Source organism: Methylobacterium variabile (assembly GCF_001043975.1).
Lineage (GTDB): Bacteria > Pseudomonadota > Alphaproteobacteria > Rhizobiales > Beijerinckiaceae > Methylobacterium > Methylobacterium variabile.
Window position 1 is genome coordinate 1 of record NZ_LABY01000107.1, and the last position, 42,752, is coordinate 42,752.

General features: G+C 71.3%; 34 protein-coding genes and 3 tRNA genes. 15 read left to right on the forward strand and 22 right to left on the reverse strand.

Going from position 1 to position 42,752, the window contains the following annotated elements; translation table 11 throughout:
* Nucleotides 1–358 precede the first annotated feature (358 nt).
* A complete protein-coding gene (gene mutS, locus VQ02_RS16175) occupies nt 359–3,004 on the reverse strand; it encodes a DNA mismatch repair protein MutS (RefSeq protein ID WP_245239757.1) in 2,646 nt (881 codons plus the stop codon).
* Between the two features lie 369 nt (nt 3,005–3,373).
* Between mutS and VQ02_RS16180 the strand changes: the two genes are divergently transcribed.
* A complete protein-coding gene (locus VQ02_RS16180; protein WP_048445235.1) occupies nt 3,374–5,665 on the forward strand; it encodes an NADP-dependent malic enzyme in 2,292 nt (763 codons plus the stop codon).
* Nucleotides 5,666–5,672: 7 nt separating this feature from the next.
* Here the strand turns inward: VQ02_RS16180 and VQ02_RS16185 are convergent, their stop codons facing one another.
* The 4 genes from VQ02_RS16185 to VQ02_RS16190 form a co-directional block, all read right to left on the reverse strand.
* Nucleotides 5,673–6,257 carry a metallophosphoesterase gene (locus tag VQ02_RS16185; protein ID WP_048445236.1) on the reverse strand — a complete coding sequence of 195 codons (585 nt, stop codon included), beginning with the start codon at nt 6,255–6,257 and terminating at the stop codon, nt 5,673–5,675.
* 449 nt (nt 6,258–6,706) lie between these two features.
* Entirely contained in the window at nt 6,707–7,015 is a 309-nt protein-coding gene (locus tag VQ02_RS37165; RefSeq protein WP_157080657.1) for a hypothetical protein, read from the reverse strand.
* 5 nt (nt 7,016–7,020) lie between these two features.
* Entirely contained in the window at nt 7,021–7,614 is a 594-nt protein-coding gene (locus VQ02_RS37170) for a hypothetical protein (RefSeq protein WP_157080658.1), read from the reverse strand.
* A 431-nt stretch (nt 7,615–8,045) separates the two neighbouring features.
* Nucleotides 8,046–8,342 (reverse strand): hypothetical protein, encoded by a 297-nt coding sequence (locus tag VQ02_RS16190; RefSeq protein WP_048445237.1) that lies wholly within the window; start codon nt 8,340–8,342, stop codon nt 8,046–8,048.
* Nucleotides 8,343–8,598: 256 nt separating this feature from the next.
* Between VQ02_RS16190 and hrpB the strand changes: the two genes are divergently transcribed.
* The 5 genes from hrpB (at nt 8,599) to VQ02_RS16215 (ending at nt 16,112) form a co-directional block, all read left to right on the forward strand.
* Entirely contained in the window at nt 8,599–11,115 is a 2,517-nt protein-coding gene (hrpB, locus tag VQ02_RS16195) for an ATP-dependent helicase HrpB (protein WP_048445259.1), read from the forward strand.
* 69 nt (nt 11,116–11,184) lie between these two features.
* Nucleotides 11,185–11,781, forward strand: a complete 597-nt coding sequence (locus VQ02_RS16200; RefSeq protein ID WP_083469256.1) for a DUF2975 domain-containing protein — start codon at nt 11,185–11,187, stop codon at nt 11,779–11,781.
* Nucleotides 11,781–12,029: a helix-turn-helix domain-containing protein gene (locus tag VQ02_RS16205; RefSeq protein WP_048445238.1), complete on the forward strand. Its 249-nt coding sequence runs from the start codon at nt 11,781–11,783 to the stop codon at nt 12,027–12,029. Before VQ02_RS16200 ends, VQ02_RS16205 begins: the two co-directional genes overlap by 1 nt.
* Before the next feature lie 74 nt (nt 12,030–12,103).
* On the forward strand, nt 12,104–13,384 hold the full coding sequence (locus VQ02_RS16210) for a hypothetical protein (RefSeq protein WP_048445239.1): 1,281 nt from the start codon (nt 12,104–12,106) through the stop codon (nt 13,382–13,384).
* Nucleotides 13,385–13,697: 313 nt separating this feature from the next.
* On the forward strand, nt 13,698–16,112 hold the full coding sequence (locus tag VQ02_RS16215) for an EAL domain-containing protein (RefSeq protein ID WP_053080404.1): 2,415 nt from the start codon (nt 13,698–13,700) through the stop codon (nt 16,110–16,112).
* On the opposite strand, the gene VQ02_RS16220 is transcribed toward VQ02_RS16215, so the two are convergent.
* From VQ02_RS16220 to aroA, 3 genes are all read right to left on the reverse strand, one after another.
* A complete protein-coding gene (locus tag VQ02_RS16220; protein ID WP_048445240.1) occupies nt 16,101–17,723 on the reverse strand; it encodes an ABC-F family ATP-binding cassette domain-containing protein in 1,623 nt (540 codons plus the stop codon). The two genes, VQ02_RS16215 and VQ02_RS16220, sit on opposite strands and share 12 nt — an antisense overlap.
* Nucleotides 17,724–17,849: 126 nt before the next feature.
* The gene (gene cmk / locus VQ02_RS16225; RefSeq protein WP_048445241.1) at nt 17,850–18,482 is read right to left on the reverse strand and encodes a (d)CMP kinase; all 633 of its coding nucleotides are present in this window, start codon (nt 18,480–18,482) and stop codon (nt 17,850–17,852) included.
* Between the two features lie 8 nt (nt 18,483–18,490).
* Complete coding sequence (gene aroA / locus VQ02_RS16230; RefSeq protein WP_048445242.1) at nt 18,491–19,840, reverse strand: 3-phosphoshikimate 1-carboxyvinyltransferase; 1,350 nt, start codon at nt 19,838–19,840, stop codon at nt 18,491–18,493.
* A 169-nt stretch (nt 19,841–20,009) separates the two neighbouring features.
* On the opposite strand from aroA, the gene VQ02_RS16235 reads away from it, so the two are divergent.
* The 7 genes from VQ02_RS16235 to VQ02_RS38735 all read left to right on the forward strand — a co-directional run bounded on the left by VQ02_RS16235 (nt 20,010) and on the right by VQ02_RS38735 (nt 23,174).
* Entirely contained in the window at nt 20,010–20,396 is a 387-nt protein-coding gene (locus VQ02_RS16235) for a TIGR02300 family protein (protein ID WP_048445243.1), read from the forward strand.
* Nucleotides 20,397–20,611: 215 nt separating this feature from the next.
* Nucleotides 20,612–20,687 (forward strand) — tRNA-Ala (locus VQ02_RS16240).
* 94 nt (nt 20,688–20,781) lie between these two features.
* A tRNA-Ala gene (locus tag VQ02_RS16245) sits at nt 20,782–20,857 on the forward strand.
* A 131-nt stretch (nt 20,858–20,988) separates the two neighbouring features.
* A tRNA-Ala gene (locus tag VQ02_RS16250) sits at nt 20,989–21,064 on the forward strand.
* A 728-nt stretch (nt 21,065–21,792) separates the two neighbouring features.
* Nucleotides 21,793–22,188, forward strand: a complete 396-nt coding sequence (locus tag VQ02_RS16255; protein ID WP_048445262.1) for a transposase — start codon at nt 21,793–21,795, stop codon at nt 22,186–22,188.
* A gap of 138 nt (nt 22,189–22,326) precedes the next feature.
* Nucleotides 22,327–22,572: an alpha/beta fold hydrolase gene (locus VQ02_RS38730; protein ID WP_209437030.1), complete on the forward strand. Its 246-nt coding sequence runs from the start codon at nt 22,327–22,329 to the stop codon at nt 22,570–22,572.
* A gap of 452 nt (nt 22,573–23,024) precedes the next feature.
* Nucleotides 23,025–23,174, forward strand: coding sequence for a hypothetical protein (locus VQ02_RS38735; protein ID WP_209437031.1), 150 nt, complete (start codon nt 23,025–23,027; stop codon nt 23,172–23,174).
* A gap of 37 nt (nt 23,175–23,211) precedes the next feature.
* Here the strand turns inward: VQ02_RS38735 and VQ02_RS16265 are convergent, their stop codons facing one another.
* The 10 genes from VQ02_RS16265 to VQ02_RS16310 form a co-directional block, all read right to left on the reverse strand.
* Nucleotides 23,212–26,397, reverse strand: a complete 3,186-nt coding sequence (locus VQ02_RS16265; protein ID WP_048445244.1) for a multidrug efflux RND transporter permease subunit — start codon at nt 26,395–26,397, stop codon at nt 23,212–23,214.
* Nucleotide 26,398: 1 nt separating this feature from the next.
* The gene (locus VQ02_RS16270) at nt 26,399–27,583 is read right to left on the reverse strand and encodes an efflux RND transporter periplasmic adaptor subunit (protein ID WP_048445245.1); all 1,185 of its coding nucleotides are present in this window, start codon (nt 27,581–27,583) and stop codon (nt 26,399–26,401) included.
* A gap of 212 nt (nt 27,584–27,795) precedes the next feature.
* Complete coding sequence (locus VQ02_RS16275) at nt 27,796–28,770, reverse strand: HpcH/HpaI aldolase/citrate lyase family protein (protein ID WP_048445246.1); 975 nt, start codon at nt 28,768–28,770, stop codon at nt 27,796–27,798.
* A 166-nt stretch (nt 28,771–28,936) separates the two neighbouring features.
* On the reverse strand, nt 28,937–31,687 hold the full coding sequence (locus tag VQ02_RS16280) for a phosphoenolpyruvate carboxylase (RefSeq protein ID WP_048445247.1): 2,751 nt from the start codon (nt 31,685–31,687) through the stop codon (nt 28,937–28,939).
* A 120-nt stretch (nt 31,688–31,807) separates the two neighbouring features.
* Nucleotides 31,808–32,707 (reverse strand): succinate--CoA ligase subunit alpha, encoded by a 900-nt coding sequence (gene sucD / locus VQ02_RS16285; RefSeq protein ID WP_048445248.1) that lies wholly within the window; start codon nt 32,705–32,707, stop codon nt 31,808–31,810.
* A gap of 13 nt (nt 32,708–32,720) precedes the next feature.
* Nucleotides 32,721–33,890 (reverse strand): malate--CoA ligase subunit beta, encoded by a 1,170-nt coding sequence (locus VQ02_RS16290; RefSeq protein WP_048445249.1) that lies wholly within the window; start codon nt 33,888–33,890, stop codon nt 32,721–32,723.
* 130 nt (nt 33,891–34,020) lie between these two features.
* Nucleotides 34,021–34,659, reverse strand: coding sequence for a methenyltetrahydrofolate cyclohydrolase (fchA, locus tag VQ02_RS16295; RefSeq protein WP_048445250.1), 639 nt, complete (start codon nt 34,657–34,659; stop codon nt 34,021–34,023).
* Nucleotides 34,659–35,519: an NADP-dependent methylenetetrahydromethanopterin/methylenetetrahydrofolate dehydrogenase gene (locus VQ02_RS16300; protein ID WP_048445251.1), complete on the reverse strand. Its 861-nt coding sequence runs from the start codon at nt 35,517–35,519 to the stop codon at nt 34,659–34,661. Before VQ02_RS16300 ends, fchA begins: the two co-directional genes overlap by 1 nt.
* A 76-nt stretch (nt 35,520–35,595) precedes the next feature.
* Entirely contained in the window at nt 35,596–36,534 is a 939-nt protein-coding gene (locus tag VQ02_RS16305) for a D-2-hydroxyacid dehydrogenase (protein ID WP_048445252.1), read from the reverse strand.
* Nucleotides 36,535–36,673: 139 nt separating this feature from the next.
* On the reverse strand, nt 36,674–37,864 hold the full coding sequence (locus tag VQ02_RS16310) for an aminotransferase class V-fold PLP-dependent enzyme (RefSeq protein ID WP_048445253.1): 1,191 nt from the start codon (nt 37,862–37,864) through the stop codon (nt 36,674–36,676).
* A 479-nt stretch (nt 37,865–38,343) separates the two neighbouring features.
* Here VQ02_RS16310 and VQ02_RS16315 point away from each other — a divergent pair, with 479 nt between their 5' ends.
* Nucleotides 38,344–38,658, forward strand: a complete 315-nt coding sequence (locus VQ02_RS16315; RefSeq protein WP_245239756.1) for a hypothetical protein — start codon at nt 38,344–38,346, stop codon at nt 38,656–38,658.
* A 73-nt stretch (nt 38,659–38,731) separates the two neighbouring features.
* Nucleotides 38,732–39,022 (forward strand): hypothetical protein, encoded by a 291-nt coding sequence (locus VQ02_RS16320; protein ID WP_048445254.1) that lies wholly within the window; start codon nt 38,732–38,734, stop codon nt 39,020–39,022.
* 60 nt (nt 39,023–39,082) lie between these two features.
* On the opposite strand, the gene VQ02_RS16325 is transcribed toward VQ02_RS16320, so the two are convergent.
* The 4 genes from VQ02_RS16325 to VQ02_RS16340 all read right to left on the reverse strand — a co-directional run bounded on the left by VQ02_RS16325 (nt 39,083) and on the right by VQ02_RS16340 (nt 42,599).
* A complete protein-coding gene (locus VQ02_RS16325) occupies nt 39,083–39,883 on the reverse strand; it encodes an ATP12 family chaperone protein (protein ID WP_048445255.1) in 801 nt (266 codons plus the stop codon).
* 43 nt (nt 39,884–39,926) lie between these two features.
* Nucleotides 39,927–40,589 carry an HAD-IA family hydrolase gene (locus tag VQ02_RS16330; RefSeq protein WP_048445256.1) on the reverse strand — a complete coding sequence of 221 codons (663 nt, stop codon included), beginning with the start codon at nt 40,587–40,589 and terminating at the stop codon, nt 39,927–39,929.
* Nucleotides 40,590–40,635: 46 nt separating this feature from the next.
* Entirely contained in the window at nt 40,636–40,995 is a 360-nt protein-coding gene (locus VQ02_RS16335) for a hypothetical protein (protein WP_048445257.1), read from the reverse strand.
* Nucleotides 40,996–41,159: 164 nt separating this feature from the next.
* Nucleotides 41,160–42,599, reverse strand: coding sequence for an RluA family pseudouridine synthase (locus tag VQ02_RS16340; protein ID WP_048445258.1), 1,440 nt, complete (start codon nt 42,597–42,599; stop codon nt 41,160–41,162).
* Between the last annotated feature and the right edge of the window lie 153 nt (nt 42,600–42,752).

Genomic DNA, 42,752 nt, shown 5'->3' on the forward strand with positions numbered 1-42,752 from the left:
GGTCCGCCGACACAGCTCCCGCTTGGCCTGCCATCGCAGATCGGCGGCCGTAGCGATGTCGGTCCGGATCTCGACGGCACGCGTCATAGGCTCCTCCCCGGTGAAGGGCAGCAGCGAATCACACGCACGCGCCAATGAAAACCCGCTACGAGTCAAAACCTAAGCGCGGCGGTATCACTGGGGGTTGTCACCGGGCCGCGATCAGTCTTGTCGCACGATGCAGTCTCTGCCTGACCTGACCTGTTCGAGCAAAGGCCAAGCGCATACCCTCCCCGTCTGGGAGAGGGGATCCCGTGCCTTGTCGGCATCGGAACAGGTCGGGCGGACATCGTCCGACGGGGACGAAGGCCGCGCGATCCTATGCCTCCGCCCGCGCCGCCTTGAGCCGATAGAGCGCGTCCAGTGCCTCTCGCGGGCTCAAGGAATCCGGGTCGATCCCATCGAGGAGCAGGCCGACCGGATCGGGCTTCTCCACCGGAGCCGCCGGGGTGACGCTCGGCGGCATCGCGGCGAAGAGCGGCAGTTCGGCGGGCGCCTTGCGACCGCGGCCGCCCTCCCCCCGCTCCAGCTCGGCGAGCAGGGCCTTGGCGCGGGCGATCACCGGGGCGGGCAGGCCGGCGAGACGCGCCACCTGGAGGCCGTAGGAGCGGTCGGCGGCGCCCGGCACCACCTCGTGCAGGAAGACCACGTCGCCCTTCCACTCGGTCACCTTGAGGGTGGCGTTGGAAAGCCGGTCGAGGGTTTGCGCCAGGCCGGTCAGCTCGTGGAAGTGCGTGGCGAACAGCGCCCGGCAGCCGCTCGCGCCGTGCAGGTGCTCGAGGCACGCCCAGGCGATCGACAGGCCGTCGAAGGTCGCGGTGCCGCGGCCGATCTCGTCGAGCACCACGAGCGAGCGACGCGTCGCCTGGTTCAGGATCGCGGCGGTCTCGACCATCTCGACCATGAAGGTCGAGTGGCCCCGCGCCAGGTCGTCGGCGGCGCCGACGCGGGAGAAGAGCCGGTCGACGAGGCCGAGATGGGCGAAGGATGCCGGCACGTAGGCGCCCATCTGGGCCAGCACCGCGATGAGGGCGTTCTGGCGCAGGAAGGTCGACTTGCCGCCCATGTTCGGGCCGGTGACGAGGAGGATCTGGCCCGCCTTGTCGCCGGAAAGGTCGCAGGCATTGGCGATGAAGGCCTCGCCGGACCGGGTCAGCGCCGCCTCGACGACGGGGTGGCGCCCGCCCTCGATCCGGAAGGCGAGGCTGTCGTCGACGACCGGTCGGGTCCAGTTCAGCTCGACGGCGAGCTCGGCGTGCGAGGCCGCGACGTCGAGGGCGGCGAGCGCGCTCGCCGCCGCCACGATCGCCTCGGACTGGCCGATCACGGAGGCGGAGAGCGCGTCGAAGATCTCGAGCTCGAGGGCGAGGCCGCGCCCGGCGGCATTGGCGATCTTCGTCTCCAGCTCGCCCAGTTCGACGCTGGTGAAGCGCATCGCGTCCACCATGGTCTGGCGGTGGACGAAGGTGGCGCGCCAGGGATCCTTCAGCAGGGTCTCACCGAAGGCTTGCGGCACCTCGATGTAGTAGCCGAGCAGGTTGTTGTGCTTGATCCGGAGCGTCCGGCAGCCCGTATCCGCGGCGTAGCGGGCCTGGAGCCCGGCCACGACCTGCCGGGAATCGCGCTGGAGCGTGCGGGCCTCGTCGAGTTCCGTCTTGTAGCCCTCGCGCACGAAGCCGCCGTCGCGGCGCTGGAGCGGCAGGTCGTCGGCGAGCGCGGCGGCGAGCTCGTCGGCGAGGTCCTGCCCGAGCCCGGCGAGGAGGCGAGCGGCCTTGCCGATCTCGCCCGGGAGCGCGCCGGCGCCGGCGAGCGCCGTGGCGATGCCACGGGCGGCGAGCAGCCCGTCGCGGAGCGCCGCGAGGTCGCGGGGCCCGGCCCGGCCGAGGCCGATCCGCGTGAGCGCTCGGGCCATGTCGGGCGCGCGGGCGAGCTCGGCCCGCAGTTCCGCTCGTAACGCCTCCTCGCCGACCAGGAACTCGACCGCGTCGTGCCGGCGCCGGATCAGCGCAAGGTCCGTCGAGGGGCCGGCGAGCCGCTCGGCCAGCAGCCGCGCCCCGGCGCCCCCCACCGTCCGGTCGATGGCGGCGAGCAGGCTCCCGGCCCGCTCGCCCGAGAGGGTGCGGGTCAGTTCGAGGTTCTGGCGCGTCGCCGCGTCGATCATCAGGCTCGCGCCCGCCGCCTGACGGGTCGGCGGGCTCAGGGTCACCTTCGCGCCGAGCTGGGTGCGGGCGATGTAGTGCAGCACCGCGCCCGCCGCCGCGACCTCGACCCGGCTGAAGGCGCCGAAGCCGTCGAGGGTCTGGACGCCGAACTGCTCCTTGATCGCCCGCTCGGCGGAGGCCGGGTCGAGATCGCCGCGGCCGACCGGGGTCACGGCGGCCGGCGTGTCGCGCCAGAGGCGGGCGAGGTCGGGATCCTGGTGGATCGCCTCCGCCATCACGATCTCGCGCGGGTCGAGCCGGGCGATCTCGGCGGCGAGCGCCCCGCCCTCGGCCTCGCCCAGCGAGAAGCGCCCGGTCGAGATGTCGACGGCGGCGAGGCCGTAGGCCCAGGCCGACTCCGAGGCGCGCCGGCGCGCGAGCGCCAGGAGCACGTTGGCCCGGCCGGGATCGAGGAGCCGCTCCTCCGTGATCGTGCCCGGGGTGACGAGGCGCACCACCTCGCGCCGCACCACCGACTTCGAGCCGCGCTTCTTGGCCTCGGCCGGATCCTCGGTCTGCTCGCAGACCGCGACCCGGTGGCCGAGGCCGATCAGACGCTGCAGGTAGTCGTCGGAGCGATCCACCGGCACGCCGCACATCGGGATGTCGGCGCCCGCGTGCTTGCCGCGGCGGGTGAGCACGATGCCGAGCGCCCGCGACGCGATCTCGGCGTCCTCGAAGAACAGCTCGTAGAAATCCCCCATGCGGTAGAACAGCAGGGAATCGGGATTCGCCGCCTTGATCTCGATGTACTGCGCCATCATCGGCGAGACCTTGGTCTCGTCGTCGGGAGCGGCCCGGCGGGTGCGGGCGGGCGGCGGGGGCGCCTCGTCGGTCGGCTCGAAAGCCTCGTCGCGCAGGCGGCGGCCGGTGTCGCTGTCCATCGTCATGGGATCGGGGGCTGTCGTCGGATCGGCGGCGAAGTGGTCTGCCAGACTAACAGAGGACCTCGGCCACGCTCCAGACCGGCACGGCGTGGATGATGGGGATCGTCATCCCCGAAGGAAATGGCGCACGGGCGGGTGTTAGCGCCGCAGCGCCGCTTGAGCCGGCCGAGCCATGGCCCTAAGGGACGTGTCCCCCGTCATCTTGCGTCCCGCAACGTGATTCTTGGTCGTAGAGAAGAGCTTGGCATGAGCGAGTCCCGCCCCGTCACCCGCCGCAAGCGCCCGACCTTCACCGACCAGGAGGCGCTGCAGTTCCACCAGCAGGGCCGCCCCGGCAAGCTCGAGGTGGTGGCGACGAAGCCGATGGCGACCCAGCGCGACCTGTCGCTGGCCTACTCGCCGGGCGTCGCCGTCCCGGTGCTGGCCATCGCGGACGATCCGGCGCTCGCCTACGACTACACCGCGAAGGGCAACCTCGTCGCGGTGATCTCGAACGGCACCGCGATCCTCGGCCTCGGCAACCGCGGCGCGCTCGCCTCGAAGCCCGTGATGGAGGGCAAGGCGGTCCTGTTCAAGCGCTTCGCCGACATCGATTCCTTCGACCTCGAGGTCGGCACCGAGGACGCCGAGGCGTTCATCAACTGTGTGCGCTATCTCGGGCCCACCTTCGGCGGCATCAACCTGGAGGACATCAAGGCTCCCGAGTGCTTCATCATCGAGGAGCGCCTGCGGGAACTGATGGACATCCCGGTCTTCCACGACGACCAGCACGGTACCGCGATCATCTCGGCGGCTGGCATCATCAACGCCCTGCACCTCACCGGCCGCGACATTTCCGAGGCCCGCCTCGTCGTCAACGGCGCCGGGGCGGCGGGCATCGCCTGCATCGAGCTCGTCAAGGCGCTCGGCTTCCGCTCCGAGAACGTGATCCTGTGCGACACCAAGGGCGTGGTGTTCCAGGGCCGCACCGAGGGCATGAACCAGTGGAAGTCGGCCCACGCGGTCGCGACCTCGAAGCGCACGCTCGCCGAGGCGATGGAGGGCGCCGACATCGTGTTCGGCCTCTCGGTGAAGGGCGCCTTCACCCCTGAGATGATCGCCTCGATGGCGCCCCAGCCGATCATCTTCGCGATGGCCAACCCCGATCCGGAGATCACCCCCGAGGGGGTGGCCCAGGTCCGCGACGACGCCATCGTGGCGACCGGGCGCTCGGACTACCCGAACCAGGTCAACAACGTTCTCGGCTTCCCCTACATCTTCCGCGGCGCGCTCGACGTGCACGCGACCACGATCAACATGGAGATGAAGATCGCGGCGGCCGAGGCGCTCGCGGCGCTCGCCCGCGAGGACGTGCCGGACGAGGTGGCGGCGGCCTACCAGGGCGCGCGGCCGCGCTTCGGGCGCGAGTACATCATCCCGGTGCCGTTCGATCCCCGGCTGATCCACACCGTGCCGCCGGCAGTGGCCAAGGCCGCGATGGAGACCGGCGTCGCCCGCAAGCCGATCGACAACATGGACCGCTATCGGGCCCAGCTCTCGGCCCGGCGCGATCCCGTCGCCGGCACCCTCAACCGGGTGTTCGAGCGGGTGCGCAAATTCCCCAAGCGCGTGGTCTTCGCTGAGGGCGAGGAGGAGGTGGTGATCCGCGCCGCGGTCTCCTTCGTCAACCAGGGCCTCGGCACCGCGATCCTGGTCGGCCGCGAGGACCGGGTGATGGCGAATGCCGAGGCTGCCGGCATCGACCTCTCGGGCCGCGACAACATCGAGATCCACAACGCCGCGAAGTCGCACCGCAACAACGTCTACGCGCAGTTCCTCTACGCCCGGATGCAGCGCAAGGGCTTCCTGTTCCGCGACTGCCAGCGCCTGATCAACCAGGACCGCAACCACTTCGCGGCCTCGATGGTGGCGCTCGGCGACGCCGACGCGATGGTGACCGGCACCACCCGCAACTACTCGATCGCGCTCGAGGACGTGCGCCGCGTCATCGACCACAAGCCCGGCCACCGGGTGATCGGCGTCTCGCTCTGCCTCGCCCGCGGCCGCGTGGTGCTGGTGGCCGACACGGCGATCCACGAGATGCCGAGCGCCGAGGAGCTGGCCGGCATCGCCATCGAGGCGGCCGGCGTGGCGCGGCGCCTCGGCTACGAGCCGCGGGTGGCGATGCTGTCGTTCTCGACCTTCGGCTTCCCCAAGGCCGAGCGGGCCGAGAAGGTGCAGGAGGCGGTGCGGATCCTCGACGGGATGCGGGTCGATTTCGAGTATGATGGCGAGATGGCGGCCGACGTCGCCCTCAACAAGGACCTGCTCGCCCAGTACCCGTTCAGCCGCCTCAAGCAGCCGGCCAACGTCCTGGTGATGCCGGCCTTCCACTCGGCTTCGATCTCGACCAAGATGCTGCAGGAGCTCGGCGGCGCCCAGGTTCTCGGGCCGCTGATCGTTGGCCTCGACAAGGCGGTGCAGATCGTTCCCCTCGGGGCGACCGATTCCGACCTCGTCAACATGGCGGCGCTCGCCGCCTACAACATCGGCGGCTGAGCCCGCGTCAGGCGCCGCCCGCCTCCCGGGCGGCGCTCTCCCTGGCCCGGTCCCGGGCCAGCTCCTCCGGCACCAGCGTGGCGGCGTCCTGGCGCGCCGCCAGCGCCGCGAGCCGCACGGGACGGTCTTCCCAGGCATCGACGCCGACGTCGCAGGAGCGGGTGGTGTCGGCAAGCGTCCCGTGGGTGTGGCCGTAGAGGTGGCGGGTGCCGCGCCACAGGCCCGGCCAGGCCCGATGGGCGTAGTGCGCGAGGTACAGCCGCCACTCCCGGCCCTCCTCCCGCAGGGTGAGGCGCGCTCTCTCGACCGGCGGATCGGCCCAGGGCAGGTCGAGGACCCGGTTGCTGTCGTGGTTGCCCCGCACCAGGCGCTTGACGCCGTTGAGGCGGGCGAAGATCGCCGCGCAGTGCTCGCGTTCCGCATGGGCCGCGAAGTCGCCGACGTGCCAGACCTCGTCGTCGGGGCCTACCGTCGCGTTCCAGTTCGCCACCAGCGTCTCGTCGTGCTCGGTCAGGGACCCGAAGCGCTGGCCGCGTTGGCGCAGGATGTGGGCGTCGCCGAAATGGGTGTCGGCGGTGAAGAAGACGGCCATGCGCATCCGGTTCGAAGCGGGACGGATGCGGGTTCAGATGGGGCGGCGGCGCCCTTCGGCACGGGGCGGATCGCCGCGTCCGGCAGATGTCAGAGTCTCGTCGATGCAAACCGTCCTCTCGCCCTCGACCCCGTGCATGAGGTTTCGGCGGGACGGACGGAAGCAAGCGAAAGCTGCACGTGCGCATCGAACGATCGCTTCGGAATTTCCTGCCGGCGCCGGAGAGTTCGGAGGGTGACGCAATCGAATTCAGATGAAACGAAAATCAACGATGTACGAAACCGGCATCCCGAGGCCCTCACTCATCAGCGCCGATCGCATCAGTGGGGGGCGGGCGGCGAATAACGCCAGGCTTAGCAGTTCACGCCTGAAACTCGACTCCTCGACGGTTCCGCTGTCACCGGATGACGGATCCGCCTTTGTTCGTTCTGCGCGACGCTGAGTAGGGTCTACGGAATACTGGCACCCACACGTGCGGAGTGACTGCCCTGTGTTTCACTCCTCCCTGTTCGCTTGTTCGGAAGATACGGGTTATGGTCGCTCTTGGCGAGATAGTCGCCATATCTCTCTAAATGCTTGATCAGTTTTTCAAGATCATCGCTCGTTGCATCGTCGTTGAGCGAAGCAATCCAGTCCGCAATTGCTTGCCTGACAGGCTCAGAGTATCTCGGATACGTGTATACAAAAAAGAACTCAGCTTCGGATTGCCCCTCGAGGCGCAGAGCTAATTTTTCAAATGTTTCATTGGAGACAGGCATGAAGATCACCGAAGGTGCGCGTGCGCATTGTAGAATCGCAGGGCCGTATTCTGGTTGAAATACAGGTAGCGCCCATCGTTGGCACGACCGGTCGCGAATCCCGGCAGCGTCTGATGCGTGATCGGATCGACGATTTCCGTCCCACGATGCTGGTACCAGGTTAACAGATTGTAACTCCCTTTGGGATCCGCATGAAGCCATAAACGACCGTCGCACTCATTCAACGCGATGCAGACCGCCAAGTCCAGAGCTGCCTGACCAATCATCTTCGGTGAAACATCATGCCCAGAATCGTTGGTTACGATCAGGCATTCGGGCGGTGCCGTACTCAAGAAAAACAAGAAAGACGCGGAATTCTGCGCATCCAGACACCATCTTTCCCTTGATAGCAGGGCGATCATTGCGGCTGGACGTTGCTCGGATCCGACTGTTAATTGAAATATACGTCCCCGCCGGTGAGACATGCCGAAGAGCACGAGGGGCGCGATCTGATACGGCCAATTCCAATCGGCGTCTGGCCGCCCGCCATGTCTTTTAATCACGGGTTGAACGTTGGTATGCCAATCACGTGCGAAGCCACGATCCGAATTCAGGCTCAAACTTATTTCGTGATGCCCAACCGCAATATATTGTCCATGTATCGAGCTGGGGACACGGGTGATGAATGTGTGCAACGTGTCCCCCCAGGCCGTGATGCGCGGACGCCGGACCGCCGCGACAAATCACGCACTGGGCCATAGCACTACAGCTTGTTGAAGAAAAGCATCAAATTTATTTTAAATAGCAGGCAGAGCAAGATGAAATTCGGGTAATCGTGACAATCGTAGACGCCCTCTGATACGGGATTCTAGAAAGGACATTTTGATATAAAATATTAAAATATTCAGTATGCATAAAATTAAACAAACGTATATTAAAAATCATATTTCAAATACGATTTTCCGGGAACCGGTATGTTGACCGATCCCCGGAACGAATCAGAGCATTATCGATGCAGAACCCGGTTGGATTGCTGCGATTCTGAGCCCGCTCAGTAGCGCGGGCCGCCCGAGGTGTTGCCGAGCTGCTGCTGGTAGCCCGGACGGGACGGGTTGCGGGCGTTCGGGTTGCCGTGCCGCATCGAGTTGCGGCGCATATGCCGGCGCATGTGGCGGTCGTGCCGCTTCATGTGGCGGTAGTGGTGGTGGCGGCGCATGGCGACGTGCTCGACCGTCGATTCCGCGCCGGCGACGGCCGGGGCCGGGCCGGTCACGGCGGCCGAGGCCGGGGTCACGGCGAGACCGCCCAGCAGCACGCCCGCCGCCAGGGCCAGGGTCAGGAACTTCATCGCAGTATTCTCCAGACGGTGGCACCCAGGCCATCCTGGTCGTAAATTTCCATTCGCGCCCTCGGTTCCGCAGGGGCACCAGAAATCAACCGGAAAAATTCTGCCCGAACCCTGCGGCGGGCGGAGAGCTGCCTCTGGGTCGCCATGAGGACCGGGCGCCGGGGGGGCGGCGCGGCGGACCGCGACGGGATGGGAGCGGTCCCGCGACCGTCATCCGGGCTTGCGCGCCGGGATGGCCTCCGCCATCCCGGCGCGCATGCGCTCCCTCCCTTCCCTGCCGATCGACGCCGTCCTCGGCGACCTCGCGGCGGCCCTCGCGGGCCCGTCCGCCTCGGGCCGCCCCAACGCGGTGCTGGTCGCGCCGCCGGGCGCCGGCAAGACCACCCGGGTGCCGCTGGCCCTCCTGGAGGCGCCCTGGCGCGGTGACCGCCGGATCATCCTGCTCGAGCCGCGCCGCCTCGCCGCCCGGGCGGCGGCCGAGCGCATGGCTTCGACCCTCGGAGAGGCGGTGGGCGAGACGGTGGGCCTGCGGGTGCGCCTCGGCTCGAAGGTCTCGGGCCGCACCCGGATCGAGGTCGTCACCGAGGGCGTGTTCGCCCGCATGATCCTGGACGATCCGGAGCTCGCCGGCGTCGCCGCGGTGCTGTTCGACGAGTTCCACGAGCGCTCCCTCGACGCCGACCTCGGTCTGGCCCTCGCCCTCGACGCGCAAGGGGCCTTGCGGGAGGACCTGCGCCTCGTCGCGATGTCGGCGACGCTCGACGGCGCCCGCGTCGCCGCCCTGATGGGCGAGGCGCCGGTGGTCGTCTCCGAGGGCCGGGCGTTCCCGATCGAGACCCGCTACCTCGACCGCGACCCGCGCGCGCGCCTCGAGGATGCGGTGGCGGACGCGGTGATGCGGGCGCTCCGGGCCGAGCCGGGGTCGGTGCTGGCCTTCCTGCCCGGCCAGGCCGAGATCCGCCGCACCGAGGAGCGCCTGCGCGAGCGCCTCGCCGATTTCCCCGAGGTCGATCTCGCACCGCTCTACGGCGCCCTCGACCGGGCCGAGCAGGACCGGGCGGTGCGGCCGAGCCCCCCTGAGCGCCGCAAGGTGGTGCTGGCGACCTCGATCGCCGAGACCTCGCTCACCATCGAGGGCGTGCGGGTGGTGGTCGATTCGGGCCTCGCCCGGGTGCCGGTCTACGAGCCGGATCTCGGGCTGACCCGCCTCGTCACCCATCGCGCCTCCCGGGCTTCCGTCGACCAGCGCCGGGGCCGCGCCGGCCGCACCCAGGCGGGCGTCTGCTACCGGCTGTGGAGCGAGGCCGCCACCGGCGCGCTCGAGCCCTTCACCCGCCCCGAGATCCTGGCCGCCGACCTCGCCGGGCTGGTGCTCGACTGCGCCGCCTGGGGCGTCGCCGACGCGACGACCCTGCCGTTCCTCGATTCCCCCCCGGCCCCGCCGCTGGCCGAGGCCCGCGCGCTGCTCGTCGGCCTCGATGCCCTCGACGGGGACGGGCGCCTGACCCCGACCGGCCGGGCGTTGCGCGCCCTGCCCCTGCCGCCGCGCCTCGCCCGCATGGTGGTGAGCGCCGCGGGGCGCGGCCGGGAGGCGGCGCGGGCCGCCGCCGACCTCGCCGCCGTGCTGGTGGAGCGCGGCCTCGGCGGCGACGCCGTCGACCTCGCCGAACGGGTCCAGCGCTTCCGCCGCGACCGCTCCGCCCGGGCCGAGGACATGCGCCGCCTCGCCGCCGGCTGGGCCAGGATGGCGACGACGATGGCGGCCGAGACCGCCGGCGCCGCGGAGGTGCCGGAGGCCGGCGCCCTCGAAGCCGGCACGCTCCTGGCCCTCGCCTACCCGGACCGGATCGCCCGGGCCCGCGGCAAGCCCGGGGAGTACGTCCTGGCGAATGGTCGCGGCGCGGCCCTCGACCCCGCCGCCGCCCTGGCCCGGGAACCGTTCCTGGCCGTCGCCGAGATCGTCGGCAAAGCCTCGTCCTCGCGGATCCTGGCGGCGGCGCCGATTGGCCTCCCCGCCATCGAGACCCTGTTCGGTGACCGCATCGAGGCCCGCACCCGGGTCGAGTTCGACCCCGAGGCGAAGGCCCTGCGGGCCCGGGCCCAGCGCCGCCTCGGTGCGATCGCCCTCGCCGAGCGGATCCTGCCGGTTCCGCCCGAGTCCGAGAGCGCCGCGATCCTGGCGCGCGGCCTCGCGAGCCTCGGCATCGCCGCCCTGCCGTGGTCGAAGGCGGCCCAGCAATGGCGCGAGCGGGTGAGGTTCCTGCGCGAGGCCGAGGGCGAGCCCTGGCCAGACCTCTCGGACGCGCACCTCGCCGAGACCCTGCCCGACTGGCTCGGGCCCCGGCTCACCGGCCTCACCCGCCTCGACGAGATCGGCCCGGACCGGCTCTCGGAGGCCCTGCACGACCTCGTGCCCTGGTCCCTGCGCGCCCGCCTCGACGCCGAGGCGCCGACCCACATCGAGGTGCCGACGGGCTCGCGCATCCCGATCGACTACGCCGCCGAGGGCGGTCCGGCGCTCGCCGTGCGGGTGCAAGAGCTGTTCGGCCTCTCCCGCCACCCGACCATCGGCGGCGGCCGGGTGCCCCTCGTGCTCCACCTGCTCTCGCCGGCCCAGCGCCCGATCCAGATCACCCGCGACCTGCCGGGCTTCTGGCGCGGCTCCTGGGCCGCGGTGCGGGCCGACATGCGCGGACAGTACCCGAAGCACCCCTGGCCCGAGGATCCCCTCACCGCCCCGCCGACGCGGCGCGCCAAGCCGCGGGGGACGTGAGGCACGCGGAAAATTATCGTTTTACAGAAAATAATATCTGTGCGACGTGGAGTGGCCGGGGAGCCCGCCATGCCGCACGCCGCCATCCCATCGCCGCAGCCCGACGACGAGCCGCTCTCCCGGGCGAGGCTCCGGCGCCTCGCGGACCGGCTCGGCCGGCTCGTCGGCCTCCTCATCGTTCCGCTCGCGGCGTTCGGGATCACCGTCCTCGTTCTCGGCCTCGCCTGCGGGGGCGCCTTCCTGTGGCTCGCCCCGGGGGCCGCCTATCTGGGCGTTGCGCCGGAGGGCGTCGCGGGGCTGGTGCCGTTCGGCGCCCTGCCCTGGCCGACCCGCCTCGCCTACGCGGCGACGTTCGTCCTGACCCAGGCCCCACTCCTCCTCGTCCTCGTCGACCTTCGCCGGCTGCTGCGCGACTTCGCCGGCGGCGCGACCTTCGCGGCGTCCCAGGCGAACCGCCTGCGCCGGATCGCGCTCTGGCTCGTCGCCGCGGCGCTGGCACCGGGCTTGGGGCAGGCCCTCGTGGCGGTTGCCGGCCACGGGGTCGACCGGGCCTGGTTCCATCTCTCGTCGGTCCATGCCCTGGTCTTCGCCGCCCTGGTCGCCGTGCTCGCGGCTTTGCTGCGGGTCGGGGCCGCGGTCGAGCGCGACCGGGACGGCTTCGTCTGATGCCGATCGTCGTGCGCCTCGACGTGATGCTGGCGCGGCGCAAGCGGCGCGCCAAGGACGTCGCCCGCGCCATCGGCATGACCGAGGCCAACCTGTCCCTCCTCAGATCCGGCAAGGTTCAGGGCGTGCGCTTCGCCACCCTCGCGGCGCTCTGCCGGGAACTCGACTGCCAGCCGGGCGACCTGCTCGAGTTCGAGCCCGCGCGAGAGGCTGGCGAGGACGGGGCGGATCTGAGCCGGGCCGGCTGATCGGCCCTTCATCCTCCGCGCGGAGCGGCGCTGCGGCTGCGGACGGGGACACGTGGGTGGACGGAGACCTGCGCATGCGAGCCGTGATGATCTTGCGCCGGGCGGCCGGATGGCTCGCCGCCGCGCTGGCGGCCGCGGCCGCGGCCGCATGTCAGCCGCCCGCCCGCATGGACGGCAAGGTGGCGGTCGCCTGGCCGGCCGGGCCGACGCGGCCGGTGACGCTGCCGCTGATGCGGGCGTCGCACCGCTGGCTCGTCGACATCGCGTTTCGGCGCCCCGACGGGAGCGCGCGGCGGGCCCTGGCCTGGGTCAATTTCGGCACCCCGGCCCCGATCCTGTCGCCGGCACTGTACCGCGAGCTCGGCCTCGACCGGGGCCGGGACCTGGCATTCCGCCTGGGCGAGGTGCCGGTGACCGTCGCCGGCGACACCGTGGTGGACGGGCCGGGCCGGCTCGCCGGCCAGGATCTCCTGGCGCTGCTCTTCGCGCCGCGGACCGTCGAGGCCGTGCTGCCGGCGGGCGTGCTGCAGGCCTTCGCGGTCGCCCTCGACCCGTCGGCCGCGACCCTGACCCTCGGACCGTCCGGGAGCCTGCCGGCACGGGGTGCGGCCGTGCCGGTCCGGATCGCGCCGCAGAGCGGGCTCGCGCTCGCCGATGCCTCCGTTGCCGGCGAGCACCTGTCCCTCGTCCTCGATCCCGGTGCCCCCTACACGTGGGTGCGCGGCCGGGTCGCAGCCGCCTGGCGCGCGCGCCACCCGGGCTGGGAGCGGGCGCGGGGCGCGACCGGCCGCAGCGCCCTCGCCATGGTGGATCTCGGCCTGGAACAGGAGGCCACGGTCCTTCGCCTTCCCACCCTGGCCCTCGGGCCGGTGACGCTGGCCGAGATCGGCGTGCTCGGCACGGGTCCTCTCGGCGGCCCCGTCGCCGAGGCCGCCCTCGGCGAGGTCTTCTGGGATCGCTGGCAGGAGCCGGCCGGTCTCCCGGTCGCCGGCTGGCTCGGCAACAACGTGCTCGGCGACGGCCGCCTGACCATCGACTACGCGGCCGGGTGGGCCCGGTTCGAGCGCCAGCGCGCGGCGGATCCCCACGACCTCGACGGGGTCGGCCTCACCCTCGTGCGGGAGGAGGACGGCTACGCCGTCGGCCGCGTCGCGGTGCGGGCCGGCCGTCCCCTCGTCGACGGGGTCGCGCCCGGCGACCGCCTGCGCAGCGTCGACGGCCGGCTCCTTGCCGGTGAACCTCCCGAGAGCGTGCTCCACGCCCTCTCCGGCCCGCCGGGCACCCGCCGCATCCTCGACCTCGAGCGGGGCGGCGTTCCGCTGACGGTCGAGGCCGAGGCCGTCTCCTTTCGGTGACGGCCGGCTGACGGGTCCAGGATGTAACCTGCGCATGCTTGCCCGCGCCAGGCGAGCTATCGTTCAACCGTGCCGATTCCGGGCCGCGGCCTCGATTCGCGTCGAGCCGCATCCTGCGCGAGGAACCTCCATCGTCGGCCGTCAATCACGGTCAGGCCAGCCGTTTCCGTCGAGCGTCGGCACGACGTGCCATGTACGATCAGGATCTTACGCCGTGACTGATGGCGATGCCGGGACAGTCCGATCCGCAAGACCAGAAACGGAATCTCAGCAAATTCATGAAAGGTCTCGATCATCCGACGAAGACCGTTGCATGCTGCCCGATGACCTCGACACCATCGCCGCCGACTGGGTCTGGCGGACCGACGCGGACCTGCGGCTGACGGCGGTGCGGGGTCGCTGCGCGGCGCTGACCGGCGAGGCCGAGCCGATCGGGCGTCCCTGGCCCGGCCTCAACCACGATGGACCGGGCGACGCCGCGGCGCTCCGGAACCGGCAGCCGTTCCGGGACGTGGTCCTGCCGCACCGGCACCGCGACGGGCGGACCCGCTGGTTCCGCTTCGGCGGCGCCCCGCTCTCGGCGTCGGACGGGTCCTTCGCGGGCTATCGCGGCGTCTGCGTCGAGGTGGCCGGGCCGGCAACCGCCGCCCCCCTGCCGGCCTGGCCCTTCGAGGCGGTGCTAGCCCGCCTGCCCTGCGGCGTGAGCGTGTTCGACGCCGACCTGCGGCTCACCGCCTGCAACGACCGGCTCCGCGACCTCTTCGGGCTGCCTCCGGAACTGGTCCGCCTCGGCACGCCGCTGGAGGACATGATCCGCGCCAGCGCCATCGTCGGCAACTACCCGGGCCTGTCGCCCGACGAGGCCTGGACCTTCGTGGCCGCGCGCATCGCCCGGCGGGTCCGGATGCAGCGCGAGCGGCGGCTGCCGAGCGGCCTGCTCCTGAAGACCACGATCACGCCGCTGCCGGACGGCGGCACCATGGTGGTCCACGAGGATGCGACGGACCGTGCCCGCGCCGATGCGCGGCTGGCGCAGCAGAACGGCTGGCTCGACCAGGCCCTCACGCACATGTCGCACGGGCTGGTCCTGTTCGATGCCGATCACCGGGTCACGGTGCTCAACCAGCAGTTCCTCGACCTCTACGGGCTGTCGCGGGAGACGGTCCACCCGGGCATCACCGCCGAGGAGCTGATCTACCGGCGCACAGAGGCCGGCAACTTCCCGGGGCTCACGCCCGCGGAGGCCTGGCGGCAGGTGCGCGAGCGGCTCGCCAGGCGAATCCGCTACCGGCTCGACCAGACGCTCGCCGACGGACGGGTCATCGCCGTGACCTACGCGCCGACGCCGGAGGGCGGTTTCGTGACCGTCCACGAGGACGTCACCGCCGCCAAGCGCGCGGAGGCCCAGATCGTCCACATGGCGCGCCACGACGCCCTGACGGGCCTGCCCAACCGGGCCCTGCTGCACGAGGGCCTGGCCGAGGCGCTGGCGCAGGACGGCGGCGTCACGGCGGTCCTGTGCCTCGACCTCGACCGCTTCAAGACGGTCAACGACACCCTCGGCCACGCCGTCGGCGACAAGCTGCTGCGCCAGGTCACCGCCCGCCTGACCGCCGCGGTCCGGGCGGAGGCCGGCGACGGGCCCGTGACCCTGGCGCGGCTCGGCGGCGACGAGTTCGCCCTGATCCTGCGGCCCACCTCGCGGTTCCGGTCGGGCCGGCTCGCCGGCCGCCTGATCGAGGAGGTCGGGCGCGACTACGCCATCGACGGCAAGCGCATCACCGTGGGCCTGAGCATCGGCATCGCCCTGGCCCCGGCGGACGGGCAGGATCCCGAGCGCCTGCTGCGGGCCGCCGACATGGCGCTCTATCGCGCCAAGGCCGAGGGGCGCGGCGTCCACCGCTTCTTCGAGCCGGCCATGGACGTGGCGATGCAGGCCCGGCGCGGCGTCGAGCTCGACCTCGGGACCGCGCTCGCGGAGCAGCAATTCGCCCTGGCGTTCCAGCCGTTCCTGGATCTCTCCGGCAACCGGATCACGGGCTTCGAGGCGCTGCTGCGCTGGCACCACCCGGTCCGCGGCGTGGTGAGCCCGGCCGCCTTCGTGCCGATCGCCGAGGAGACCGGGATGATCGTGCCCCTCGGCGAGTGGGTGCTGCGGCAGGCCTGCCGCGAGGCCGCGCGCTGGCCGAAAGCCGTCCGCGTCTCGGTCAACCTCTCGCCGGTGCAGTTCCGGGGCGCCGCCCTCGACGCGACGGTGATCGCCGCCCTGCGCGAGGCGGAGCTCGACCCGCACCGCCTCGAGCTCGAGATCACCGAGGGCGTGCTGCTGCAGGACAGCGAGGCGACCCTCGCCATCCTGCACCGGCTGAAGCGGCTCGGGGTGCGCATCGCCATGGACGATTTCGGCACCGGCTACTCGTCGCTCGGCTACCTGCGGGCGTTCCCGTTCGACAAGATCAAGATCGACCGCGCCTTCGTGGCCGACCTCGCGGTGCGGCCCGACGCCGTCGCCATCGTGCGGGCGGTGACGACGCTGGCTGACAGCCTCGGCATGACCACCACCGCCGAGGGCGTCGAGACCGAGGAGCAGCTCGCCCACCTGCGCGAGGCCGGATGCACCGAGGTGCAGGGCTACCTGATCAGCCGCCCGGTGCCGGCCGACGCGGTGGCGCCGATGCTGCGGGCGGGTGACGGGGGCGTCGAACCAACTCGCCCCTCAGTGCCGTAACCCCGGCGCCTCGCGCCCCGTCTTCTCGACGTACTCGGAATACCCGCCGCCGTACTGGTGGATGCCCTCCGGCGTCAGCTCCAGCACCCGGTTCGACAGGGCGGCCAGGAAGTGCCGGTCGTGCGAGACGAACAGCATCGTGCCCTCGTACTGGGCGAGGGCCGTGATCAGCATGTCCTTGGTGCCGACGTCGAGGTGGTTGGTCGGCTCGTCGAGGACGAGGAAGTTCGGCGGGTCGTAGAGCATCCTGGCCATGGCGAGCCGCGCCTTCTCGCCGCCCGACAGCACCCGGCAGCGCTTCTCGACGTCGTCGCCCGAGAAGCCGAAGCAGCCGGCGAGCGTGCGCAGCGACCCCTGGCCCGCCTGCGGGAACGAGTTCTCGAGGAACTCGAACACCGTGCGCTCGCCGTCGAGGATGTCCATGGCATGCTGGGCGAAGTAGCCGAGCTTCACGCTGGCGCCGATCGTCACGCTGCCGGCATCCGGCTCCGTGGTGCCGGTGGCGAGCTTGAGCAGCGTCGACTTGCCGGCGCCGTTGACGCCCATCACGCACCAGCGCTCCTTGCGGCGGATGCCGAAATCGAGCCCGTCGTAGATCGTGCGGCTGCCGTAGCTCTTGCGCACGGCCTTCAGGCTGATGACGTCGTCGCCTGAGCGCGGCGCGGCCGGGAAGTCGAAGGCAACGCTCTGGCGGCGGCGCGGCGGCTCGACGCGCTCGATCTTGTCGAGCTTCTTCACCCGGCTCTGCACCTGGGCGGCGTGCGAGGCCCGCGCCTTGAAGCGCTCGATGAACTTGATCTCCTTGGCCAGCATCGCCTGCTGGCGCTCGAACTGGGCCTGCTGCTGCGCCTCGTTCTGCGCCCGCTGCTGCTCGTAGAAGGCGTAGTCGCCCGAGTAGGTCGTGAGCGAGCCGGCGTCGATCTCGATGATCTTGCCGACGATCCGGTTCATGAAGGCTCGGTCGTGCGAGGTCATCAGAAGGGCGCCGTCGAAACCCTTCAGGAAGGTCTCGAGCCAGATCAGGCTCTCGAGGTCGAGGTGGTTGCTCGGCTCGTCGAGGAGCATCACGTCGGGATTCATCAGGAGGATGCGGGCGAGCGCGACGCGCATCTTCCAGCCGCCCGAGAGGGCGCCGACGTCGCCCTCGATCATCTCAGGGGAAAAGCTCAGGCCCGCCAGCACCTCGTGCGCCCGCCCCTCCAGGGCGTAGCCGCCGAGCTCCTCGAACCGGCCCTGGACCTCGCCGTAGCGCTCGACCAGAGCCTCCATCTCGTCGGCCCGGTCGGGATCGGCGAGCGCGGTCTCGATCTCGCGCAGCTCGGCGGCGATCGCGCTCACGGGGCCTGCGCCGTCCATCACCTCGGACAGCACGGAGCGGCCGGCCATCTCGCCGACGTCCTGGCTGAAGTAGCCGATGGTGATGCCGCGGTCGCTCGAGACCTGGCCCTCGTCGGGCTGCTCCTCGCCGGTGATCATCCGGAACAAGGTGGTCTTGCCCGCGCCGTTGGGCCCGACGAGCCCGACCTTCTCGCCGCGCTGGAGCGCCGCCGAGGCCTCGACGAAGAGGAGCTGGTTGCCGTTCTGCTTGCCGATCTTGTCGAGGCGGATCATGGGAGGCGGATGTCCGAAAGGAGGGGCGCGCCGGACCGGTCCGGCCGCGCCCCGGGATGGTCAGGCGGGATTTTCAGGATCGTGCCACGGCTTCGTGGCGGAGGGGTGTCGGCCCGGCTCTCGCCTTCAGCCCTTCGGGCCGCCCCGCCCGTCGACCACGTCGGTCGCGGCCCGGAAGGCGGCGTCGGCATCCAGCGCCGTGGTGTCGATCACCACCGCGTCCTCGGCCACCCGCAGGGGAGCGGCGTCGCGGTCGGCGTCGCGGGCGTCGCGGCGCAGGATGTCGGCCAGTACCGCCTCGTAGGCGATCGGCTCGCCGCGCCCGTCGAGCTCGCGGTGGCGACGGCGGGCGCGCTCCTCGGCGGAGGCGGTGACGAAGAGCTTCACGGCGGCGTCCGGGCAGACGACGGTGCCGATGTCGCGCCCGTCGAGCACCGCGCCCTCCGGTGCGCCGGCGAAGCGGCGCTGCCAGTCGAGGAGGGCGGCGCGCACGGCCGGCTGGGCCGAGACGATCGAGGCCGCCTCGCCCATGGCACTGCCGCGCAGGCGGGGATCGTCGAGGACCTCGGCCCGCAGGCCTCGCGCGGCTGCCGCGGCCGCGGCCGGGTCGGCGAGGTCCCGGGCCGCGTCGAGGAGCGCCAGCGCCACCGCCCGGTAGAGCAGGCCGGTGTCGAGGTGGGGCAGGCCGTAATGCAGCGCCAGGCGCTTGGCCAGCGTGCCCTTGCCGGAGGCCGCCGGCCCGTCGATCGCGATGACCATCCCGCTCCTCACGCCGTGAGGGCGGCGCCGAGCGTCCGCATGTCGGCGAGGAAGGCGGGGTAGCTCGTCGCGATCATCGCCCCGTCATCCACCGTCACCGGCTCGCGGGCGGCGAGGCCGAGCACCAGGAACGCCATGGCGATGCGGTGGTCGAGATGGGTCGCCACCGTGCCGCCGCCCTTCGGCGGCGTGCCGTCGCCGTGCACGATCAGGTCGTCGCCCTCGACCGTGTGGGAGACCCCGTTGGCCTTGAGCCCGGCCGCCACCGCGGCGAGGCGGTCGGATTCCTTGACCCTGAGCTCGTGCAGGCCCTGCATCCGGGTGGTGCCCTCCGCGCAGGCCGCCGCCACCGCGAGCACCGGGTACTCGTCGATCATCGCCGGCGCCCGCTCCGGCGGCACCGCCACGCCCTTGAGGCGGCTGTGGCGCACCCTGAGGTCGGCGACGGTCTCGCCGCCCTCCTCCCGCTCGTTGAGCCGCACGATGTCGCCGCCCATCTCGAGCAGCGTGGTGAGGAGGCCGGTGCGCAGGGGATTCATCATCACCCCCTCGATCACCACGTCGGAGCCCGGCACGACCAGCGCCGCCACCAGGGCGAAGGCGGCCGAGGACGGGTCGGCCGGCACCATCACCTCGGCGGCCCGCAGGGTCGGCTGGCCGGTGAGCGCCACCCGCCTCCCGTGGCCGCCGGGGCCGACCGCCTCGACCTCGACCTCGGCCCCGAACAGACGCAGCATCCGCTCGGTGTGGTCGCGGGTCGCGGCCGCCTCCACCACCGTGGTCACCCCCGGGGCGTTGAGGCCCGCGAGCAGCACCGCCGACTTCACCTGCGCCGAGGCCACCGGGCTGTCATAGGTGATCGGCACCGCCTCGCGGGGGCCGCGCAGGGTCAGCGGAACCCGGCCGCCCTCGGCCTGCTCCACCACCGTGACGCCCATCTGGACCAGCGGATCGAGGATCCGCCGCATCGGCCGCTTGCGTAAGGAGGCGTCGCCGTCGAACGTGGCGGTGACCGGGTGGCCGCCGACCACGCCCATCATCAGCCGCGAGCCGGTGCCGGCATTGCCGAAATCGAGGACGCCGGCCGGGTCGGACAGGCCGCCGACGCCGACGCCGCGCACCCGCCAGCGCCCCTCCCCGTCCCGGTCGATTCCGGCGCCGAGCGCCCGGGCGGCCGCGGCGGTGCGCAGCACGTCGTCGCCCTCGAGCAGGCCCTCGATCCGGGTCTCGCCGAGGCTGAGCAGGCCGAGGATGATCGCCCGGTGCGAGATCGACTTGTCGCCGGGCGGCCGCAGCCGGCCCCGCAGGGCCGTTCCGGCCTGGGCGGTGATCGGGGACGGAGTGGAATCGTGCGACACGGGCAGACGGCCTGGTTCTCGAGAATCGCGGTGGGAGCGCGGGAAAACGGCCGGGTCGTTAGCACGCGGCCACCGCCGCGTCATCCGGCGGCCCGCCCGGTATTTGACAGCGCTGACGGGCGCGACTAACCGGGCCCTCTCTTCCGACATCGACAGGGACGTGACAACCGTGGCCAGACCGGAACTCGGCTTGAAGCGCCAGTGCATGAGCTGCGGCGCAAAGTTCTACGACCTCAGCAGGGACCCCGCCGTGTGCCCGAAGTGCGGCACCGTCTATCAGGTCGCGGCCCTCTCCACCACCCGCATTCCCGCCCCCGCGGTCGCCAACCGGGCGCCGCGCGAGGAGGAGACCGAGGAGGAGGCCGGGGCCCCCGAGATGGTCTCCCTCGACGAGGTCGAGGCCGCCGAGGACGGGGCCGACGTGTCGGTCGACGACGATGCCGACGTGGGCGATGCGGGCGGCGACGACGACACCTTCCTGGAGGAGGACGAGGAGAGCGGCGACGACGTCTCGGACTTCATCGACGGCGACATCGAGAGCGACGAGGAGTCCTGATCCCGGGGGCGCACGGCGGCCACGCGCCCGTGGCCGCCGGCCTAACCCACGGGCGTCGCTGCGGAATTCGTGACAGTCACGAAAACTTCGCGAAGACCCGCCCCGAGGGCTTGTGTCCGGCGCCGTGCCCCCATATACAGCCGCTCACCGGCGGCGGCGCCCTCCCCGAGAGCGCTTCGCCGGTCCCGTGACGGATCCCATACGTCCGGCGAAGTGGGGCTATAGCTCAGCTGGGAGAGCGCTTGAATGGCATTCAAGAGGTCAGCGGTTCGATCCCGCTTAGCTCCACCAAATCATCTCAGGCCCGCCCTGATGTGATCCGATCGCGGCCAGCGATCACCTTTGACGAGACCCGCCGGCGTCCCCAGCGCCGCGGCTGACGGATGGGGCTATAGCTCAGCTGGGAGAGCGCTTGAATGGCATTCAAGAGGTCAGCGGTTCGATCCCGCTTAGCTCCACCATCACCTTCCCGGCTTCGAGCCGGATCCCGGATGAGCCGCTTCGGCGGCTTTTTTCTTTTGAGCCGCGCGTTCCCAAGCGCTGCGGCCGGCATGCGAAACGCTGCGGCCACGAGGCCCGTGGCCGAGGGATCGGGGCCATAGCTCAGTTGGGAGAGTGCTTGAATGGCATTCAAGAGGTCGGCGGTTCGATTCCGCCTGGCTCCACCACCCCTTTCGCGTCGGCGCCCACGGCTCTTCATCACGGCGGAATGACGAGCAGGGAGTGACCGGGAGTGTCGGCACCATTGCGTGACTGAGCCGGGTCAGGGACGGCCCTGTACCGGTCCGCTCGCGTCCTCCTCCTGCAGAGCGCCCCCTCGCCTCGTTGGCGCGATGACAATCCTCCCGCGTGCGGTGCCCGATCCAGCGATGCCGGCACGAGGACCTGTCACGGGTCACGGGTCGCGGCGCGTGGGCCGCTCCATCGCTGCCGGGCCGGCATGTGACCTAGATGCGACAGGGTTCTGCCATCCTCGCTGCCTGCTGCGACGCAGCGAGAGGTGGGCGCACGGGTGCGGATTTTCTGGGCATTTTAACTGATATATTTCTACTTTAGCAAAATAACAAATGAGAAAGAGGCGGTTGCAGCCGCCAAGGCTCCTGTCGTTTCTAAGAACGCTGGGTCGGTCTCTGCCACTGTAGCGCGCCGACTGGAGCGCATTTTACTTCACGCTCGGCCCTCTTATTTTGCAAGTAATTACAAACTGAAACATTTAGTCTTACAAGTATTTTTACAATCTTATTCGCATCCAACATGTTCGAACACAAACGATCTGGACGACATATCATGTTGCTCCGAGGCGTAAGACGCGAACACCGGCCAGTGAGCCGATTGAAGAAACACATTACCCTTGGTAATAAGAGTCGCGGAGGCCGCTCGGGCGAGGGGGATGTTTATGTTGACGGAGGCGCAATGGGCTGTGTTGGCACCTTTGCTCGAGGGCTGTCGGCCTCGTGGCAAGACGCAGCCGCACGACCTCAAGCGAACCGTCGACGCGATCCTCTGGCGGCACTGGCACGACACCAACTGGCGGGCGGTCCCGGATCAGTACGGACCGTGGTGGATGGCGGCGCAGACCTTCATCCGCTGGTCGCGCCTCGGCGTCTGGGAGCAGCTCCTCGCCCGGCTCGAGAGCCACTTCGAGGAAGCGGGCCTCCCGGTCCCGGTCATCGACCACGATGAATTCGCCTATGGCGGCGCCCGCAAGAAGGAGCTCCAGGACAGCGAGCTGCAGGTGCGCCAGATCGCCAACATGCTGCTGAGCGTGCAGCAGCAGGCTGCGGTGGCCTAGAGGACGGCCGCCTTCGCGGCACGCCTGCACATCGGCCGACGCGCTGCGGGCGCCTCCTCCATGCCTCCGCGGTGACACCTGTTCCGCCCGGCATCGGTGGGTCTTCGCCGTGTCGTGCGTGGAGGAGCGACCGCCCGCATGTTCGTTACCGTCAACGGCGTCCGCCTGTTCGTGGACGTGGAGAATGCCGGGCTCGTGCCGGAGGGCGGCGTCATGCGGGAGAAGCCGACGCTGCTGCTCCTGCATGGCGGCCCAGGCTTTGACCACGGCGGCTTCAAGCCTCTCTTCTCCCGGCTGAGCGACGTGGCGCAGGTGGTCTACTACGACCATCGCGGCAACGGCCGCAGCGAGGACGGCGACCGCTCCGCCTGGACGCTGGCCTAGTGGGGCGACGACGTGAAGGGCCTGTGCGACGCGCTCGGGCTCGTGCGGCCGGTCGTGCTCGGGATGTCGTGGGGCGGCTACGTCGCGCAATCCTACGCGCCACCCGGACCACGCGGGCAAGCTCGTCCTGGTCAGCACCGCGGCCAAGCTCGAGTTCCCGGCGATGTTCGAGGCGTTCGGGCGGCTCGGCGGCCCCGAGGCGGCGAGGGCCGCCGAGGCCTACTGGACGGCCCCGACCGGGGAGCGCCGGGGGGAGTACTTCCGTACCTGCGTGCCGCTCTACCGTCGGACCCCGGCCGATCCGGATGCCCTTCGGCGCGTGCGGATGCGCCACGACACCGCGCTGCATTTCAACGGCCCCGAGAACGAGCAGGGCCGGATGGATTTCAGGTCCGCGCTCGGGTCCCTGCGCTGCCCGGTGCTCGTCATGGCGGGCGAGGCACGACCCGGTGGTGCCGATCGCGTTCAGCGAGGCGCTCGTGGCGGCCCTGCCGCCCGACCGTGTGCGGTTCGAGCGGTTCGCGGAGTGCGGGCACGGCGTGTTCGGCGACGCGCCCGACCGCGCGCTCGCGGTCCTGCGCGACTTCGTCTGCGCGGCCTGAGCCTCGGTCCGCCGCGCCTCGATGCGAGCGCAGCCCCCTACTCCGCCGCCTCCCGCAGCTGAGGCGGCGCCTCGTCCTCCGGCGCCTCGTCCTCGTCCTCGTCCTCAGGCCCGTGCGTGCGCCCGGACAGGAGGGTCGAGAGCTTGTCGAGGTAGATGTAGATCACCGGCGTGGTGAACAGCGTCAGCACCTGGCTCACCGCGAGGCCGCCGACCATGGCGTAGCCGAGGGGCTGGCGGATCTCCGAGCCGGTGCCGGTGCCGAACATCAGCGGGATGCCGCCGAGCAGGGCCGCCATCGTGGTCATCAGGATCGGGCGGAAGCGCAGCAGCGCGGCGCGGCGGATCGCCTCCTCGGGGCCGACCCCCTCGTGGCGCTCGGCCACGATCGCGAAATCGACCAGCATGATGCCGTTCTTCTTCACGATGCCGATCAGCAGGATGATGCCGATGAGCGCGATCAGGCTGAAGTCGTAGCCGAACAGCAGCAGCATCGCGAGCGCGCCGACGCCGGCCGAGGGCAGGGTCGACAGGATGGTCAGCGGGTGGATGTAGCTCTCGTACAGGATGCCGAGGATCAGGTAGACCACCACCAGGGCGGCGGCGATCAGGAGCGGCACCGTCGAGAGCGATTGCTGGAACGCCTGGGCGGTGCCCTGGAAGCCCGTCGCCAAGGTGGCGGGGACGCCGAGATCCTTGGCGGCCTTGTCGATCGCGGCGGTCGCCTGCCCGAGGGCGACGTTCGGCGCGAGGTTGAAGCTGATCGTCACCGACGGGAACTGGCCCTGGTGGCTGATCGAGAGCGGGCGCACCGGCGCGGTGGTCCAGGTCGCGAAGGCCGCGAGCGGCACCTGGCCGCCGGTCGAGGGCGACTTCACGTAGATGTTGCGCAGGGATTCCGGCGTGCCCTGGAGCGACGGCAGGATCTCCATGACGACGTGGTAGCTGTTGAGCTGCGTGAAGTACTGCGCCACCTGGCGCTGGCCGATCGCGTCGTAGAGCGTGTCGTCGATGAGCTGCGGCGTGATGCCGAAGCGCGAGGCGGCGTCGCGGTTGATCGACAGGGTCAGGGTCGTGCCGCTGGTCTGCTGGTCGGTGGCGACGTCGCGGAGTTCCGGCAGCGTCTTGAGCTTGTCGAGCAGGCGCGGCGACCAGGTGTTGAGCTCGTCGAGGTTCGGATCCTGCAGCGTGTACTCGAACTGGGTGCGCGAGGCGCGCCCGCCGGTGCGCACGTCCTGCGAGGCCTGGAGGAAGACCTTCACGCCCTCGAGCCGGTCGAGCTTCGGCCGCAGGCGGTTGATGATCTGGAACGCGTCGGCCTCGCGGTCGTCCCGCGGCTTGAGCGTGATGAACATCCGGCCGGAATTGAGCGCCTGGCCGCTGCCGCCGATCGACATCGCGACGCTCGCCACGTCCGGATCGGCCTGGATCACCGCGCCGACCGCGCGCTGGCGGTCCTCCATCGCCGAGAACGAGATGTCCTGCCCACCCTCGGTGATGCCGACGATCAGCCCCGTGTCCTGCTGCGGGAAGAAGCCCTTCGGGATGATCACGAAAAGGTAGCCGGTGAGCGCCACCGTGCCGAGGAAGGTCAGGAACGTGACGACGTGGTGGCGGAGTGCCACGTCGAGGGCGGACTCGTAGGCCGAGAGCAGCCCGTCGAAGACCCGCTCGCTCCAGCGGTAGAGCCGCCCGTGCTGCTCGGCCCTGTGCTCCTTGAGGAAGCGCGAGGCCATCATCGGCGTCAGCGACAGCGACACGAAGGCCGAGACGCCGATCGTCATCGACAGCACGACCGCGAACTCGCGAAACAGCCGTCCGATGATGCCGCCCATCAGGAGCAGCGGGATCAGCACCGCGATCAGCGAGACCGAGATCGACACGATGGTGAAGCCGATCTCGCCGGCGCCCTTGAGCGCCGCCTGCATCGGCTTCATCCCCTCCTCGACGTACCGGGCGATGTTCTCGAGCACCACGATCGCGTCGTCGACGACGAAGCCGACCGCGATGGTGAGCGCCATCAGCGACAGGTTGTCGAGGGTGTAGCCAGCCAGCCACATCAGCGCGCAGGCGCCGAGCAGGGCCAGCGGCACCGTCACGCTCGGGATGATGGTGGCCCAGACCGAGCGCAGGAAGACGAAGATCACCGCCACGACGAGGGCGATGGTGATGAGCAGCGTGAACTGCACGTCCTCGACCGAGGCGCGGATGGTCTGGGTGCGGTCGCTCAGCGTCTTGACCGTCACGCCCGCGGGCAGCGCCGCGGTGATGCGCGGCAGCTCGGCCTTGATCCGGTCGACGGTGTCGATGACGTTGGCGCCGGGCTGCTTGAAGATGACCAGGAACACGCCGCGATGGCCGTTCGCCCAGGCCGCCTGCTTGGCGTCCTCCGGGCCCGCCACCGCCGTGCCGATGTCGCGCACCCGCAAGGGCGCGCCGTTGCGGTAGGCGATGATGACGTCGTTCCAGTCCTTCGCGGCGGTGAGCTGGTCGTTGGCGTAGACCGTGTAGCTCCGGGTCGCCCCGTCGAAGTTGCCCTTCGGGTTGTTCACCGTGGTGAGGGTGAGCTGGGTGCGGACGTCCTCGAGCGAGAGGTCCTTGGCGACGAGCTTGGCCGGGTCGATCTGCACCCGGACCGCCGGCTTCTGCTGGCCGCCGATCAGCACCTGGCCGACGCCGGAGATCTGGCTGATGCGCTGGGCCAGCTGCACGTCGGCGGCGTCGTCGACCTCGATCAGCGGCAGGGTGTCGGAGGTGGCGGAGAGCAGCAGGATCGGCGAATCGGCCGGGTTCACCTTGCGGTAGGTCGGCGGGCTCGGCAGGGTCTTGGGCAGCTGGCCGCCGGCGGCGTTGATCGCCGCCTGGATGTCGTTGGCCGCCGCGTCGATGTTGCGGTTGAGGTCGAACTGCACCGTGATCGACGAGATGCCGAGGGCACTCGTCGAGGTCATCTGGCTGACGCCGGGGATCTGGGCGAATTGTCGCTCGAGCGGCTGGGCCACCGAGGACGCCATGGTCTCCGGGCTGCCGCCGGGCAGCTGCGCGGTGACCTGGATCGTCGGGAAGTCGACCTGCGGCAGGGGGGCGACGCCGAGCAGCGGATAGGCGACGATCCCGATGAACAGGATCCCCGCCATGATCAGCGAGGTCGCGACGGGGAAGCGGATGAAGTAGCCGGAGATGCCGGTACGCGCGGCATTCTCCTGCCCGGACCCGAACTGCATGTCAGCGCGCCTCGCTCTGCGCCAGGGCGGCGTTGGAAGACGGCTTCGTCTCGGCGACGAGCGCCCCCTCCTGCACCCGCGACTGGCCGCGCCAGATCACCGTCTGGCCGGGGGCGAGGCCCTTGAGCACCTGGGTGCGGCCGTCGTTGGAGCGCCCGACCGCGATGGGTTGGGTGTGCGCCCGCTGCTGCTCGTCGACCACGAAGGCGTAGAGGCCCTTCGGCCCGTGCTGCACCGCGTCGTCCGGCACCGTGACGGCCTCGGGGATCGTGCCGGTGCGCATCCGGGTCGAGACCGACAGGCCCGGCCACAGGGCGTGGTCCTTGTTGGCGAACGACGCCTTGAGCCGGATCGTGCCGGTGGCGGTGTCGACCTGGTTGTTGACGAGGTCGAGGCGCCCGTCCGACAGCTTGGTCAGCCCGTCGGTGCTCCAGGCCTCGACCGGCACGGGTCCGGCGGCGAGCGCCTTCGTCACCTCGCGCAGCTGCTCCTCGGGCGCGGTGTAGACCACGAAGATCGGCTCGACCTGGGTGATGGTGACGATCGCGGTCGCCTGAGCGGCGTTGACGATGTTGCCGACGTCGATCTGGCGGAAGCCGGTGACGCCGTCGATCGGCGCCTGGATCGTCGTGTAGGAGAGCTGGGCCGTCGCATTGTCGATCGCCGCCTGGTCGGAAGCGACCTGGGCGGTGAGCTGGCTCACCTGCGCCCCTTGTGTCTCGGTCTGCTGGCGCGAGGCGTAGTCGCCGAGCTTGGTGTAGCGCTCGAGGTCGGCCTTGGCGTTCTTCAGGTTGGCCTCGTCCTGGGTCCTCTTCGCCTTGGCCTGGTCGAGGGCGGCCTGGTAGGTTCGCGGGTCGACCTGGGCGAGGAGGTCGCCCTTCTTCACCACCTGGCCTTCGCGAAAGCCGATCTTCAGGATCTCGCCGTCGACGCGGCTGCGCACCTGCACGGTGTTGTAGGCCTGCACCGTGCCGAGGCCGCCGAGGACCACCCCGAGCGGGCCCTGCTCGACCTGGGCGAAGGTCACCGGCACCGGGGCCGGGGCCCGGGCGGCGGGCTTCGCCGCGCCGGCATGCTCGCGGCTCTGCCAGGCATAGGCCCCGCCGGCCCCGGCCAGCACCATCAGGGCCAGCAGCCATCCGCCGCGCCGGCGCTTCTTCGGTCCAGCGCCCTGTTCTGATCTCATCGGTCGCGCGCTTCCACAAGTCCGGAGCCGGCCGGAGACAAGCTCAGGCGACCGCCGAGGCGGCCGCGCGGTCCGGCATCCTTCAGCCGTATGGCACTCGACTGTTTCTGCAGTATGCGAGTTCCGTGCGTCGTTTCTGCGCGGTGGACGGAACAGGCCCCTCGCCGGTGCAGGATGGCGCGACGTTTGGAGACGCGCGCCGTCCGTCCGCGTCAGGCGCGCGCCATCGCGTCCGCCTTACCGATCAGCGCCTCGGCCATGCGGATCGACGCGATGTCGATGAGCCTGCCGTCGAGGGAGACGGCGCCGCGGCCGGCCTTCGCCGCCTCCTCCATCGCTGCGAGGATGCGCCGCGCCTTGGTCACCTCGGCCTCGCTCGGGGTGAAGACCTCGTTGGCGAGCTCGATCTGCGAGGGGTGGATCGCCCACTTGCCCTCGAAGCCGAGCGCCGCGCAGCGCCGCGCGGCCGAGCGGTAGCCGTCCGGATCGGAGAAGTCGCCGAAGGGGCCGTCGATCGGGCGCAGGCCGTAGGCCCGGCAGGCCACCAGCATCCGGTTCTGGGCAAACAGCCACGGATCCTGCCAGTGGGTCTGGCGCCCGCCCTCCGCGTCCTTGTCGGTCAGCACGGAATAGTCCGGGTTGACGCCGCCGATCACGGTCGAGCGGGCGCGCAGCGAGGCGGCGTAGTCGGCGACGCCGAACGACATCGCCTCGAGCCGCTTCGAGGATTGGGCGATCGCCTCGACGTTGGCCATGCCGAGGGCGGTCTCGATCAGCACCTCGAAGCCGATCCGCTTCTCGCGCCGCTTGGCCTGCTCGATCTGCGTCACCAGCACGTCGATCGCGTAGACGTCCGCCGGCACCCCGACCTTCGGGATCAGGATCATGTCGAGGCGCGGGCAGGCCTCCACGATGTCGATCACGTCGCGGTACATGTAGTGGGTGTCGAGCCCGTTGATGCGGATCATCATCGTCTTTCCCCCCCAATCGATGTCGTTGAGGGCCTGGACGATGTTTTTCCGCGCCTGCTCCTTGTCGTCGGGTGCGACGGCGTCCTCGAGGTCGAGGAAGATCACGTCGGCGGCGGATTTCGCCGACTTCTCCATGAAGGTCGGGTTCGAGCCCGGCACCGCCAGCTCGGAGCGGTGCAGGCGCGGCGTGGCCTGCTGGACGAGGGTGAAGCTCATCGGGGTTCCTCCTTGAGATGGTTTGGCGGTCCGGTGGGGACGGGAGCACCATGACGGAAGGTGGCGTGTCTCTCACCCTGAGGGGCGCGGGGCTGTTCGGGGAAAGACGAGGCGCGGGCGTCCCCTCTCCCCGCCCGCGGGGAGAGGATTGGCGCCTCACTCGGCCTCACCCCGTTGCGCCGAACCCGGTGGCGACGCAGTTGATCGACAGGAGCAGCGCGGATTTCAGCGTCTCGCGCTTCGCCTCGTCGGTCTCGGCCCGGAAGCGGCGCAGCAGGGCGACCTGCTCGCGGCTGACCTGGTTGAGCACCGGCAGCCGCTCGGCGAGCCGGCCGCGATAGAGGGGGAAGCGCTCGGCCAGCGCCGGCGCGCCGCTCACCTCCAGCGCCATCGCGCAAGTGAGCCGATACTCGGCCTCGATCATCGCGAAGACAGCCTCGCGCGCGCCCTCGTCCGGGCAGAGCCCGGCGAAGTCGCGGGCGATCCCGAGGTCGACGGTGAGCAGCGTCTTCTCGACCTCGTCCATGATCAGGCGGAAGAGCGGCGACTCCTCGAACATCCGACGCAGCAGCGCCCGGCCGTTTTCCCCGCGCACGTCGAGGAGGCTCTTGAGGCCGCTGCCGACCCCGTACCAGCCGGTGATGCCGTGCCGGTTCTGGCTCCAGGCAAAGACCCAGGGGATCGCCCGCAGGTCGGCCAGGCTGCGGGCGCCGAAGCGGCGGGCCGGCCGCGAGCCGATGTTGAGGAGCGCGATCTCGTCGAGCGGGCTCGCGGCGCCGAAATAGGCCATCAGGCCCGGATGGGTGAGCAGCTTGCTGTAGGCTGCCCGCGAGGCGCCGGAGAGCGCCTCCAGGACGTCGTCGAATTCCGGGTTCGCGGCCGGCCCGCCGCCGGCCGCGTCGCCGTCGAGGGCGTGGGCCAGCACCGCCGAGGCGAGCAGTTCCATCTGGTAGGCGGCGGTGCCGCGGTTGGCGTACTTGAACGAGACGACCTCGCCCTGCTCGGTGGTGCGGAACCGGCCCCGGATCGAGCCCGGCGGCTGGGCGGCGATGGCCCGCGCGGTCGGCGCGCCGCCGCGGCTGACCGAGCCGCCGCGGCCGTGGAAGAAGGCGATGCCGATCCCGGCCTGTTCGCCGACCTGGGTCAGCAGCCTCTGCGCCTTTGCCAGCTCCCAGTTCGAGGCGACGAAGCCGCCGTCCTTGTTCGAATCCGAGTAGCCGATCATCACCTCCTGCACCCCGCCCTGCCGGCGGGCGGAGCGGCGCACCACCGGGACCCGGAGCAGCGCCCGCATGATCGCCGGGGCCGCGCGCAGGTCGTCGATGGTCTCGAACAGCGGCACGATCGGCAGCGGACAGACCTCGATTCCCGCCGCGTCGAGGAAGATTCCGGCGGTCTTGGCGAGCAGGTAGACGCCCAGGATGTCGGGCACCGAGTGGGTCATCGACAGCACGAAGGCGCCGAAGGCCTCGCGGTCGAGGCTGCCGCGCATCTCCGCCACCAGCCGGAAGGTGGCGAGGGTCTCCCGTGCCTCCTCGGGCAGGCCGGAGAGATCGGGCAGGCCGTCGAGCGGGCGCGCCAGCTCGGCTTCGAGCCAGGCCGTCCAGGCCGGGGCATCGACGTCCGGCGGCTCGCCGTCATGCGCGCGGCGCCACAGCGCCTGGAGTGCCCGGGTGGTGCGAGTGGTGTTCTCGCGGATGTCGAGCCGCACCGTCGAGAAGCGGAAGATCTCGACCATCCGGCGCACCCGCCGCACCAAATCGGTGGCCAGTGACGGGCAGCCCGCCTGGGCGAGGCCGTGCTCGAGGTCGCGCAGGTCGTTGATCAGGTCGTCGGCATCGGCGTAGCCGGGGCCCGGCGCGGGGTCTCCGGGCTCCTCCGCCAGCCCGGCGACCGTCGTGTCGAGGCGCCGCCGCAGGCAGGTCAGGAACTGCCGGTAGGGCTCGCCCGGGTTGCGCCGCGCGATCGCCTCGCCGTCCGGCTGGCGCGCGAGCTGGCGCGCGAGGGCGGCCCGGAAAGCCTCAGGGATCGGCAGGGCGCGCTCGCTGATCGAGAGCGTGCGGGCGAGCCCGGTGACGCCGTCGCGGTAGCGCCGGAGGCTCGCCAGCGCGTTGCGCCGGAGGGTGCGCCGGGTGACCTTGGCGGTGACGAAGGGGTTGCCGTCCCGGTCGCCGCCGATCCACGAGCCGAACTGGAAGAACGGCGGCACCTCGAACCGGGCGCCCGGATAGGCGGAGTCCAGGGCCTCCTCGAGCGAGCCCAGAGTCTCGGGCAGCATCTCGAACAGCGTCTCGTCGAAGAAGTGCAGACCCCAGGCCACCTCCCGGTCGACGGTCGGCTTCTCCAGGTGCAGTTCGCCGGTCATCCAGACCAGCTCGATCTGGTCGCGCAGGTCGTCCATCAGGGCGTGGCGCTCGCGCTCGGTCCAGCGCGGCATCTCCATCTCCTTCAGGATCAGGTAGATGCGCCGGAATTTCTCCAGCACCGTGACGCGCTTGGCCTCGGTCGGGTGTGCCGTCAGGGTCGGGCGCACCCGCAGCGACGTGAGGAGCTGATGCACCGCCTCGGGCGGCACGCCCCGCGCGGCGGCCCGGGCCAGGACGGCGCCGAAGGAGTTCTTGAGCCGGTCACGCCCCTCGCTGCGCTCGACGTGGCGGCGCCGGCGCATGGCGGTGTTCTGCTCGGCGATCGCGATCAGCTGGAACCAGATGCCCTGGACCTGGAGCGCCCGCGCCGTCAGCTCCGGCGACAGCCCGGCGATGGTCGCCTGCCCGTGCAGCACCGCCTCCAGCTCCGGCTGGTGACGCCGGCAGACGTCCACCAGCGAGCGGAACAGCACGTCGAGGGCGACCCGGTCGTCCGTGCCGGTGATCACCGGCGGAACGAAGGGCGTGGCGGGAACGGGAGTGTGGATCATGGGGCTCCCCGTGGGGATCGAGGGAGGAGTGTCGAGGATGAGGCGCCGATCGTCTCCTCTCCCCGCCCGCGGGGAGAGGAGGAATGCGCACGACCGGGACGTGCGAGCCGATGGGTCGGCTCACGCCGCCCGGCGGCGCTCCGCCATCACCTGCGCCATGGTGGTGCCGAAGGCGCCGGGGCTCGGGGCCACGGTGAGGCCGAAGGAGCGCATGATCTCGGCCTTCTCGCCGGCGCTGTCGCCGGCGGCCGAGATGATCGCGCCGGCATGCCCCATCTTGCGGCCCTTCGGGGCGGTCAGCCCGGCGACGAAGCCGACCACGGGCTTTCGCATGTTCGCCTGAATCCAGGCCGCGGCCTCGGCCTCCTGCGGCCCGCCGATCTCGCCGATCATTAGCACCGCCGCGGTGTCCGGATCGGCCTCGAACAGGGCGAGATGGTCGAGGAAGGACGAGCCGTTGATCGGGTCGCCGCCGATCCCGACGGAGGTCGAGATGCCGAGGCCCACCGCCTTCATCTGCGCGGCGGCCTCGTAGCCCAGCGTGCCGGAGCGGGAGATCACCCCGACATTGCCCTTGAGGTAGATGTGGCCGGGCATGATGCCGAGCATCGCCTTGCCCGGCGAGATGATGCCGGCGCAGTTGGGGCCGACCACCATCGGCCGGCGCTCCTTCGGGTAGCGCCGCAGGTAGCGCTTCACCCGCATCATGTCCTGGGCCGGGATGCCGTCGGTGATCGAGCAGATCAGCCGGATGCCGGCATCCGCCGCCTCCATGATGGCGTCGGCCGCGAAGGGCGGGGCCACGAAGGTGATGCTGGCCTCGGCCCCGGTCTCGCGCACGGCCTGGCGGACCGTGTCGAAGACCGGCACGCCGTGCTCGCGGCGGCCGCCCTTGCCCGGGGTGACGCCGGCCACGACCTTGCTGCCGTACTCGATCATCTCGCGGGTGTGGAAGCTGCCCTTGTCCCCGGTGATGCCCTGGACCAGGATCCGGGTCGTCTCGTCGATCAGGATGCTCATCGGGCTCCCCTCCTCAATGGGTGGTTCGGACGGCCGCGACGGCCTTCTCGGCGGCCTCGGTCAGGGTGTCGGCGGTGATGAGGTCGAGGCCGCTCCTCTCCAGGATCGCCTTGCCGGCCTCGACGTTGGTGCCGGCGAGCCGGACCACGAGAGGCACGCCGATCTCCACCTCCCGGGCCGCCTGGACCACGCCCTCGGCGATCCAGTCGCAGCGGTTGATGCCCGCGAAGATGTTGACGAGGATCGCCTTCACGTTCGGGTCGGAGAGGACGAGGCGGAAGGCCGTGGCGACGCGGTGGGGCGAGGCGCCGCCGCCGACGTCGAGGAAGTTCGCCGGCTCGCCGCCCGCGTGCTTGATCATGTCCATGGTCGCCATGGCGAGGCCGGCACCGTTGACGATGCAGCCGATCTCGCCCTCGAGGCCGATGTAGTTCAGGTTGTGCTCGGCGGCCTGGGCCTCGCGCGGGTCGCTCTGCGAGGGGTCGTGCATGTCGGCGATGGCGCGGCGCCGGAAGAGCGCGTTGTCGTCGAACGACATCTTGGCGTCGAGCGCCAGCACCCGGTCGTCCCGGGTGACGACGAGCGGGTTGATCTCCAGCATGGTGGCGTCGCAATCGCGGAAGGCGCGGTAGGCGCTCATGATGGTCTTCACCGCGCCGCCGACCTGCTTGATCGAGAGGCCGAGCTGGAAGGCGAGCTCCCGCGCCTCGAAGGGCTGCAGGCCGACCGCCGGCTCCACCACCACCTGCAGCAGCGCGTCGGGATCGGTCGCGGCGATCTCCTCGATGTCCATGCCGCCGGCCTTCGAGGCGACGACGCGCACCCGCTCGACCTTCCGGTCGAGGACGAAGCCGAGGTAGAGCTCGCGCTCGAACGGGTCGGCGGTCTCGACGTAGACCCGCTGCACCGGCTTGCCCTCGGGGCCGGTCTGCTGCGTGACGAGGCGGCGGCCGAGCAGGTCCATGGCGGCGTCCCGGACCTCGTGGGTGGTGCGGCACAGCCGGATGCCGCCGGCCTTGCCGCGGGCGCCCGCGTGGATCTGCGCCTTCACCGCCCAGTGCCCCCCGCCGAGCTCGGTGGCGGCGTAGACCGCCTGGTCGGGGCTGAAGGCCACGGCGCCCTTCGGGATCGGCACGCCGAAGCTCGCGAGCAGCTCCTTGGCCTGGTACTCGTGCACGTCCATGGCGTCCTCCTGGGTTTTGGGCAAAGGCTCCCCGTTCCGGGCGCGAGGGGGTACCTCGCGCCCGGCTCAAAAAGCCCGGTTGCGCTGCTTCGACCATGTCGCCCGGCGCTGGGACCGAGCGTGCTGAACCCTAGGTCAGCTTCGACTTCACCAGCCCGTAGACCCGCTCGGTCAGGGCGTCGGCGCCGTCGAGCGCCCGGGCGAGGTCGGCGAGGCGGCCTTCCGCGAAGCCGCGATCCTCGATCGCCTTGGCGTTCACGTAGACGTTGAGGGCGGCGCTGCGCAGGCCGGCCTGGGCGGCCAGCACCGCGACGCCCGCGTCGCTGACCACGTTGAGGTTGCCGCGCTCGGCGATCCCCTCGCACAGGTCGATCACCGCCCGGCAGGCCCGGGCGCAGGCGAGCGGCACGTCGGTGGCCTGGCGGAGCGCCACCTGGATCGCGGCCGCCCGGGCCGCCTTCTCGTCGTCGCTCGCCTTCGGCAGGCCGTAGGCTCCCATCACGGCGTTGAAGGCCATGACGTCCTCGGCGATCATGCCGGTCAGCGCACCCCGCAGGGCCTCGGCCCGGTCGCGGGTCGCGACCATCTCGGCCTCGACCTCGGCGTACTTCTTCTTGCCGATGGTGAGGTTGCAGACCATCGAGACCAGGGCCGCCCCCATGGCGCCGGAGATCGCCGCCGCGCCGCCGCCGCCGGGGGTCGGCCGCTCGCTCGCGAGCGCGTCGAGGAAGCCCGGGATCGTGTCCTCGGAAGCCGGATCGTGCGCCATCACGCCATCTCTTTCGCGAGCGCGTAGATCTCTTCGGCGTCGAGGACGAGCTCGGTGCTCTCGAACAGCTTCGCGACGCAGGCCCGGTGCAGCTTGAGCTTCAGCCCGCCGATGCCCAGCGCTCCGAACACGGTCTTGCCGTGGCGCGCCTTGCCCTTGTCGGTGGCCTCGATGCCGCCGAAGCCGAGGGGCGGCTGGGCGTTGTAGTCGGCGATGAGGCGGAGGGCCTGCACGCCGCTCCACTGCTCCTCCGAGACGAGCTCGAGCCCGATCGCGCCGGCCGAGAACGCGACCTCGGCCTCGGCGACAGCGGCGGCGCGGGAGGCGGCATCCGGCGTCTCGATCGCCCGGATCGCGACCTTGAAGCGGGATTCGATCGCTCGGGCCGCCTCCTCCGCCTTGGCGAGCTGGCGCCCGGCGAGGGTCACGGCCGCGCCCTCCTTGGCGAGCAGGGCCGCCGAGCGCATGCCGACCGGGCCGGTGCCGGCAAGCACCAGGGCGCGCTTGCCCTGGAGCGAGCCCGCCGCCTTGGCAACGAGGGCGACGCCCGCCGCCGCCGTGGTGTTCGAGCCGTTGGAGTCGAGCATGCACGACACCCGGAACGGGCCGAAGAAGCGCTTGCGCACCGCCCGGAACACCGCCTCGCCGGCCGCCATGCTGCCGCCGCCGACGAAGATCGCGGTCGACTTCTTCTCCGCGCCGCCGCGGGTGTAGATCGTGCCGTCGACCAGCGCCCCGACCGTGTCCGGGGTGACGTTGGCGTAGCCCGTGATCACGTCGGCGCCGCCGTCGTAGCCCACCACCGTGTCGAACACGCTGGGCATCGGGTCGGTATCGAACTGGAACAGAAGTTTCTTCATCGTCGTCCTTCCGTCCGCGGCCGCTCGGCCCGCGGATCGTCTGTCGTACCGGAGCGGGGTAACTGGCCCGCCCGCCCTACTCCACCACGTTCTGCGGCCGGCCGGCCACGAAGGCCTCGATGTTGTCGACGAGCTGGTCGGCCAGGATCTGCATCGCCTGGCGGCTCGCCCAGGCGACGTGGGGGGTGATGATGAGGTTCGGCAGGTCGAGGTCGAGCAGCGGGTTGTCGTCCTGCGGCGGCTCGCTGGTGAGCACGTCGAAGCCCGCCCCGCCGATCGTGCCGGCGGTCAGCGCCTCCGCCAGCGCCGCCTCGTCGACGAGGCCGCCGCGGGCGGTGTTGATCAGGATCGCGTCACGCTTCATCCGCGCCAGCTCCTCGCGCCCGATCATGTTGCGGGTGTCGGGCGTCAGCGGCGCGTGCAGGGTGATGACGTCGCTCTCGCGCAGGATCGTGTCGAGGTCGACGAGGCCGGGTTGGGGCATCACGTCGTAGGCCAGCACCCGCATCCCGAGGGCTTCGGCCCGCTGGCCGATCGACTTGCCGAGCGCCCCGTAGCCGACGATGCCGAGGGTGGAGCCGGCGACGTCGCGGATCGGGTAGTCGAAGTAGCAGAAGTGCCGGGCCCGCCCCCAGTCGCCGCGGCGGACCGAGTTGGCATAAGGAACGATCGCCCGCCGGAGCGCGAAGATCAGCCCGATCACGTGCTCCGGCACGGTGTTGAAGGCGTAGTTGCGGACGTTGACGACCGTGATCCCGCGCTCCTTGGCGGCGGCCTTGTCGACCACGTCGGTGCCGGTCGCCGCGACGGCGATCAGCTTCAGCTTCGGCAGCCGGGCGAGGGTCTCGGCCCGCATCGGCACCTTGTTGATGATCGCGATCTCGGCGTCCTTGAGCCGCTCGACGATCTCCTCGGGCGCCGTCACCGGGTACTCGGCGAAGGTGTGCGGGAAGCTCGGGCGCCGCAGCTCGGCGTCCAGGGTCTCGCGGTCGAGGAAGACGATGCGGTGGGACATGGTTGGGTGGTCTCCGGCGCCCCGGCACGGTCGCGGGGCATGGCGCGGCAGAATGGCACGGCGGGTCGGGTGTTTGCAGCCGGTCTCAGGACAGGGCGGGGTCCCCTCTCCCGCGGGGGAGAGGGGGGAGCGGCGGAGGTCACGTCCCCTCCCGCGCGCTCCGGAAGTGCTCCTGCGCCGCCGCGACGCCGCGTCCGGGCTCGATGCGGATGCCGGCATCCAGCATCGCCATCTCGCAGCCCGCCAGAGCCCCGAGCAGCATCAGCTCGTTGAGGTCGCCGATGTGGCCGATGCGGAAGAGCTTGCCGGCGACCTTCGACAGGCCGGCCCCGAGGGCGAGGTCGTAGCGCCGGTAGGCGATGTCGATGACCGCCGCGCCGTTCGCGCCCTCCGGCACCATCACGGCGCTCACCGTGTCGGAGTGCCACTTCGGGTCGCGGGCGCAGAGCTTGAGACCCCAGGCCCGCACCGCGGCGCGGGTGCCGTCGGCGAGCCGGCGGTGACGGGCGAAGACCTGCTCCAGCCCCTCCTCGGCCAGGCAGCGCAGGGCCTCGCGCAGGCCGTAGAGCAGCGGCAGGGGCGGCGTGTAGGGGAAGTAGCCGGTGGCGTTGGCCTTGGCCTGGTCGGCGAAGTCGAAATAGGCGCGCCGGCACTCGGCGGTCCTGGCTGCCGCCAGCGCCCGCTTGCTGGCGCAGACGATGCCGAGACCCGCCGGCAGCATCAGGCCCTTCTGCGAGCCGGTGATGGCGCAGTCGACGCCCCATTCCTCCGCCCGGAAGTCGATGCTGCCGATCGACGAGACGCCGTCGACGTAGAGCATCGCCGGGTGGCTCGCCGCGTCGATCGCCCGGCGCACCGCGCCGATGTCGGAGGTGACGCCGGTGGCGGTCTCGTTGTGGACGACCAGCACGGCCTTGATCCGGTGCTCGCGGTCGGCCCGCAGGGCCTCCTCGATCCGCTCCGGGTGCGCGCCCGTGCCCCATTCCTCGTCCTGGATCTCCACGTCGAGGCCGACCCGCTGGGCGAGGTCGATCCACAGGGTACTGAACTGGCCGAAGCGCGGCGCGAGGACCCGGTCGCCGGGGGAGAGGGTGTTGGTCAGCGCCGCCTCCCAGGCGCCGGTGCCGCTCGACGGGAACAGGAAGACCTGGCCCTCGCGGGACTTGAAGATCGTCTTCGTCTCCTCGAACAGCGGCAGGGTCAGCTCGGGGAAGGCCGAGGAGCGGTGATCCTCCATCGGCACGATCATCGCGCGCTGGACCCGCTCCGGCACGTTGGTCGGGCCCGGAACGAACAGGAAGTTGCGGCCCGGGCGTCTCGATCCTGCCATGGTATCTCCTCCAGCCTCTTCGTGTCCGGACCGGGCTCCCGTCCGGTTGCGGGAATTCGGGGCGCGCAACCCCGTCGCCGGCCGCGGGGATGCGGCCGGCACACTCGTCTCGGGCGAATCGTCTCGAGATGGTGACTGAGCGGGCGGTCCGAAGATCACCGGAGGGTTCGTCGTCGCCCGCCGGTCCGGATCGCCGTGTCGGGACCGACTATGCGGGCGCCCGAACAGGAAGGAAAACTGAAAAAACTTTGTCCCTCCTTCAAAAATTTGGAACGCGGCGCGGCCAGAACCCTCGGGGCTCGACCGAAAGCGGTAGGCGGCTGCGCCTTCTGCCGATACGGCCCAGTCAAGGCTTTGCCGTATCGGCAGTATTGAACAGAAAAGCGGGAAAACTTATCGAATGTGATCAGCGGTTCCGGGCGCGCCGGATATGCATCGGCCCCAAGATGCAGCGGGTCGGAACCGGGGGGAGACCGCTCATGATTGCGAGCAGCGTGGGCTCAGGGTTCACACGCGCACGGCCGCGCACGGTGCGGCGCTGGCCGACCTACAACCTGTTTCGCCGGCGCGAGGAGCCGGACCTGATCTGCGCGGTCCCGAACGACTTCCCGGTGCCGGCCTTCGTCAGCGGCGAGGCCTGGACCTATGCCGGCAGCATCAGCGCCCCGTCCGAGGCGCCGGCCGGCTTCTCGGCCGAGGCGGCGGAGCACGGCGCGGAGATCTGCGGCTTCCACCTGTTCCACGTGCTGCCGGCCGCGGCAGTGCCGGATCAGGCCTGGCGCGCGGCCGGATAAGCTTTTCGCGAGAACCATGGCCGGGGTCTGCGCATTGTACCGGCAAGACATGCCTCGCACCGGAGACCCGGAGATGCTTCTCAAGACCGTGATCGCGGCCGGCCTCGTGCTGGCCGGCTCCGCCGCCGCCCGCGCCGAAGGCACCACCCTCGACCAGGCCGGAATCCCGGCCCTCGACGTGCCGGGCTTCGCCGAGAGCGTGCCGGCCGGCATGCCGATGTTCGCCGCCCTGCCCCGGATGGCGCCGGGCGCCGAGGTCGACATCCGCAGCGTCGACGTCAGCGGCCTCGTCGCCTTCGGGCCGTCCTTGCCGCAGATGATCGACCCGAACGCCGACATCGCCACCGGCTCACTGCGGAAATAACGACAGTCGCGGCTCGTTGAGCCGCCGAACAACGCGGCCGGGGTGCCTCGCCCCGGCGCGTCAGCCGCTGAGCGCCGCGACCCGTGCCGCGGCCTCGAACTCCCCGCGCCGCCCGCCGAGGCGCGCCTCGGCCTCCGCGTCCCGGCCCCACACCTCGGCCTGGAAGGTCTCGTCGACATGGGCCGCGGCCCAGGCCTCCTGCGGCGTCAGCCGGCCGTGCAGGACGGCGAGCGCGATCAGCACCGAGCCGGTCAGCGTCGTCATCGAGTGCAGGGCGGCGAGCGCCGTCGGGCTCTCCACCGCCTCGACGGCGCGGCGCACCGCCTCGAGCGACGCCTCCGGCTGGGCGACGTGCATCACCCCCTCGCTCAGCCCCTCGCTCAGCATGAACCGGGCGCCCAGGGCCTCGTGGACCCAGGCCAGCACCGGGTCCCAGGCCGCGGCCTGCGCCGCCACCAGGCGCGCCGGGTCGCCGGCCCGGTAGACGACGAGGTCGGAGCCCGCATAGGCCGCGAGGTCGTCCACCACCGCGTCCCGCCGCTCGGCCACCCCGTCGAGGGCCGAGTTGACGAGGCGGGTGAGCGGCATCCGCGCCGGGTCGATGAACTCGCCCTGCGCCCCCCACTCCTCCGCCAGGGCCTCCGCCAGAGCCGCCTGCGGCACCGCGAGGCGTCGGCGGGCGGGGGTATGGGCCGGGCGGCCGTCGAGGACGAGGCGGTAGCCGTCCTCGGCCGGCGCGACGCCGGCCTCCTTGTAGAAGCGCTTCGGCAGCGCAGGCTTGGTGGCTTGGCGGGCGGCGCGCACCGGGTCGTAGGGCGCGTCGGGATCCCCGAGCCAGTCGCGGGTCACGTCGTTGGTCATGGTCGTCAAGATAGGGCCTGACGGCGGTGGTTGCGAGGCGTCGTCAGGCGGTCGCGATCCGCGCGAGCAGGGCGGATTCGAGCTCGGCGAAGCTGTCGACGATGGCGTGCGCCCCGGCCGCGTTCAGGGCCTGCGGGGTGTGGTAGCCCCACGCCACCCCGAGGGCGGTGACGTGGGCGCCGCGGGCCATCACCATGTCGTAGGTCGAGTCGCCGATCATCACCGTCCGGGCGGGCTCGGCGCCGGTCTCGGCCATCGCCTGCTCGAGCATCGCCGGATGGGGCTTCGAGGGGGCGTCGTCGGCGGTCTGCACGGTCGAGAACCAGCCGTCCCAGCCGTGCACGGCGAGCAGGTGGTCGACGCCGCGGCGGGACTTGCCGGTGGCGATGCCGAGCTGCACCTTCGGCTCGCGGTTGAGGCGCGACAACAGCGCCGCGGCCCCCGGAAACAGGGCCTCGCGGATCTCGGCCCGGGCCCGCAGCCGGCTGAAGGCCTGCTTGTAGGCCTCCGACAGGGCGACCACCGGCCCGTCCGCCCCGACGAGGGCGGTGAAGGCCTGCGGCAGCGACAGGCCCACCACCGAGAGGGAGCGCTCCCGCGTCGGCGCCGGCAGACCGACCGCCGCGAACGCCTCGGCTTGCGCCGCCACGATCATGTGCTGGCTGTCGACGAGGGTGCCGTCGACGTCGAAGACGATCAGGATCATGGATCTCGGGGCCCGCCTCGCTCTGCCCGGGCGCGGCCCGCGCCGCTCAGGGCCTGGCGCGGGCCGGCTGACCCGGCTGGATCCGCTCATAGCCCAGGCGGCAGCGGATCAGGAAGCGGCGGCGCGCGCCGCCCTTCAGGCTCCGCCGCTGCGAGGCGCGGTTGCAGGCGGCGTAGCTCGGCCGGCGGCGGCGCGGCTGGGCGGCGCGCTCGGGGGCCGCGGGTCTCGCCTCCGTTGCCCGCCCGTCCGCGGGCCGGCCGTCCGGGCGCGCCGCGGCGGGCGTCGCCGGGGCGGCCGGCTCGGGCCGCGTCGGGGCGGCGGGAGCCGGCTGGGCCTGCGCCGCGGCGGGGGTCGCGACGGCGAGGAATCCGATCAGGCCGAGGCTTGCGATCGCGGCGGGGGTCATCTGGCTGGTCTCACTCCGGACGGGTCGCGGACCCGCGCTGGCGCCGTGATCGCGGCGGCCAGATCGAGAATAAGGCGCCCGCCCCTCCTGCCAAGGGTTCTTGGCAAGGGTCTCTTGGCAAGGGTCTCTTGGCAAGGGTTGAGGCGGAACGAGTTGCCGGAGCGTCACGCCTCCGGCGCCTCCACGATCGGGTCGTAGCGCGCGGCGTCGAAGCCGAGCAGGTTCCAGCTCTGCGCCATGTGGGGCGGCAGCGGCGCAGTCACGTCGATGGGCTTGGCTGTGCGCGGGTGCGGGATGACGATGCGCCGGGCGAGCAGGTGCAGGCGGTTCTGCAGGCCGCCGGGCAGCTCCCAGTTCTCGATATCGAAGTATTTCGGGTCGCCGACGAGCGGGTGGCCGATATGCGCCGCGTGGGCGCGCAGCTGGTGCGTGCGCCCGGTGACCGGCTTCAGCGACAGCCAGGCGAGCTTCTGGCCGGCCTGGTCGACCACGGCATAGTAGGTGAGCGCGTGGCTCGCCCCCTCGTCGCCGTGCTTGGCGACCCGCATGCGGGCATCCGCGTCGCCGATCTCCTCCTTGGCGAGGTAGGTCGAGATCCGGCCCTGGCGCACCTTCGGCACCCCGGCGGCGAGTGCCCAGTAGATCTTGCGCGCCGCCCGCGACCGGAAGGTCTTGGCCAGCGTCGCGGCGGCGAGGCGGGTCTTGGCGACGATCAGGCAGCCCGCCGTGTCCTTGTCGAGGCGGTGGACGAGGCGGGGCTTCTGCCCGTCCTTGTCGCGCATCGCCTCGAGCAGGCCGTCGACGTGGCGGGTGGTGCCGGATCCCCCCTGCACGGCGAGGCCGAAGGGCTTGTTGAGCACCATCATGTCCTGGTCCTCGTAGAGGATCAGGGAGCGCAGGAAGGCCAGGTCTCCCTCCGCCCGGGCGGAGCCCGGGGCCGGTGGCCGCGCCTCCAGGCTCAGGGGCGGAACCCGCACGCTGGCGCCGGGCTCGACCCGGTCGGCGGCCTTGGCGCGCTTGCCGTTGACCCTGAGCTCGCCCTTGCGCACCAGGCTCTGGATGCGGGTGAAGGGCAGCTGCGGGAACCGCGCCGACAGGAAGCGGTCGATGCGCATCCCGGCCTCGTCGGGCGTCACCTCCAGGGTCTGCACCCCGGTGGCGAGCGCCTCGGCGGTCGCCTCGCGCAGCGCCCGCCGGGTCGGCGGCCTGGGAGCCGCTGGCGCGCGCGGCGGCGCTTCGGCGTCGGCCGGGCGCTCGTCGCGGCGCGGCCGGCCCGACGGACGGTCCTCGGGGGCGCTGCGGGTCGGGGCGCGGGGGGCGGTCCTCGCGGCAGGCCGGGCGTCGGCCCGCGGCTTCTCGGACCTCGGCTTGGCGGGCGATTTGGCGGACGGCTTGGCCGGAGCGCGGCGCGGCGCCGCGTCCTGCTCCCAGGGGGCAGCGTCGCTCATGTCGCGACCGAAGGTGGCCGGGCCCGCCGCGCGCTCGGCGGCGTCGCGCGCCGTGTTGCGCGGTCCGGTGCGGGCCCGCGGCGGGCGGCCCCGGGCTGGTCCGCCCCGGCCGGGCCGCGCCCGCCCCGGACCCCCCCGGTAGGGGGGGCTCGTCATGCGCCCGCCCGTCGCACCCCGGGCGGCGCCCCCCCCCCCCCCCCCCTCACCCTCCCGGGGGCCTCGCCCAAAACCTTCGGGGTCTTCCCCCAGGGAACCCCCGGGGGCACCCCCCCCGGCGGCCCCGGGCTGGCTCGGCGGAGGCGGCGGGGC

Bases quoted from the DNA above. Each gene is read 5' to 3' on its own strand.
- mutS (WP_245239757.1), bottom strand. From the start codon at position 3,004: ATGATGGCGCAGTACATCGAGATCAAGGCGGCGAATCCCGATTCCCTG.
- VQ02_RS16180 (WP_048445235.1), top strand. From the start codon at position 3,374: ATGAGCGAGTCCCGCCCCGTCACCCGCCGCAAGCGCCCGACCTTCACC.
- VQ02_RS16185 (WP_048445236.1), bottom strand. From the start codon at position 6,257: ATGGCCGTCTTCTTCACCGCCGACACCCATTTCGGCGACGCCCACATC.
- VQ02_RS37165 (WP_157080657.1), bottom strand. From the start codon at position 7,015: ATGCCTGTCTCCAATGAAACATTTGAAAAATTAGCTCTGCGCCTCGAG.
- VQ02_RS16190 (WP_048445237.1), bottom strand. From the start codon at position 8,342: ATGAAGTTCCTGACCCTGGCCCTGGCGGCGGGCGTGCTGCTGGGCGGT.
- hrpB (WP_048445259.1), top strand. From the start codon at position 8,599: ATGCGCTCCCTCCCTTCCCTGCCGATCGACGCCGTCCTCGGCGACCTC.
- VQ02_RS16200 (WP_083469256.1), top strand. From the start codon at position 11,185: ATGCCGCACGCCGCCATCCCATCGCCGCAGCCCGACGACGAGCCGCTC.
- VQ02_RS16205 (WP_048445238.1), top strand. From the start codon at position 11,781: ATGCCGATCGTCGTGCGCCTCGACGTGATGCTGGCGCGGCGCAAGCGG.
- VQ02_RS16210 (WP_048445239.1), top strand. From the start codon at position 12,104: ATGCGAGCCGTGATGATCTTGCGCCGGGCGGCCGGATGGCTCGCCGCC.
- VQ02_RS16215 (WP_053080404.1), top strand. From the start codon at position 13,698: ATGCTGCCCGATGACCTCGACACCATCGCCGCCGACTGGGTCTGGCGG.
- VQ02_RS16220 (WP_048445240.1), bottom strand. From the start codon at position 17,723: ATGATCCGCCTCGACAAGATCGGCAAGCAGAACGGCAACCAGCTCCTC.
- cmk (WP_048445241.1), bottom strand. From the start codon at position 18,482: ATGGTCATCGCGATCGACGGGCCGGCGGCCTCCGGCAAGGGCACGCTG.
- VQ02_RS16255 (WP_048445262.1), top strand. From the start codon at position 21,793: ATGTTGACGGAGGCGCAATGGGCTGTGTTGGCACCTTTGCTCGAGGGC.
- VQ02_RS38730 (WP_209437030.1), top strand. From the start codon at position 22,327: ATGTTCGTTACCGTCAACGGCGTCCGCCTGTTCGTGGACGTGGAGAAT.
- VQ02_RS16265 (WP_048445244.1), bottom strand. From the start codon at position 26,397: ATGCAGTTCGGGTCCGGGCAGGAGAATGCCGCGCGTACCGGCATCTCC.
- VQ02_RS16270 (WP_048445245.1), bottom strand. From the start codon at position 27,583: ATGAGATCAGAACAGGGCGCTGGACCGAAGAAGCGCCGGCGCGGCGGA.
- VQ02_RS16275 (WP_048445246.1), bottom strand. From the start codon at position 28,770: ATGAGCTTCACCCTCGTCCAGCAGGCCACGCCGCGCCTGCACCGCTCC.
- VQ02_RS16280 (WP_048445247.1), bottom strand. From the start codon at position 31,687: ATGATCCACACTCCCGTTCCCGCCACGCCCTTCGTTCCGCCGGTGATC.
- sucD (WP_048445248.1), bottom strand. From the start codon at position 32,707: ATGAGCATCCTGATCGACGAGACGACCCGGATCCTGGTCCAGGGCATC.
- VQ02_RS16290 (WP_048445249.1), bottom strand. From the start codon at position 33,890: ATGGACGTGCACGAGTACCAGGCCAAGGAGCTGCTCGCGAGCTTCGGC.
- fchA (WP_048445250.1), bottom strand. From the start codon at position 34,659: ATGGCGCACGATCCGGCTTCCGAGGACACGATCCCGGGCTTCCTCGAC.
- VQ02_RS16300 (WP_048445251.1), bottom strand. From the start codon at position 35,519: ATGAAGAAACTTCTGTTCCAGTTCGATACCGACCCGATGCCCAGCGTG.
- VQ02_RS16305 (WP_048445252.1), bottom strand. From the start codon at position 36,534: ATGTCCCACCGCATCGTCTTCCTCGACCGCGAGACCCTGGACGCCGAG.
- VQ02_RS16310 (WP_048445253.1), bottom strand. From the start codon at position 37,864: ATGGCAGGATCGAGACGCCCGGGCCGCAACTTCCTGTTCGTTCCGGGC.
- VQ02_RS16315 (WP_245239756.1), top strand. From the start codon at position 38,344: ATGATTGCGAGCAGCGTGGGCTCAGGGTTCACACGCGCACGGCCGCGC.
- VQ02_RS16320 (WP_048445254.1), top strand. From the start codon at position 38,732: ATGCTTCTCAAGACCGTGATCGCGGCCGGCCTCGTGCTGGCCGGCTCC.
- VQ02_RS16325 (WP_048445255.1), bottom strand. From the start codon at position 39,883: ATGACCAACGACGTGACCCGCGACTGGCTCGGGGATCCCGACGCGCCC.
- VQ02_RS16330 (WP_048445256.1), bottom strand. From the start codon at position 40,589: ATGATCCTGATCGTCTTCGACGTCGACGGCACCCTCGTCGACAGCCAG.
- VQ02_RS16335 (WP_048445257.1), bottom strand. From the start codon at position 40,995: ATGACCCCCGCCGCGATCGCAAGCCTCGGCCTGATCGGATTCCTCGCC.
- VQ02_RS16340 (WP_048445258.1), bottom strand. From the start codon at position 42,599: ATGACGAGCCCCCCCTACCGGGGGGGTCCGGGGCGGGCGCGGCCCGGC.